At 44.0% G+C, this 57,671-nt stretch carries 49 protein-coding genes and 2 tRNA genes (2 of these 51 only partly in view); 16 read left to right on the top strand and 35 right to left on the bottom strand.

All coding sequences use genetic code 11. The features are described 5' to 3' along the window. Window positions 1-369 carry the 3' portion of a MarR family winged helix-turn-helix transcriptional regulator gene (locus LEP1GSC058_RS16900; protein ID WP_016549331.1) on the top strand. Its footprint begins 60 nt before the window's first position, so the window shows 369 of its 429 coding nt (coding positions 61-429); the start codon falls outside the window, past its left edge; it ends in the stop codon at window positions 367-369. 69 nt (window positions 370-438) lie between these two features. Continuing rightward, window positions 439-1,188 carry a glucose 1-dehydrogenase gene (locus LEP1GSC058_RS16895; protein ID WP_016550290.1) on the top strand — a complete coding sequence of 250 codons (750 nt, stop codon included), beginning with the start codon at window positions 439-441 and terminating at the stop codon, window positions 1,186-1,188. A gap of 355 nt (window positions 1,189-1,543) precedes the next feature. On the opposite strand, the gene LEP1GSC058_RS16890 is transcribed toward LEP1GSC058_RS16895, so the two are convergent. From LEP1GSC058_RS16890 to LEP1GSC058_RS16855, 8 genes are all read right to left on the bottom strand, one after another. Continuing rightward, window positions 1,544-2,488, bottom strand: coding sequence for a class 1 isoprenoid biosynthesis enzyme (locus LEP1GSC058_RS16890; protein ID WP_039948486.1), 945 nt, complete (start codon window positions 2,486-2,488; stop codon window positions 1,544-1,546). A gap of 300 nt (window positions 2,489-2,788) precedes the next feature. Beyond that, entirely contained in the window at window positions 2,789-3,565 is a 777-nt protein-coding gene (locus LEP1GSC058_RS16885; protein ID WP_016550439.1) for a hypothetical protein, read from the bottom strand. Window positions 3,566-3,682: 117 nt separating this feature from the next. Then, window positions 3,683-4,639, bottom strand: coding sequence for a class I SAM-dependent methyltransferase (locus LEP1GSC058_RS16880; protein WP_016551049.1), 957 nt, complete (start codon window positions 4,637-4,639; stop codon window positions 3,683-3,685). A gap of 195 nt (window positions 4,640-4,834) precedes the next feature. Continuing rightward, complete coding sequence (locus tag LEP1GSC058_RS16875; protein WP_016549459.1) at window positions 4,835-5,797, bottom strand: alpha/beta fold hydrolase; 963 nt, start codon at window positions 5,795-5,797, stop codon at window positions 4,835-4,837. Window position 5,798: 1 nt separating this feature from the next. Continuing rightward, window positions 5,799-6,596 (bottom strand): SDR family NAD(P)-dependent oxidoreductase, encoded by a 798-nt coding sequence (locus LEP1GSC058_RS16870; RefSeq protein ID WP_016550751.1) that lies wholly within the window; start codon window positions 6,594-6,596, stop codon window positions 5,799-5,801. Next, window positions 6,593-7,444 (bottom strand): metal-dependent hydrolase, encoded by an 852-nt coding sequence (locus LEP1GSC058_RS16865; RefSeq protein WP_039948484.1) that lies wholly within the window; start codon window positions 7,442-7,444, stop codon window positions 6,593-6,595. The genes LEP1GSC058_RS16870 and LEP1GSC058_RS16865 overlap by 4 nt, the downstream gene beginning before the upstream one ends. A gap of 66 nt (window positions 7,445-7,510) precedes the next feature. Continuing rightward, window positions 7,511-8,464, bottom strand: a complete 954-nt coding sequence (locus LEP1GSC058_RS16860; RefSeq protein ID WP_016549391.1) for a M24 family metallopeptidase — start codon at window positions 8,462-8,464, stop codon at window positions 7,511-7,513. 76 nt (window positions 8,465-8,540) lie between these two features. Next, the gene (locus tag LEP1GSC058_RS16855) at window positions 8,541-9,635 is read right to left on the bottom strand and encodes a helix-turn-helix domain-containing protein (RefSeq protein WP_016549952.1); all 1,095 of its coding nucleotides are present in this window, start codon (window positions 9,633-9,635) and stop codon (window positions 8,541-8,543) included. A gap of 133 nt (window positions 9,636-9,768) precedes the next feature. Here LEP1GSC058_RS16855 and LEP1GSC058_RS16850 point away from each other — a divergent pair, with 133 nt between their 5' ends. After that, window positions 9,769-11,049 carry a citrate/2-methylcitrate synthase gene (locus tag LEP1GSC058_RS16850; RefSeq protein ID WP_039948483.1) on the top strand — a complete coding sequence of 427 codons (1,281 nt, stop codon included), beginning with the start codon at window positions 9,769-9,771 and terminating at the stop codon, window positions 11,047-11,049. 60 nt (window positions 11,050-11,109) lie between these two features. Here LEP1GSC058_RS16850 and LEP1GSC058_RS16845 read toward each other — a convergent pair whose 3' ends face one another. The 5 genes from LEP1GSC058_RS16845 to dusA form a co-directional block, all read right to left on the bottom strand. Next, window positions 11,110-12,096 carry a cytochrome-c peroxidase gene (locus LEP1GSC058_RS16845; RefSeq protein WP_016549750.1) on the bottom strand — a complete coding sequence of 329 codons (987 nt, stop codon included), beginning with the start codon at window positions 12,094-12,096 and terminating at the stop codon, window positions 11,110-11,112. 350 nt (window positions 12,097-12,446) lie between these two features. Then, window positions 12,447-14,309, bottom strand: a complete 1,863-nt coding sequence (locus LEP1GSC058_RS16840) for a 7TM-DISM domain-containing protein (RefSeq protein WP_084680421.1) — start codon at window positions 14,307-14,309, stop codon at window positions 12,447-12,449. A 176-nt stretch (window positions 14,310-14,485) separates the two neighbouring features. Beyond that, the gene (locus LEP1GSC058_RS16835; RefSeq protein WP_016550453.1) at window positions 14,486-15,427 is read right to left on the bottom strand and encodes an MBL fold metallo-hydrolase; all 942 of its coding nucleotides are present in this window, start codon (window positions 15,425-15,427) and stop codon (window positions 14,486-14,488) included. A gap of 32 nt (window positions 15,428-15,459) precedes the next feature. Continuing rightward, on the bottom strand, window positions 15,460-17,370 hold the full coding sequence (locus LEP1GSC058_RS16830) for a PP2C family protein-serine/threonine phosphatase (RefSeq protein WP_016550954.1): 1,911 nt from the start codon (window positions 17,368-17,370) through the stop codon (window positions 15,460-15,462). 80 nt (window positions 17,371-17,450) lie between these two features. Continuing rightward, window positions 17,451-18,476, bottom strand: a complete 1,026-nt coding sequence (gene dusA / locus LEP1GSC058_RS16825; RefSeq protein WP_016549384.1) for a tRNA dihydrouridine(20/20a) synthase DusA — start codon at window positions 18,474-18,476, stop codon at window positions 17,451-17,453. A gap of 132 nt (window positions 18,477-18,608) precedes the next feature. Here dusA and mnmC point away from each other — a divergent pair, with 132 nt between their 5' ends. Continuing rightward, complete coding sequence (mnmC, locus tag LEP1GSC058_RS16820) at window positions 18,609-20,564, top strand: bifunctional tRNA (5-methylaminomethyl-2-thiouridine)(34)-methyltransferase MnmD/FAD-dependent 5-carboxymethylaminomethyl-2-thiouridine(34) oxidoreductase MnmC (RefSeq protein ID WP_016550642.1); 1,956 nt, start codon at window positions 18,609-18,611, stop codon at window positions 20,562-20,564. Between the two features lie 5 nt (window positions 20,565-20,569). Beyond that, window positions 20,570-22,444 (top strand): RecQ family ATP-dependent DNA helicase, encoded by a 1,875-nt coding sequence (locus tag LEP1GSC058_RS16815; protein WP_016549676.1) that lies wholly within the window; start codon window positions 20,570-20,572, stop codon window positions 22,442-22,444. A gap of 85 nt (window positions 22,445-22,529) precedes the next feature. Here LEP1GSC058_RS16815 and dinB read toward each other — a convergent pair whose 3' ends face one another. From dinB to LEP1GSC058_RS16795, 4 genes are all read right to left on the bottom strand, one after another. Then, the gene (gene dinB, locus LEP1GSC058_RS16810) at window positions 22,530-23,645 is read right to left on the bottom strand and encodes a DNA polymerase IV (RefSeq protein ID WP_016550918.1); all 1,116 of its coding nucleotides are present in this window, start codon (window positions 23,643-23,645) and stop codon (window positions 22,530-22,532) included. A gap of 44 nt (window positions 23,646-23,689) precedes the next feature. Beyond that, window positions 23,690-24,412 (bottom strand): ComF family protein, encoded by a 723-nt coding sequence (locus LEP1GSC058_RS16805; protein WP_016549870.1) that lies wholly within the window; start codon window positions 24,410-24,412, stop codon window positions 23,690-23,692. Window positions 24,413-24,699: 287 nt separating this feature from the next. Beyond that, window positions 24,700-25,137, bottom strand: coding sequence for a hypothetical protein (locus LEP1GSC058_RS16800; protein ID WP_016549857.1), 438 nt, complete (start codon window positions 25,135-25,137; stop codon window positions 24,700-24,702). Window positions 25,138-25,237: 100 nt separating this feature from the next. Further along, window positions 25,238-25,909, bottom strand: coding sequence for a hypothetical protein (locus LEP1GSC058_RS16795; RefSeq protein WP_016549691.1), 672 nt, complete (start codon window positions 25,907-25,909; stop codon window positions 25,238-25,240). Between the two features lie 133 nt (window positions 25,910-26,042). On the opposite strand from LEP1GSC058_RS16795, the gene LEP1GSC058_RS16790 reads away from it, so the two are divergent. Then, window positions 26,043-26,711: a hypothetical protein gene (locus LEP1GSC058_RS16790; protein ID WP_016550478.1), complete on the top strand. Its 669-nt coding sequence runs from the start codon at window positions 26,043-26,045 to the stop codon at window positions 26,709-26,711. Between the two features lie 282 nt (window positions 26,712-26,993). Here the strand turns inward: LEP1GSC058_RS16790 and LEP1GSC058_RS16785 are convergent, their stop codons facing one another. Beyond that, the gene (locus tag LEP1GSC058_RS16785; RefSeq protein WP_016549817.1) at window positions 26,994-28,040 is read right to left on the bottom strand and encodes an NAD(P)-dependent oxidoreductase; all 1,047 of its coding nucleotides are present in this window, start codon (window positions 28,038-28,040) and stop codon (window positions 26,994-26,996) included. A gap of 80 nt (window positions 28,041-28,120) precedes the next feature. On the opposite strand from LEP1GSC058_RS16785, the gene LEP1GSC058_RS16780 reads away from it, so the two are divergent. The 3 genes from LEP1GSC058_RS16780 to LEP1GSC058_RS16770 all read left to right on the top strand — a co-directional run bounded on the left by LEP1GSC058_RS16780 (window position 28,121) and on the right by LEP1GSC058_RS16770 (window position 31,907). Beyond that, a complete protein-coding gene (locus tag LEP1GSC058_RS16780) occupies window positions 28,121-29,179 on the top strand; it encodes a lipase secretion chaperone (RefSeq protein WP_016550808.1) in 1,059 nt (352 codons plus the stop codon). Then, on the top strand, window positions 29,176-30,951 hold the full coding sequence (locus LEP1GSC058_RS16775) for an apolipoprotein N-acyltransferase (RefSeq protein ID WP_016549463.1): 1,776 nt from the start codon (window positions 29,176-29,178) through the stop codon (window positions 30,949-30,951). Before LEP1GSC058_RS16780 ends, LEP1GSC058_RS16775 begins: the two co-directional genes overlap by 4 nt. Before the next feature lie 176 nt (window positions 30,952-31,127). Continuing rightward, the gene (locus LEP1GSC058_RS16770; protein ID WP_039948747.1) at window positions 31,128-31,907 is read left to right on the top strand and encodes a ribonuclease H-like domain-containing protein; all 780 of its coding nucleotides are present in this window, start codon (window positions 31,128-31,130) and stop codon (window positions 31,905-31,907) included. 26 nt (window positions 31,908-31,933) lie between these two features. Here LEP1GSC058_RS16770 and LEP1GSC058_RS16765 read toward each other — a convergent pair whose 3' ends face one another. Both LEP1GSC058_RS16765 and LEP1GSC058_RS16760 read right to left on the bottom strand, forming a co-directional pair. After that, window positions 31,934-32,962: an MBL fold metallo-hydrolase gene (locus LEP1GSC058_RS16765; protein ID WP_016550967.1), complete on the bottom strand. Its 1,029-nt coding sequence runs from the start codon at window positions 32,960-32,962 to the stop codon at window positions 31,934-31,936. 24 nt (window positions 32,963-32,986) lie between these two features. Continuing rightward, window positions 32,987-34,135: an LBF_2804 family protein gene (locus LEP1GSC058_RS16760; protein ID WP_039948746.1), complete on the bottom strand. Its 1,149-nt coding sequence runs from the start codon at window positions 34,133-34,135 to the stop codon at window positions 32,987-32,989. Window positions 34,136-34,268: 133 nt separating this feature from the next. Here LEP1GSC058_RS16760 and LEP1GSC058_RS16755 point away from each other — a divergent pair, with 133 nt between their 5' ends. Then, entirely contained in the window at window positions 34,269-35,057 is a 789-nt protein-coding gene (locus tag LEP1GSC058_RS16755; protein ID WP_232224717.1) for an LIC10920 family plasminogen-binding lipoprotein, read from the top strand. 371 nt (window positions 35,058-35,428) lie between these two features. Beyond that, a complete protein-coding gene (locus LEP1GSC058_RS16750; protein ID WP_156860698.1) occupies window positions 35,429-35,779 on the top strand; it encodes a hypothetical protein in 351 nt (116 codons plus the stop codon). Window positions 35,780-35,863: 84 nt separating this feature from the next. On the opposite strand, the gene LEP1GSC058_RS16745 is transcribed toward LEP1GSC058_RS16750, so the two are convergent. The 4 genes from LEP1GSC058_RS16745 to LEP1GSC058_RS16730 all read right to left on the bottom strand — a co-directional run bounded on the left by LEP1GSC058_RS16745 (window position 35,864) and on the right by LEP1GSC058_RS16730 (window position 39,377). Continuing rightward, window positions 35,864-36,823, bottom strand: coding sequence for a polyprenyl synthetase family protein (locus LEP1GSC058_RS16745; RefSeq protein WP_016550747.1), 960 nt, complete (start codon window positions 36,821-36,823; stop codon window positions 35,864-35,866). An 88-nt stretch (window positions 36,824-36,911) separates the two neighbouring features. Beyond that, window positions 36,912-37,811 carry a transglutaminase-like domain-containing protein gene (locus LEP1GSC058_RS16740; RefSeq protein ID WP_016550168.1) on the bottom strand — a complete coding sequence of 300 codons (900 nt, stop codon included), beginning with the start codon at window positions 37,809-37,811 and terminating at the stop codon, window positions 36,912-36,914. Window positions 37,812-38,141: 330 nt separating this feature from the next. Next, on the bottom strand, window positions 38,142-38,966 hold the full coding sequence (locus tag LEP1GSC058_RS16735; protein WP_016551051.1) for a transketolase: 825 nt from the start codon (window positions 38,964-38,966) through the stop codon (window positions 38,142-38,144). A 24-nt stretch (window positions 38,967-38,990) separates the two neighbouring features. Next, window positions 38,991-39,377, bottom strand: a complete 387-nt coding sequence (locus tag LEP1GSC058_RS16730; RefSeq protein WP_016550024.1) for a hypothetical protein — start codon at window positions 39,375-39,377, stop codon at window positions 38,991-38,993. A gap of 96 nt (window positions 39,378-39,473) precedes the next feature. Between LEP1GSC058_RS16730 and LEP1GSC058_RS16725 the strand changes: the two genes are divergently transcribed. Together LEP1GSC058_RS16725 and LEP1GSC058_RS16720 are read left to right on the top strand one after the other, a co-directional pair. Further along, a tRNA-Thr gene (locus LEP1GSC058_RS16725) sits at window positions 39,474-39,546 on the top strand. 53 nt (window positions 39,547-39,599) lie between these two features. Further along, window positions 39,600-39,681, top strand: a tRNA-Tyr gene (locus tag LEP1GSC058_RS16720). 447 nt (window positions 39,682-40,128) lie between these two features. On the opposite strand, the gene LEP1GSC058_RS16715 is transcribed toward LEP1GSC058_RS16720, so the two are convergent. The 4 genes from LEP1GSC058_RS16715 to LEP1GSC058_RS16700 all read right to left on the bottom strand — a co-directional run bounded on the left by LEP1GSC058_RS16715 (window position 40,129) and on the right by LEP1GSC058_RS16700 (window position 47,209). Then, window positions 40,129-41,868, bottom strand: coding sequence for an alkyl sulfatase dimerization domain-containing protein (locus LEP1GSC058_RS16715; protein WP_016550781.1), 1,740 nt, complete (start codon window positions 41,866-41,868; stop codon window positions 40,129-40,131). A 140-nt stretch (window positions 41,869-42,008) separates the two neighbouring features. Then, complete coding sequence (locus LEP1GSC058_RS16710) at window positions 42,009-43,613, bottom strand: hypothetical protein (RefSeq protein ID WP_016550599.1); 1,605 nt, start codon at window positions 43,611-43,613, stop codon at window positions 42,009-42,011. Further along, window positions 43,603-46,284, bottom strand: a complete 2,682-nt coding sequence (locus tag LEP1GSC058_RS16705) for a transglycosylase domain-containing protein (RefSeq protein ID WP_016549614.1) — start codon at window positions 46,282-46,284, stop codon at window positions 43,603-43,605. The genes LEP1GSC058_RS16710 and LEP1GSC058_RS16705 overlap by 11 nt, the downstream gene beginning before the upstream one ends. Before the next feature lie 58 nt (window positions 46,285-46,342). Continuing rightward, a complete protein-coding gene (locus LEP1GSC058_RS16700) occupies window positions 46,343-47,209 on the bottom strand; it encodes a ChaN family lipoprotein (protein WP_016550278.1) in 867 nt (288 codons plus the stop codon). 119 nt (window positions 47,210-47,328) lie between these two features. Here LEP1GSC058_RS16700 and LEP1GSC058_RS16695 point away from each other — a divergent pair, with 119 nt between their 5' ends. Continuing rightward, window positions 47,329-48,039, top strand: a complete 711-nt coding sequence (locus LEP1GSC058_RS16695; protein ID WP_016549422.1) for a dienelactone hydrolase family protein — start codon at window positions 47,329-47,331, stop codon at window positions 48,037-48,039. A 28-nt stretch (window positions 48,040-48,067) separates the two neighbouring features. Here LEP1GSC058_RS16695 and LEP1GSC058_RS16690 read toward each other — a convergent pair whose 3' ends face one another. The 5 genes from LEP1GSC058_RS16690 to LEP1GSC058_RS16670 form a co-directional block, all read right to left on the bottom strand. After that, window positions 48,068-49,174 carry an alpha/beta hydrolase gene (locus LEP1GSC058_RS16690; protein ID WP_016550113.1) on the bottom strand — a complete coding sequence of 369 codons (1,107 nt, stop codon included), beginning with the start codon at window positions 49,172-49,174 and terminating at the stop codon, window positions 48,068-48,070. Between the two features lie 32 nt (window positions 49,175-49,206). Beyond that, window positions 49,207-49,749 (bottom strand): glutathione peroxidase, encoded by a 543-nt coding sequence (locus LEP1GSC058_RS16685; protein WP_016549825.1) that lies wholly within the window; start codon window positions 49,747-49,749, stop codon window positions 49,207-49,209. A 124-nt stretch (window positions 49,750-49,873) separates the two neighbouring features. Further along, a complete protein-coding gene (locus tag LEP1GSC058_RS16680; protein WP_016550760.1) occupies window positions 49,874-51,196 on the bottom strand; it encodes a thiolase family protein in 1,323 nt (440 codons plus the stop codon). A 373-nt stretch (window positions 51,197-51,569) separates the two neighbouring features. Then, entirely contained in the window at window positions 51,570-52,895 is a 1,326-nt protein-coding gene (locus LEP1GSC058_RS16675) for a thiolase family protein (RefSeq protein ID WP_010414977.1), read from the bottom strand. A gap of 52 nt (window positions 52,896-52,947) precedes the next feature. Beyond that, entirely contained in the window at window positions 52,948-53,823 is an 876-nt protein-coding gene (locus LEP1GSC058_RS16670) for a thioesterase family protein (protein WP_016551033.1), read from the bottom strand. Window positions 53,824-53,976: 153 nt separating this feature from the next. Here LEP1GSC058_RS16670 and LEP1GSC058_RS16665 point away from each other — a divergent pair, with 153 nt between their 5' ends. Then, window positions 53,977-54,588, top strand: a complete 612-nt coding sequence (locus tag LEP1GSC058_RS16665) for a TetR/AcrR family transcriptional regulator (protein WP_016549393.1) — start codon at window positions 53,977-53,979, stop codon at window positions 54,586-54,588. A 28-nt stretch (window positions 54,589-54,616) separates the two neighbouring features. On the opposite strand, the gene LEP1GSC058_RS16660 is transcribed toward LEP1GSC058_RS16665, so the two are convergent. Next, window positions 54,617-55,519: an esterase/lipase family protein gene (locus tag LEP1GSC058_RS16660; RefSeq protein ID WP_016550484.1), complete on the bottom strand. Its 903-nt coding sequence runs from the start codon at window positions 55,517-55,519 to the stop codon at window positions 54,617-54,619. A gap of 201 nt (window positions 55,520-55,720) precedes the next feature. Next, window positions 55,721-56,116 (bottom strand): peptide-methionine (R)-S-oxide reductase MsrB, encoded by a 396-nt coding sequence (gene msrB, locus LEP1GSC058_RS16655; RefSeq protein ID WP_198014427.1) that lies wholly within the window; start codon window positions 56,114-56,116, stop codon window positions 55,721-55,723. Window positions 56,117-56,476: 360 nt separating this feature from the next. On the opposite strand from msrB, the gene LEP1GSC058_RS16650 reads away from it, so the two are divergent. Next, window positions 56,477-57,671, top strand: the 5' portion of a protein-coding gene (locus LEP1GSC058_RS16650; RefSeq protein WP_016549987.1) for an acyl-CoA dehydrogenase family protein. 566 nt of this gene lie beyond the right edge of the window; 1,195 of the gene's 1,761 nt are visible here — the first part of the coding sequence; the start codon lies at window positions 56,477-56,479; its stop codon lies off the right edge, out of view.

Here is a 57,671-nt window from a genome sequence, read left to right as displayed (position 1 = left end):
CTTGCACGAGAGCTGGAAAAACAGGGAATTCTCGATCTAGCTCCCGCTCATGCCGGGGTTCTTTTTGCATTGGGCAAGAATGGACCGATGAGAATGAGTGAGTTGGCGACGGCCCTGGACCGTACGAATTCGACCGCAACCGCCCTTTTGGACAAGATGGAAGAGCTCGGTTATGTGATAAGGACAAAGCTCGATCAAGACGAGCGATTTACCACTGCGGGCTTAACCGAAAAAGGAAACCGATCGGTGGAAAAAGTGATAAAAGCTTCTAAAATTACTTTAAACAAATTGTATAAAGGTTTGGAAGAAACTGAAAAAGCGCAATTCATGCGATTGCTTTCTAAAATCCATGCAAATTTCGAGAATTGAAACGGTTTCGCGATTAGAACATTTATAGCAATTATTTCGATGTCGAAATAATTAATTAAGGAGCTTTGTATGACCAAGAATAAAACGGCGGTGATCACCGGTTCTGCACGGGGAATCGGTAAAGAGATCGGAAGAATTTTCGCGAAACGGGGACTTAACGTAGTTATCTCCGATCTGGACCAGACCAATTGCGAGGAGACGGCCAATGAATTAAAGAATGAGGCCGGAAGTCCTGTCTTAGGGAAGGCCTGCGACGTTCGATCCAAAGAACAAAACAAATCTTTAGGAGAATTCGCTTTGGATCAATTCGGTTCTCTTGATATCTGGATCAATAATGCGGGAGTGGTAGATGACGATCTTTTGATCCGCCTTAGCGAAGAAAAATGGGATTTTGTACAGGAGGTTTGTTTAAAGGGAGCTTTCTTGGGAACGCAAACGGCCGCTAAAATCATGCTCAAATCCAAGAAAGGAAGAATCATCAATATAGGATCAGTTTCGGGATTTTACGGGAATGGGGGGCAGAGTAATTATTCCTCGGCCAAAGCGGGCCTGATGGCTCTCACTAAATCCTCCGCAAGAGAATTAGCATCCCGTAATATAACCGTCAATTGCGTCGCAGCGGGATTTATCGCGAACGGGTTCGCTCCGAACCTATCGGAAGAGATAAAAAATTCCATCTTGAATACGATTCCATTAAAGATAGATAGAAATCCGGAAGAAGCCGTCGCCTCGGCAGTATATTTCTTAGCGTCCGAAGAAGCGGACTGGATTACGGGAACAACCTTAAGAGTGGACGGAGGAATGATGATCGGATTTTAGAAAATGGGCTTAAGCGAATTGCCGGAATCCACCCATCAAGACTGAATGACCGATCTATCGAGGAAAAAATGAATCCAAAATATATGGAAAGAACAAGCTGAGAACTTACGGTCTTAACGCAAAACTGAATGGTATCGTACGGAAACGATAGCCAATCGGGAAAACAATTTTCTGTGACAGCCATTGCCGGTTTAAGCGTTTCCTGATCGCTCATCCTCGTTTTGATATCGTTGTTCTTTCCTGCATTTTATGATCTTTTCCTAGATACGAATATCTCCAAGGAAGTTCAGTCTCGCTAACGAAAACTTTAATCTTCAGCGAATCCCGCAGAAACTCCTAACGAAAACTTCAATCCTTACGGTTTGAGGTTTTTCGATTCTCGGCTCGAATAATTCAAGATCGGTAATCTCATGGATGATAGACAGTGCGCGTATTCTTTCAAATGCAACCTTGCAGCTATTTGCGCGGCTTCATTTAGATACGAATTAATCAAATCGGAAACTTTTTGATCCAGATTGGATTGCTCAAATAAGGTAAATATTTCGGCGCGAGCCTGTTTTCCCCAATTAAGCTGAACTTGTTCGGGTAGAAAATAGATCATAGATGAGACCGACCCGGTTTCTATATCCTCGCCCAAATCCCGATAATCCTCCAATAGCCGCCACGCGATTCCGAACGATTCGTACATTTTTAAGACCGATTCCGCCTGCTCTCTAGATAAAAACGACCTAGCCAGCAAATAAGGTTGAAGAGACCAGATTGCCATCTGTGAACGAAATCGAGTTAAATAATCTTCTAATGTATCCGAAAAGCCGGTATCGCGGATCGAGCGAAAATATTTATCGATAAATTCCTCTCGAACGATAGAAGCCTTATGAATTTCCTTATCGAATAATTTTCCAGCTTGAGAATATCTTTCCCAAGCCTGAGTGCGTAACTGAAGTAAAGTGCCTGACGTCTTTAACGATTTATCGACTAAATGATCATCAAGCGAATAAAGCAATAAAGCGGACGAATGGGATTGAATGAGCAACGTTAGCCAAGGATCATCCCAAGGAAGGCTATGGGCCTTCTCGTTAATCCAATAGATAATCGTATAGCAAGGTCCATGGTATCTATTAAAAAAGTCGAAATTGCCGGATATCGCGCTTCCCGAATATTCCCTCAAAAAACGAAGTGTTTCCGTTCTCAGAGAAGAGGGAAGTTCATTACATAGATTTAAAATCGCTCCGTTGAAAAGCTTGTGAAAGCCCTCCTCTTCCATCGAGGACTCGTACTTCCCAAATTCCAACTTCAACATATGTAGAATATATAGAAAAAATAGTATTTTACCATTTTTTTTCTTTAAAATTGCATTTTTTTATATAATAATATGCGAAATATGTATTTTTACACGGAAATACATATTCTCCCGTTTCGTTTATCGAAGCGAGTTCGACGCAACTATAAAGAAAGTTCGATTTAAGTCGAGCGGAGGCTTTTTTATTCGCGCAACTCTTTCAATAATATTGTTGTAACCTTACTTCGAAATTCCTGCCTGGAACTAAAACTGATCCTATTATTCGTAAGTATATTAAAGATATTGAATTTTATTTCCAAATTAAAAGGCGAATCCGAGCATAATCTGAACCTGTGCCCCGTATCCTGACTGTCTATCTCGACCGATTTTGTCAGGTTCCATCCAATCCTGTTGGAATTGTCGAGGATCCCAATACGTATTAGCAACATAAGCCCCTCGATGCGCCTGATACGATTTGTTTAAATAAAGCAAAAGATTTCCTCCGAAATGAATGAAAAATCCCGAAGAAAAGAAATAACGGAAACCTGCTCCTCCGGAGATGAACCCTTTTTTCTGTAGTACATTCCAATCGTGCTCCTGAGTTGCCCCAATCGGAACCCAGGTGAGAGTCTTTCGCTGTTTTTCCGTGAACGTTTCCAAGCCTATACCGACCGCGAAAAAATAAGGATTAGCGAAAGGAAACCATTCGAATTGCAATCCGATTTGCCTTTGTTTTTTTTCATGATTCGTCAGCGTAAATTGCCCCGACAAGTCGGGCTGAACCCCGCTTAAGTGCAGATCGAATCTTTGGACGGTCCTTTGCTCTTGCCAAAGTAAGTTCAAAGCGAACCTTTGAGAGAGTTGGTGTCCGATTACCAACCAATGAAAGCCGTTAGCGCCGAGTCCGCCTATGAAAAACTTACGATTTGCGCGTCGCTGAGACTGTTCCTCTTCTCCGGGAACGGGGGAAAAATCGCCATTCGACGAGCTTAATTGTGCGGATGATTCGGTCTTATTCTGGGCCAGAATTGAATCGTTTAGGGAGAAGAATAGAAGTAAGTAAACGCAAATAAATAAGATCGATATGCTTGTTCTCATAACTCCTTCCGAATCGTGCCAATATTATTTATTTCCAAAGAAAGGTCAAGCGACCTAAAAGAAGACGACAAGAAGTTATTAAGCGAATCGATTATAATTAAACCGAGGGAAATTTAGTCAGGATTTATTTTTCATCTTCCAAACCGTTCGGACTTTTTCATTTCGAAAATCTTCCGGGTGGGTAGCTTTCGTCAAATCCTGCATATCTTCCCAAAGTAAGGCGCCGGGATCCATTTTAAATTTTCGAAAGTTGGTCGAGAAATACAATGTCGCGTTCGGTTCCGAGAAATCCTTAAAGACTGCGTTTAACAAAAAAGGATAATCTCGCTGTACGTCGAATATGTCCCGCATTTTCTTGCTGTTCGAGAACGTGGGGGGATCTACGATAATGAGATCGTATTTTTCCCGACGGGGATTTGATCTTTCTTTCTTGAGCCATTCCGTTACGTCTTCTCTCAGAAATTCGTGCTCGTCGGGATACATTCCGTTTAATCGGAAATTTTCCTCCGACCAATCCAGATAAGTTTTGGATAAATCGACGCTTGTAACCCGCCGAGCGCCACCGTCGATCGCGTATACCGAAAAAGATCCCGTATACGAATAAAGATTCAAAACGTTTTTGTCCTTACTTTCCTTTCGTACCAAATCTCGAGTGATCCGATGGTCCAAGAAAAGGCCGGTATCCAGATAATCGCTCAGATTTACTTTGAATTTAAGCCCGCCCTCTCTAGCGATAATCGAAACGGCTCGTTCTCCCATTTTTTCATATTGAGCGTTTCCTTTTTTTTGCTCCCTTCTTTTCCAGAACAAATTATCGACGGGAATATTGAGAATTTTTAAAATAGAGGATCGAATAAACGATCTTTCCTTTTCCCTATCGTCGTCGGTGAGAGGATATTCGTTCAAATATTCCGAGACTAAGCAATAATCTTCATAAAGATCGATGGAAAGAGGGACCTGGGGAATGTCGCGATCGTATATGCGAAAGCAGGTGATCTCCCTTCTTTTCGCCCATTTTTTCCAGTGCTTAGACATACGGGATAGGCGATTGTCGAACATCTCCAGATGCTTCATGCAGGACAGAATTGCCGAACTCTCCTGAAAATCCAGCCCAATCGATCTCTAAGTATGGTTTCCGAATTAAGAAAGCCAAGGACGAACTGCCTCGACAAGTCTCTACTATAATACACCTGCTCGAAAAATTTACCGCGACGCCCCAAACAACCGAGCGCGCACGAATTTCCGGTGCTTAGATCCAGGTAAACCGACTCAACCGGTTTCCCAAACAAATTCCTTAATCTTCTCGGTTATGAGTCCGGGTAAAACCCTTTGAATCCAATGATTCGAATTGAAGCGAAGTTCCCGATAAGAGGCGCAAATTTCCTTATGAAGCTTATAGGATTCGGGTCGAATCGCAAAATCATTGACGGGAATAAAAACCTGAACGGGAGGTCCTATATACTCCGGGACCGGAAATCTTTCGCCGCGGAGTAATTCGCGATACAAATTCATCGGCCAAAGCGCCGAGGATAAAATTTCTTCTTTCGTTTTGGAACGTAATGAATCCCCCTTAGGAACGCCGCCTAAATTCATCGCCATCTTCCAAAGAAATTTCGGAAATAATTTCCAGGACAATTCCGGTAAAAACGGAATCTGAAAAAAGATAATATACCAGGATTTACGGGCTTGAGTCAGGGCTTTCAATATCGAAACCGGATTTAAGGAGAAGAGCAATCTAAATATGCTCTTTTTCGCTAAAACGGGATGCGGACCTCCCATCGCAGTATAAGATTTTACGAATCGAGAATACTTTTTGTCGGCGACAAAGGCCCAACAAATCAAAGCCCCCCAATCGTGCGCGACTATATGAATCGGCTTCCCGTTTCCGAGAAACCGAATCACCGCTTCTAAATCCTCAAAAATTCTCCTGATATTATACGCTTTTTGTTTCTCCGGTTTGGAGGACTTTCCGGCCCCCCTAAGATCCAAAGCAGCCACGTTACATTCTTCGCATAACGCATCCAGTTGATACGACCAGGTACGATGGTCGTCAGGATATCCGTGTACAAAGAGAATCGTCTGTCGGTTTGGTCTTTCTTTGCTAGTATGATTGTACTTTAGAAAAATTGAAACTTCTCCACTGGCAATCGACGCTTCTTTAAAAGTATTATCTTTCGACGATTCGGAGGATTTCCCTCTCTCGCTAATCACGGCGTCTTCGATCCTGCTCATATCACGAAAATTTTTGTCCGAGGCGCTCCATCGCCCTTATGAAACCGGGAGATAATCTCGTGAGGAATCGAATCATCTTTGACGTGAATCCCGGAAACACGTGCAGTTTTTTCTTTTCCATCCCTCTAATGATCGCTCTAACCACCATGGTCGGACTATCGACAATAGCCGGAGGTACTACTCTCTGTTTATCTCCGCCGAACTGTTCGGATTTTAGGATATTCGTATCCGCAAAGAACGGATATACGTTCGTAGTATAAACTCCCTTGCTGCGATAACCCGAATCTAACGCTTTACCTAAAGCTCGAATTCCGAATTTTGAAATGGAATAATAAACCAATTCACCCGGCGCGGTAATTCCGGCCACGGAGGATAAGTTGACGATGTGACCGTATTTCCTATCCAACATCGCCGGAAGAAATAAGCGGCTCAAATAAATAGGCGCGTAAAGATTAACATCCAGTATTAATTTCCATTTATCATTCGGCACATCCAAAAGACGACCCATGAAAGCCAAACCGGCATTATTAATGAGAATGTCCACTTTCGGATCGATTTTCACGGCCTCCTTATGAGCTTTCGTGCAACCCGCTTCAGTGCTGAGATCGGCGGCAAAACTTCCCAATATGCGGCCGTGAGCAGTCTTACCGTTAAGATAAGTCTCCGGTTTTGTATCGGGAGCTTTCATATCGGTTAAAATTAAATTCGCTCCCTTCTCTAAAAGTTGTTTCGTTAATTCTCTTCCGAAACCTCCGTTGGCTCCGGTAATTAATATGTGTTTTCCGTGTAGATTGCTCATGCAATTTCCTTATATCTATGTTCTGGTGATTGTAGAATGGCTTTACTCAATTCCAAATTATCTTCTTGATCAGGATGAAAGTTAGGTTTGAGATATCTGAAGAAAGCCGCTAACCAATGAAAGAAGACCTTTTCGTCTACGAATAGAAAACGAAAAGCATCTTTTCTAGTTTTCCATCTAAAAGTCAATCCGTCCTGCCACAGCAGGATCTCCGCGCCGATAAAGGTCATCGGCCAAAATACGAAAGTGGCCGCAAGAAAACCGAGGACACGACGGAAATAATTCCCGCTTACATCCAAAAGGACGTCGAAAGCAGCCGATTTATGCTCGATTTCTTCCGCAGCATGCCATTCCCAGAGTCTCCTCATTTCAGATTCTGCTCCATCCAAAACTTTCATCTTCAAACCGATGGTAGCTATTAAAGAAGTATAATGTTCTGCCCCGGCTGTAGCGGAAAGGCACATCATCGCAGAACCGAATTTTTCCAGATATTTAAAGCAAAGTGCGTTAAAAAAACCTACGAATCCGGAGATTTTATAGCCTTGGTCTTCCAAGATTTTCCAAGTCTTCCTATGTTCCCCGGCATGTTGAGCTTCCTGTCCGATAAAGGCGTTCGCGTTCCTAAGCACTCTAGGATCCTTTATTTTTACTAAAAACTTCTGAAGACTTCGAATGAAGAATTTCTCTCCGTCCGGAAAGAATAAAGTCCAGGTATTCATAATATGGGTTTTATAGGCGGATCCGTCTAGCCAATGCTTGCTAGTTCCTCCTTTAGAGAATTCGAATTTAGGCTTCCTGACCGGATAAAAATTGAAATTCTTGGTTTGCAGCATAGATCTTCTTTTCATAATATTCTTGCCTTTTCATTTTCTAATTAACGAATATTTCGAATCGTCTGTTCGGCGTTCTCTCGATCAAACAAAAGCGCCTTCCTTCGAAGCTTTGATTTTCTTCCCTGAATGTTTTTTCTTATTTTTTTCCCACTGACGAATATGAGGAAGCGAATCGTCCAGCCAGTACGCGGTGGAATCGGTCACAACCAATATTTCCTCCCATTTCACTCCGAACGATTGATCGGCTTGTAAACCCGAATACATCTTTCCTATATGCGGTTCTACCGCCCATAATCCCGGTTCTGCCGGAAATTCGGAAGTTTCAGACCAAAGAGGAGAAGAAGAAGGACTCCAGGGAAGAAAGCCTTTCAACATTTGCGGAACTAAGTAGGCAAAGGTTTGCAACGGAAATCCGAGAAATCTTCCGCCGGGTAAATTATAAGCAGGTAACTTACCGACTTTGTGCCCCAGAACGCCTTGCGGATAGATGGAATGACAATTGACGTATCCGGCGGAACGAATTCGTTCGTCGACTTCTCGGTAAATTTCACCTAATTTTCGTTTTGCGAGGACTCCATTTAAAATCAACTCACGGTATTCTTCCAAAGCGGCCATCGCTCGTTCATGTTCGGGATTTTCGCCAAAGCAAAAGGAATATCCGATATCTGCCGAACGCCCTGCAATGGAAGGGGCAACGTCCAGAATGACCGCCATTCCCTCCCTTAATTTACGATTGGAAGGTTGGAACCTTTTTCCAAAATGAGGCAAGATTCCTTCTCCTTTCCCAAAGTGACGGAAAGATAACGGCCTTTTAAAGCCTCGAAACGCAGTTCGATCTCCGAACCAGGCAAATCCGTAATGAAAGAATGTGGATCCGCCTCTTGCCCGAATATAGTCGTCTATTTTTCGAGCGGCCTTTTCTTCGGTGATTCCGGGATAAAGTTCCTTACGAACGGATTCGACTGCCTCGTATGCAAATGATTGGACCCGGCGATAAGCTTCTAATTCTGATAAAGAATACTCTTCCCTGGACATCGAACGCCTCCGCTTCACTCGAATTCGAACAAAGCGGATTTATCCTAACAGATATGTGAAAAAGGATCGTCCTATCTTATGAAATGCGACCTTTTTTTCTCCATTCTTGAGGGGTCATTTCGGCGATTTTTAAAAATTGAGCGTTGAATGTGGATTTGGAATTAAAGCCTACTTCGTAGCCGATCGACAAAACCGTTCGTTCCTCGTCCTCCAAAAGCATCTTTTTTGCCTCTTCGATTCGAAACCCGTTTACAAACTCGTTGAAATTTTTGCCGTATTTTTCGTTCAAAATCCGAGAGAGCTGGTGAGGCGAAAGAAGCAATCTTGCGGCTAAGTCCTGGATCTTAAGCGCCTCTTCCCGATAGATTTTATCGATTTCCATTAATTCTCGTAATCGTGTCTGAACCGCATCCAGATCGACTCCGGCTATCTGGGTTCGTTCATATCGCTTTTGCTGTATTTCGGATTTTAAGGAGATAAAGAAATTGGGATAACGGGAGGAGAACAAGAAAATTAGTACGATGCCGAGAGTTTGAAAACTTGCACCGACGGCCAATAAATCCGTACTTTTCAAAAAGTAGCCCAACCAGCAAAGTTCAATCGTCGTAAAAATTACCAGCAGAACCGTATAAACGAGAGAGGACAGAGGAATTTCCGTCTCTCTCGAGACTCTCCGAAACAAAATCCAAAGAAGTAACGAGTAAGCCGTTTGGTGAATGAAGCCGAAGACGGAAACAAACGTTAGAAAATCGATTCTGCTTCCATGGACCGCGTTGTATATCGCCTCTCGTCTGAATTCTTCCGGAAGAAACCGGATCGCGAAACATTCTCCCAAAAGAACGAATATTGCGGGCAGAAAGTGAAGTCCTATGGAGATTTCTCGATCAATGGCATATTGAACCATATTTCTAGAAATTAACAAAAGCGCCGGTCCGATTGCCCAAACGGAGGGGAAGAAAAAAATCCAGGGCCAGGTCTTTTCCAAAGCCTCAGGGACCAGGGTTAGACCGATTCGGCTTTCTACCGATGCCAAAAGTAGGGCCAAAAAAAACATACCGCTCGGAACCTTTGATTCCCTTTTTTTTGCCAGTTCCATCAGGGCCAAGAGAAGCGATAGAGCGGTTCCGAACTGGATCCAGAAATGCAGGAAAAACATGGGATTGATTTTCAAAATTCGAGACTCCGTAGCCCGGCGAGGAAAGGAGTAACCTCCGCCGATGTTTTGTCCAGCCGAAAGGGAAAATTCACGAATCGGTTCATGAAGGAAGGTTGACTCTCTCAGCTATCCCTCTTTTCCTATCGGTATGAGCGACTTCGTGGAATTGAAAGTTGGGGATCAAGTTCATCGTATTCCGTTGATTACGGGAACGGATGGAAAGAAGGGAATCGATATTCGTGAACTGCACGATAAAACGGGTCTAACTTCGTACGACCCGGGATTCTTCAATACTGCCTACGCGCAGAGTAAAATTTCGCGGAGAGATCCGAATACGGGAGATCTTCACTATCGCGGTTATGACGTAGCCGAATTAGTGCATTATTCGACGTTCGTGGAAACCAGCTACTTGCTGATCTATGGAGAACTTCCGGACGAAAAGCAATTGAAGGAATTTTCCACCAAGCTTTCCAAACACAGCTTAATCCACGAAGACATGATCAATCTCTTTGACGGATTTCCAGGAAAGGCTCACCCGCTCGCGATTCTATCCGTGATGGTTTCGTCTCTTTCCAGCTATTATCAGGATGAATACGAAGAATATTTGGACAGAGGAATCGATCAGGCAGCGAGGCTCCTTGCGAAGATCCGTACGATCGCCGCTTTTTCCTACAAAAAGATGATCGGACAGCCTTTCGTATATCCGGTGGATAGGCATCCTTATTGTACGAATTTTCTGTACATGCTTTTCTCCCTCCCTTCCGTTAAATACCAGCCTTCGGAAGATCATGATCGAATTTTAAATCAATTATGGATTCTATATGCCGATCACGAGCAAAATGTTTCGAATACGACCGTGCAATTAATCGGTTCCACGCAAGCCAATATCTTCGCGTCGATTTCCTCGGCGATAAGCGCTCTATGGGGATCGAGGGAGGGAGGTCGCCAAGTCGCGGCAGTGGAATTGATAGAAGATATCATCAAATCCAAACTTTCCGTTCCGGAATATTTCGAACGATTTACGAAAGGTCAGGTTCATTTCCATTCCACCGGGTTCGGACACGACGCATACAAAGCGAAAAGCAAACGTTCCATCATCGCCCAAAAATTGTTCTCCGACTTTTACAAACAGAAGAAGTTGGATCCGATCGCGGAAATCGCGTTGCAAGTCGATGAGCATTTAAGCAAAGATCCTTTCTTTATAGAAAAGAACCTATATCCCAATCTGGAATTCTATAGCGCGGTTCTGTTTCATAGTTTAGGTATTCCAAAAGAACTCTTTACTGCGATGCAAGCGATCGGTAAACTTCCCGGTTGGTTGGCGCATTGGAGAGAACAGCGACTTTCGGGAGATTATTCCAAGGTACGTCCTCGCCAGATTTATACCGGCCATTCTCCCAGAAAATATAAGCAGATTTTAGAAAGATAAAAAAAACCGGTCCTTGTTAAAAGGGCCGGCCTGAATAGGTTTCAATTCTGTAAGTTCGTGTTAATTAGACCGATTTTTATCGGATAATGCTTTCAAGAAACCGACGATTGAGCCGATTTCTTCGTTGGAAAGTTCCTTTCCCAGCTGAATGAACGCCATCTTCTTCACGGCTTCGTCCAAAGTCTTCACTTTTCCATCGTGGAAATATGGTCCGGTTAAAGCGACATTTCGTAACGAAGGAACCTTAAATACGTAAAGATCCGCCACATTTTTAGTTAAAGTGAATCTACCCTTGTCTTCTACATTTTCATAGGGATTGACTTGTCCTAATTTACGGAAAGAATTTCCTCCTAAAAGCGGACCGTTATGGCATTGGATGCATCCTATCGTGATAAAGGTATCTAATCCTTTTTGCTCTTCCGAATTTAAAGCCCGATAGTTTCCGTTTTGGAATTCGTCAAAACGATCTTTCGTGATAAGAGTTCTTTCGAACGCGGCAATAGCTTCAGCCAGATTGTCATACGTAATTTTCTTTTCTTGTTTCGGAAACGCTTTCGCAAATAATTCCACATATTCCGGAATCTCTGAAAGTTTCTTTTCCACCGCCGCTTCGGAAGGCATCGCCATTTCACCAGGGTTCAGGATCGGCCCTTTTGCCTGGGCTTTTAAATCCGCCGCTCGTCCATCCCAGAATTGCGCCGCATGAAATCCGGCATTCAAAGAAGTTGGAGAATTCCGATCTCCATTTTTGCCCAGGGCGCCCGGAGACGTAGGTAAATTATCAACTCCTGCACCTTTTCCACTGATATTATGGCAGGAGCTACATGCTTGAGAATCGTTTATGGAGAGTTTCTTTTCAAAGTAAAGTTTTTCGCCGAGTTTTACTAACTCGGGTGTGTCATTTTGAGATCCTGGCATTTTTGCCGGAATCGTTCCGAAGGTCCTTTTTGCTTCTTCCATCAGTAGTTTCGTCTTCTCGGATGGACCGCAGGCCGAAATTGCAAATAGAAGGAAGCCCGTCATCGCGATGAGGCGTTTCTTAATCATCGTTACATCCCCTCAAATTAGAATGATTCTAATGTTTTAGACTTTCCGGCGAAATTGAGTTACTGCAAGCCTTTTTTCAGGCCGATAACGAATCATTTGTCAAGATACGGAAATTTTCCTTTGCTCACTTCACTTTGACTTTTCTAGTACGTCAAAAATCCCCACCCTTGTGGGCGGGGGCCGGAGCGCAGCGGTGGAAAATCGTCTTATTTCACGAAATTAATGCTAAGGCAATCCTTTTCCGACTTAGTCGCGAGTGGGAGCTCATACAAGATGTTAAACTATTTTTAAATTGAAATATTAGAGGATGTTGCGAACGGGCCGATCCGAACTTCAATTCTAAGATTCGTTTAGGTCGGAACCCTTAATTCGAACTCTAGATTTCCCTTTTCCGTGAGAAGAACATAACGCCCGTTTAATTTATCGGTTCTTAACCGAATATCCGAAATTACCGATTCGAATTTATCTTCGTTGGAAACCCCGAACCCCCCTTGAGAAATTCTTAAAAGAACCGATGTACCTTCTCTCCCCCAAAAAAGATGAATCTTTTCCCTCGTTCCTTTTTTCAGAATCTTTCCCGATACCTCCAGGAATATTTTATGCACTTGAAGACATTGATCGATCCGTAAGGATTCGGATACGTTTTGAATTTCGACATGAAGATCTCCCGAACTCGGATTTTCTTTCAGAAATTTCTTCAATTCTTCCTCTATCAATTCCGTCTTCGTTCCTTGATAATTCATTAGAAAAACCATATCACGCACGTTAGTCATCGTGTCGCTCAGTTCGATTTTCAATTTCTGAAAGGATCGATCGTTCTTCTCCTTCGATTCCAACTCATACATCAGAGAACTCAATTCGGAATCCATACTGCGGTTGATTTCAAGAGCCGCCTTCGCCTTCTCTTCCGCGTTATGTTTCAATTGTTCATTATATCGAACCTGTAAATCCGCGAAATCCTTGGATTTTTCAAGATCCTCCGTAAATCGGACCGAAATCAAATATGAATTAAATATAATAAATCCCACCAACCCGACAGGAAAGCTATATGGGAAAAGAATATAGACTTCAAACAGACCGTAAGTCACGTCGTTTATCATTGCGACGACCAAAATCAAACCTGATAAACAAATCGTCTTGGCCTTATTCTCGCCCGCTTTCCATGCAGACCCGATTCCGTATAGGAGAACCGCGGTATAGACCGGCGGGAAATACATAAAAAATGAATATAGAGTGACCACATCCGTTTCGTTCAAAATGGTAATGGCTGCCGTGAATAAGATGGTCGAGCTCATTGCTACGAGCATCCACTTTTCTTTGTATTGACGGGGATACATTTCCCGCATCATTAAGTAAATGATCTGAAAGAAGGCGACTTCACACAGAAATTCCAATCGAATCCTAAAGTCCAACGGCAATTCCGGAATGAGCGAATATTGTATATTAGAAGTTATGAAAGTGTAAAATGAGACCAAAAGACAAAAGATCGCAAAGAGGGCGGGAACAGAATCTTTACGGTAAGAAACGAAAAATACTATATGATATAAACCGACGGAAAAAATCACGCATATCAGAAGAGTATCCCGAAATGCTTCCGTCAATCCGCTCGTAAAAAGAGTATCCGCACCGCCTAAAAGAAAGCCGTTTCTAATTCCTCCTTTTAAAAAATTTCCGCGATAATTGGAAACATTTACAATCAGATCGAATTCCGATTCTTTTATCGGAATGTTTCGGATGACAGGATGCGCGATAAAAAAAGTTCCCGCAGAATTCTCTCCGGTTATCCCGTTCGCAAAAACCTGCTTGTTTCCCAGATACACGGAATAAACTCCAGGAAGCCTAGGAATTCGTAAAACAAGGTTTCCTTCCTTTCCGCTCAGCCGTAAATGAAGTTTATATGATGCATGTCCCATCAACGGGTAGTGACGAGCGTAATCTCTCCAAATTCCCGGTACGGACTCGTATTCTGGCGCTTGCCGAAATTCTTTCCCGGGGTAAAATAGTTCGCCCCACCTAAATTCCCATTGCCCGGCTAAGGGAATAATATTGCCCCAAAGATTCGTTTCGCGTAAATCGATCACTCCGTTGATTGCCCGAACATTGGGAGTTCCATTCGTAGAATCAGCGCATGACATCGAGCAGACCAGCAGAAGCAAAGCGACCGGGACGAACTGGAGTTTTGCGCGATTGTATTTGCGGGAAAAGAAGAGCACTATCCAAATCCATGCTTAGAAGCAGAGAAGGCAAATTAAAATTTCCTCTTGAAAAACTCTTCCGAGACGAAAATCAGCGTTTCTCGATGGACCGATATAATGCCTGTCATTCGAAGAAATGATTCGGAACGAATAAGAAATATTTTAAGAAAGTCATGTTACCCAGGGGACAAAGATTATATTTTCTTTCTAGCTTTCTCGACTTTAAAGGCGATTCCTTGTGCATTTATTTTTGCATCAAAGGCGATGAACCTTTTTTCCTTAGTGCCATAAGGGATTCCGCGCTTTTCTAATTGATCCTCTAAATAAGATAATACTCTAGCCTCACAAAATCCGAGTAGTGAATCGCCTTCCAGGTCCGTTTTTCCCGCTGAAATTAGAATGTGCTTCATTGTCTTCACACCTTCTCTCATTTGTTCGGCACCCGATCTCATGTCCGTCCAGACTCCGAAATGAGTCAGATAAGCTTTCTCCGCGCCTGTCCCGATGATTTTATCTATGGATAAAAGAGCTTCTTCCGGATCGAAGTCCGTAGGAGTTGTAGAAGGATATAAAACAGGTTCGCTCCCGTTCCGAAAGATCCCATAGCCTAGACCGAAAGTATCTCCCGTGAAAATTCCGTTGGTCAGAGAATCATAAATACAAAAATGATGATTGGCGTGTCCGCGAGTATAAATGAATTTGAGAGTTCGATTTCCCCATACCAACTCTTCACCATCATTCATGATACGAACCGAGGATTCCGGTACCGGTTGAATTTTTCCGTACAACTTGTAGAAAGCTTCTTCTCCGTATACCTGAATGGAACTCTTAATCAATCGTTCGGGATTGATAAGATGAGGAGCCGCCTTCGGATGCGCAAGAACTGTCGCATTCGGGCAATGTTTAATCAGCTCACCCGTACCACCTGCGTGGTCAAGATGAACATGGGTAATAATAATATAATCTACGGCTTCCTTTTTCAAACCCTGGTCTTCCAAGGTTTTCAGAAGTTTCGGAACGGCGTAGTTCGTATTATTTTCAACGAAGGCGGCGCGATCACCGTCTCTAACTAGGTAGGCGCAGGCTAACCCTTCTTCTATATATCCGCAATCTATGGTTAGAATCGTATCTGGCATAAGTCTTATGTCGAAGTTTTATGAATCTTGATCTAAATTATGTCCACCGCAAAATATGTTACGTCGTCAGGCAGCCTGAATCCGGCAAATTCGCGCAGGGAAGAGAGAATGGATTCGTTTAGATTTCTCGGACTTCTATTGAATGAATCCCGTAATATATCCAGCAACCTGTCCTCTCCGAACATCTCTCTTCCCGCATTTAAAGCTTCGGTTATTCCGTCCGTATAAAAGAAAAAGCGGTCTCCTTTTTTTAAATCACGCTTCCAAGTTCGCAATACGATTTCCTTTCTCCAGCCTAATATCGGCCCCCTACCCTCCAGGAATACAGGTAGGGAGGCGGAATCCGTTAATACAATCGGAGAAGGATGGCCAGCCAACGAATACCTGATTTCGCCGGTTTTAGTATCGAACAAAGCCGCTACTGCGGTGATAAAGTTCTTTTCGACAACGGGAACCATTCTCGCATTCAAAGACATCAGAAGATCCGCCGGCTCCGGATGCCGCGGAGCTAATTCCAAGAAACTTATCTTCAGCATGGAAGCGATTAGAGCCGCTGAAATTCCATGACCCGCGACGTCGCATAACAGAAATTGCACTTGTCCGTCCCCGTAATCGTGAAAATCGAAATAATCGCCTCCGATCTTTTCAACGGGCACATAGACCGAATTGACGCTAAGTCCCGCGATTTGTCCGTCCAATCCGGGTATCAATCTGGATTGCAATCCGCCGGCGACCAATATCTCTTCGTTTAACAGTCTATATTGTTTTTCTAATTCGTGAGTCCTGCTTTGGACGAGAGTTTCCAAGGAATCATTCAATTTTTTTAAATCCTTTCTAGCTCTTGCGTTTTGGATGGAAATTCCCATAATGCCCGAGAATAAAAAGACTAAGAGTCCGTATTGTGAAAAGAATTCGTTTTTACCGGTTATAAAATCGATGACTATATCCATCACTCCTAAGACGGCGGCGAACAACGCCCCCAATAAAATCAAAGTCGCTTCCGCACTTTTTCTGAATTGAGACGCAAGAACGCCGATTAACGCGGGAATCTTTAAAACCAATAAGACTTCCCAAGCGTATACGAGCATGATTCTCGAATCGGGGTTCAGATCGTATAGCTGCAGGATTCCGAGGATAAGGTCTCCTAAAAGGATACATTTGGAAAAAATTCCCAATCGTCTCTCGAACATTGCATAGACGAAGAGAAGCAGGAAAGCAGGGAATAAGGTTTGGCAGACATAAAAGACTCGTATAATTAGTTCGAAGGATAGTCCTATATAATGAGTCTTGTTGAGAAGGGTTCCTCGCCAGCCGACAAAAAATATCGCGGATAAGGCAAGATAGAGACTCGCATTCGAGTATCGATTCAGGAGATACGCGATCGCTTGCTGTACAAAAATGCCTAAAAACAAAACGGCAATTACAACCTGGAATAAATCCTCGTAGATCAAATCCTCCTTTAGGGAATCGTAATCCCCCACTTTCGGAGTTCCCCGAAAAAGGCCGCAAAAGAGCAAGGACTCTCTGCATTCGATCTCCACCTCTAAGAGGTTTTTTCCCGGACGAATCAAGTCCGTCGGAATCGCGTACAGTCTTGGTCGAAACCAATACGGAATGTATGGCTCAAAACTTCCGGTTTCTCCTATCAAAGAACCGTTCCAATATACCTTATCTGCGGATTGAATTCTGTCTAAATGAACACCCTGCGTAAATCCTTGCTGCAGTTTAGGATATTCGACTTCTACGCGATACACGCCATGAACCGGAGCAGGAAACCCTTGGGAAGTTAGGCTTTCTCCCACTTGAATAGGAACCGATCGCTCGGATTCCTTAACCTGAAATGTCCATCCGTCGACAACCGTCCGAACCGGAACAATCGACTCGATCGATTCACCCAGAACGGAACAAACGAATAGTAGATAAATTACGATCGTTTTCAGCATGGCAATAGGGAGCGTAAGCTAAAGAGTATTGGACCTAAGGCAAGGCTTTTTCGTGCCTAAATCCAGTTCTAAAATTTTCTTTAAACGGGTTGGAGTTCCAGGTCGAACTTTTGATCTAAAAACTCGGACGGGATCGATGCAAGAGCGTCTTGAAGAAGTGTCGGCGGGGGATTCTGATACATTCTTTCCGTAAGAATGCGGCGATACATTCTAGAACCCCGCACTTCATGAAAAGCGCCTAATAGATGCCTTAACATTCTACTCGGCTTCTCGCCTTCCTCGATCCTTTTTTGAACGTATTCCTGCATTTGATGAAAAATTTCCCGACGAGTGGATTGTATTTTCCGCTCCCCAAAAAATTTCTGATCGACGGCGGAAAATAGAAAGGGATTTTCATAAGCCGCTCTCCCTATCATAATTCCGTCCACCTTAGATAGATGCTCGCTTGCAGCATCCAAAGTACGGATACCCCCGTTAAGCTCTAATTTCAAATTCGGGAAATTCCGTTTCACTTCATACACGTCTTCGTATCTTAACGGCGGAACGGTCCTATTTTGAGCGGGACTCAAACCTTCTAGAATTGCGATTCTTGCATGAACGGTGACCCGTACTGCCCCCGCCTCCGAAACGATTCTTACGAACTCGATTAGATCCTCAATATGATCTTTTCCGGGAATTCCTATTCTGCATTTAACGGTAACTGGAATGCGAATTGCTGAATTCATTGCGGCGATGCAATCGCCTACGCGTTTCGGATCCCCCATTAAGCAGGCGCCAAAATTCCCCTCCTGAACTTTATCGCTCGGACAGCCTACATTCAAATTAATTTCGGAATAACCGTATTCTTCTCCGATCTTTGAGGATTCTGCCAACTTAACGGGATCATCTCCGCCCAACTGTAATGCTACCGGATTTTCCTGCGGATGAAACGAAAGATGTCTATGGGTATCCCCTCTCAAAATCGCTCCAGTCGTTACCATCTCGGTGTATAAAAGAGTCCTTTTTGAAATCAAACGCAGAAAGAACCGAAAGTGTCGGTCCGTCCAGTCCATCATCGGTGCGACGGAAATCGGATATGATTGCGGCTCTTTCTGACTTTGGCTCATATCGGTTCCTGAATACGATTTTCAGAATTCGATTGTAAACGTCAAGTCGCTAGAAATCCGCTTGGATTAACGAGATTGATCCGGATTTTAGTCTGTAATGAACGGCAGGAGACGAAATACGGAGGTCCGGAAATGATCGAATGGAAGGAAAACGGCACCCCCGTTTCCGCCGAATTCGATGACATCTATTTCTCGCCCGAAGACGGCTTGGCCGAAACCAAACACGTATTTTTAGACGGAAATCGATTGGAATCCCGCTGGCGCCAGGATCCGTTTCCCGAAAAAAAACATTTTGCGATTTTAGAATTAGGATTCGGAACGGGCCTTAATTTCTTTGCGACTTGGAATCTTTGGAAAACATTAAGAATTCATAATCGATTTTCCATTCTTCGTTTCGTCTCCTACGAGTTGTTCCCCCTTACCGAACAAGAAATTCGGAGAGCGATTTCACATTTTCCCGAATTAACCGAAATCCTCTCCGTTTTTCTAAAGAAATATTCTCTCTTAATCCAAGGTTGTAATTCGTTTCTCTTCGAAGAGGAAGGGATTGCCCTCGACCTTTGGATCGGAGACGCGAGAGAATTGCTGCCCGAGACTTCCGGTCGATTCGACGCTTTTTTTTTGGACGGCTTTGCTCCGTCTAAAAATCCGGAGTTATGGGGCGCTTCGATTACGAATCAATTTTCCCGATTGACGGATAAAAGCGCCACGTTAGCTACGTTTACGGTCGCAAGAATCGTAAAAGATTCGCTTACGAGCGCCGGATTCGCGTTGGAAAAAATTCCCGGATTCGGGAAGAAGAGGGAAATGTTAATCGGAACCTTCATAAAGGATCCGAGCTCGCCGCTCGACCAGATTTTTGTCCGAAGGCTTCCGAAATCACCTCTTCCTAAAAAGGTTGTAGTAATCGGAGCAGGATTGGCCGGTGCAAGTGTCGCTCGCTCTTTTGCAATACGCGGAATCGAAGTGACCGTTCTAGACGACTCTTCTCCGAATCGAGCTTCGAATATTCCGAAAGCTATTTCCCATCCACATATTACGAAATTTAAAAGTCCGACAAGTCTCTGGACAATAAGAGCTTTTGGCCATTCGCTTAGACGCTATCAAGAACTTCTATCGAAAGAGTCGTATGAAACGCCGGGTACGTTTCAACTTGCCGGAAAAGATCTGAATTGGGAAAGAATTTCGGAAGGGATTCGATCACATCAACTTTCGCCCGAAATCGCTCAGCTTCAAGAAGATGCAACGGTTTCTTATCCTTCGTTACCGCCAGAATCACAAGGCGTGCTATTTTCTTCCGGTTTTTGGACCGAAACACCCGAATTGATTTCGAACTTATTAAAACATCCGAATATATCTCTTCAAACTATCCATATTTCAGATATACGTTTGGATCAGGGCGAATGGAGAATTTTATCGGACGAAAATGAAATAGAGACTTCGCCATGTATAGTTCTAGCGAATTCCAACGGAATCGAATCGCTGCTATTGAAATTTTTCGGCGAGCCTCTTTTCTCCTTATCAAAGGTTCGGGGTCAATTACTAGAGCTTTCCATGGAAAACGAGTATGAGAATGATCCGATTTTTGTCGGGGAACATTATATAACTCCGAGCAGGAATAAGATCAGAGTACTCGGATCCACTTTTGACGAGTTCGATTTGGATCCGAACCCGCGAAGCAAAGACCGAGAAAGCCTATTGGAATACGCAAAGGAACTCCTGCCCGGCGAAGTATGGGACCGGGAAAAAATCCGAATTAGCCGCGAATTCGTCGGATTTCGTTCCCAAACGAAGGATAGATTTCCGATCCTTGGAGAATTGCACGATCCGGCCACATTTCGAAAAATATTCACCGGCGTAGGTCTTCCGAAGAACCGAGATAAAAAGATTTCCGTCCCCGCTGCGGTTCCGGGACTCTATGTATTCGGCGGGTTAGGTTCAAGGGGAGTTCTATCCTCCTTGATCGGCGGCGAAACTCTCGCTTCTATCGTTTTGGGCGAACCCTTACCGATCGAAAATAGCTTGTACACCGCATTGCATCCCGCAAGATTTTTATACCGAGCGATTCGAAAGAAGGAGGAGAAATAGGAAAAATGCAAACTTCTATAAAACGATTGCCTCTTCAAAAGAAAGACGATTGGAAAAAAATTCTGAAAGCCTCTTTCGGGTTCGGAGAATTTCGCCCAGGACAATGGGAATCGATCGAGTCCATACTACAAGGAAGAGATGTTTTATCCATTCTACCTACCGGCGGCGGGAAATCCCTTATCTACCAGCTACCTGCCTTCGCTCAAAAAGAACTTCTAATACTAGTTATATCCCCGCTCATCGCTTTGATGAAGGACCAAGTGGATAGTCTGAAGGGAAAAGGATTAGAAGCCGCCTATTGCAATTCCACTCAAGATGAACTTGAGCAAATTCGAATATTATCCGGCGCCGCGACGGGGAAAATAAGGATTCTTTACGTTTCTCCGGAACGTGCAACATCTCGTTCCTTCCTGGATCTCGTCCCGAAATTACCGCTCGGCCTGGTCGCAGTTGACGAAGCTCATTGCGTGTCCCAATGGGGACATGATTTTCGTCCGGAATATCGAAAGCTGCACGCCTTAAGATCCGCTTTTTCGGAAAATATCCCTTGGGTCGCGTTAACCGCTACTGCAACCGATCGAGTTAAGAAGGATATTTGCGATAGTCTTGGGTTGAAAAATCCGACTTCCGTTCAAGGAACATATTCAAGACCTAATTTAAAATTCAGAATCCAGTTTCCGGAATCCGAGAGGGACAAAGAAAAAGAACTTATCGATATTTTAGAAAAAGGTAATTTTCGTAAATCGACTTCAGGTAAGGCTATCATTTACTGCGCGACGAGAGCGAAGGTCGACGACGTTTACGAAACCTTAAAGAAATCCGGATATAAGGTCGGAAAATACCATGCTGGACGAACCGACTCCAGCCGAGAGAAGACTCAAGACGGCTATACATCCGGCAAAACGAACGTCTTAGTCGCCACTAACGCTTTCGGAATGGGTTTAGACAGTCCGAACGTTCGATTAGTCTTACATTACCAGGTTCCCTCTTCGCTTGAGAGCTATTACCAGGAAGCAGGTCGTGCCGGGCGGGACGGAAAAGATTCGGATTGCGTTTTATTTTTTCATACGGGCGATTTAAGCATTCAGAATTTTTTACTCTCGAAGGAAGCGAATTACAAGGGTGGAGAAACGTTACTCTCGCATGTGAAATCTTATGCATCCTCTTCCGCTTGCAGGCAGCAACTTCTTTGCGGTTATTTCGGAGAAACGATCGACCCTTGCGGAGCCTGCGACTCCTGCCTTGAAGGCGATTCGAGCGGGCGAGAGGATTTTCTAGAACGGGAGCGAATCAAGGCCAGGAGGAAAAAGGAGAGAGAATCTCATAATTTCGAATCCGGCGAGATTCAATCTGCGGAAGGCCTATTGGCGGAATATCCGGCTAAATTCGGTAAGAAGATCATCGCTAGCACGTTACGAGGTTCTAAGTCGAAGGATATTCTTCGGCGCAGATTGGATAGATCTAAATTTTACGGAAATCTCTCGCATATACCGGAAGAATCCATTTTAAAGCTCTTAGAAGATTGGTTAACCGGTAAAAAACTTTTAATTAAAGGCGACAAGTATCCTAAGCTATACCTTGCCGCCGGAGGAAAACCTTCCTCGAGAATAAACGGCGAAGAAAGACGAAACGGTAACGTTAAAAAAATTTCTCTCACAGGGGAAAAACTTCTAATCAAAGAATTGAAGAATTTTCGCGATCGAATCGCTCGGAGGCGGAAATGGAAAAAATTTATGGTACTTCAAAACCCCGTGTTAATTCGGATTGCAACGCAGAAGCCTTCCACATTAGAAGATCTGACTTTGATTAAAGGAATGGGAGATTCCAAAGTAAATCAATATGGAAAGGAAATTCTGGAAATTATCGAAAAGTTCGGTTAATTGGAATATCCACCCGCGCGCAAACGAAAACAATTTAAGTTTTCAGAATATTATAGAAGCTAAAAATAGGCAACTATCGGGAAATTTATAAATTCGGAAACGATTCCTGATTCGGAAAAAGCGACCCGACAAAACCATCCTCGTTCGCCTCATGAATTTCCGTTTCCGGATGAGAGAGGCTCAAGCCTAAAAGGCGAATCGGTGAAATCGCATACCCTTGATCGAGCAGGAACTCTTCTAAGAGTTCCTTTCCAAATGAAAAAAACTCCTCGGCAGTCAGCGGCGGAACCGTCAATGTTCTACTTCTAGTTTTAAGAGTAAAATCCGAGAACTTGATCTTCAAAGTGATCGTCCTTCCAGGAAACGACTTCGATGAAAGCCTCTTCTCCAGCTCGACCGAAAGGTCCTTTAATTCAGCCAAAAGATCATCCGTTTTTTCTAAATCCGTAGCAAAAGTAGATTCCGCTCCTAGGGATTTGCGAATCCTATCGGATAAAACCGGTCTTTGATCGATACCCCTTGAAATGGAATAGTACCAGCGTCCGGTTTTTCCGAAATTCTTCAGAAGAAATTCCAGAGACTGCCGCTTCAGATCGCTTCCTTTGAAGATTCCAAGAGCATGCATCTTTTTTAATGTAACTTTTCCCACTCCTGGAAATGCCCCGACATCCAGAGATTCAATGAACATTTCCGTTTCTTCCGGACGAATAACGGTTAATCCGTCAGGCTTCTTAAAATCCGTAGCGACCTTTGCGGCAAATTTATTAATCGCCACTCCGGCGGAAGCGGTTAAGTTCGTTTCGGCTTTAATCCTGGCTCGAATCTCCTTTGCGATTTCCGTCGCAAACGGAATTCCTTTTTTATTTTGAGTCACGTCCAAGAAGGCTTCATCTAACGATAACATTTCGACCAAATCGGTATATTCTAAAAATATGATTCGAATAGCGGTCGATACTTCCTTGTAAACTTGGAATCTAGGAGAAACAAAAATCGCTTCAGGACAAAGACGATATGCCTGCGAGCAGGGCATGGCAGAACGGATCCCGAATTTCCGCGCTTCATAACTAGCAGCGCATACTACTCCTCTGGAATTTGGAGGACCTCCTACTACCAGCGGCTTTCCTCGGTATTGGGGAAAATCCCTCTGCTCCACCGAAGCGAAGAAAGCATCCATATCGATATGTAAAATCTTACGAAGCACTTGCCTGGAAAGTCATACTATACATATAAATAGCTATGTCAAGGTTATTCCATCGTTCGTAAATAGGTCAATATATGGATTTCTTCCGAACCATTCTCTTTTAAAATGCGACTCGCTTCGTTAACGCTTGCACCTGTCGTAAACACGTCGTCCAATACTAAAACTTTCTTCGGGCATTTTCCCCTCCATTCATCTCGAATAGTCCAGGAATTTCTGGCATGAAAAAAACGGTCGGCGTAGCTTTTTCCTGCCTGTCTCGTTTTACTTATCTTTTCAAGAGGGCGTATGCAAGGCAGATTCAAAATTTCTTCCGTGCGAAGTAGAAGTTCCCGCATCGGAGAGAACGGGCGAGTGGAAACCGTTCCGAACCAAGATGGGGATGCACTAGGCAATAGTAGATAGGCTTGCAATCCTATATCTTTCCAATTTCTTAATACACGCTTTGCGCCTAAGCTGAGAAATAAGGAGAGCGGATAGGCCGATTGTCTCTTAATTTTATTTAACGCTTCCGCGAAAAGGTCGGTTCGCTCTTGTAAGAAAACCGCTCGTGTAAAAAATACGTTTCGGGAAAGACAATAATCGCATTCTCCGGCCTTGGTCTTCCAAGAACAAACGGGACATTTTGGGTACTTCGAAGTACCCTTTGCGATAGTAGCGCATTCTTTACATAGACCGGAGCGACGGGAAAAGAAATCTTCTCGACCGCAAATGCCGCAGAGAATCGGGTAAAAGTAATTTAAAGCTTCGTAGGCAGCCTTTTTGATCATATCTAATGACGGGTAAAAAAAAGAAATGATCGCGAATTTTTTCCGAATTTTAAGACGACTAGGGTTTCGGATTCCTCTTCTTGATCCATAATCCGTAGAGAACTCCGACCGTGAAGCCGGCCAAAAGAATGATTATTACTTTCCAATCCAAAATAGTATCACCTTAAAAATCTCCGACCATTCGGTAAATGCTTGATCAAGATATGCAGCGAGTTCTACACGAAATCGACAAACACAATTTACGAAGGTTCGACCTCATATAAATGGGTTCATTTTTCATTTCATTATTATTCCAATATATAATCCGACTCTAAGATTCTCGGACAATAAGTAAAGATAGTTCCCAAATAATGCCTTGCCAAAGAATGAAACAACCACTCACCCGCTGATCGCTTCACATCTAAAAAATTCGTATTCGCAAAGCCGTTTCGCTCGAAGAACGAATCCAGACTCCAATCTTCCTCTCCCGGCATTACTTGAATTTTTAACATTGCATAAAAAGCGCCGGATACCGGATCAAAACGAAAGACGATCGATCTCCCTCCCGACGGATTGCGTATCGTAAATGTAGCCCATCCGCCTTTCGGTCCGGATTCTTCGGATTTCAGTTCATATAATTCATACTGAAATTCCTTTTCATCGCCGAAGAATTCTCTATACGCGGTTCGAAACGCGTCGGAAAATTCCAACTTTGTTTGCAAAAGAGGATCCTCTTCAGGGTTCATACGGCAAGAATTTCGTAGGGAAACGGATCCTTCAAGGGAAAATCAGCGAACCGTTTCCCGTAAAATTGTTAAACGAAACTTTCGATTTTCGATAGGTTCATTATCCTACCCAAAATAACGGGTAACGTTTTTGAGGGGATTCGAATTCCTTTAGAGCCCCGTCGATGATGCAAGTTTGTTTATTTTCCTTTCCGAAATTACAATCAATGGAATAATCCACTCTCTTCGTTCTTTCGATTAAAGGAATCACGTAAGGGATTTTATGAAAAATTTCATTTTTGGAATACTGGATCTTTTCGCGAAAGATTAAAAGGTTATCTTTCTTTTTTCCGATATAGATGGAAGTCACACCTTCTCTTTCGTTCCTTACAAAGAAATACGCGACCCCTTCGGCGGTAATCAGAATCGTGCGAAACAAACTCGTGTTATCGTCCGCGTATCCTAAAATTTCCGGTTCAAAAACATAAATTTGCCCGTTTGCGGGAGGACCGTGCTTCGTTCCGAAATCCTTAATATCCGAACTTGAAACAAATAGCCCCGAAGTTTCGTCATCGCCCAGATCTAGGATTCTTTGAAACTTATCGTTGTTCGAATGTTTAAGTAGGATAGGAAAGCCTTCCACTCCTTCTCCTAAGATTTGTTGCCGGCCATCGACCGCGCGGTAAACGATTTTATTACCTTTTTTCAAAGTCGCGAAATGAATCTCATCCTCGGCTGCCGAGGCCGAAAGCAAGATCGGTAGAAATATCAAAATCGGGAAGAATCGTTTCATGGTCCATCTATCGGATTTTTACCGAAGAAGATCAACGTCTAACCGTCCATTTTCTTCTTAATTCGCCGGCGATTGTTCGAGCCGATTTTGCGGAAAAATAGCCTGAAATCGTCAGTTAGGACGATATTTTTAAATGAGGGGTTTTAAAATCTTGAAATTGTTAAAGCAAGCTAAGTACTTTTCAATCTTTCTAATTCTATATATATTCCCCTTTCTCTCTCTTCCTAGCGAATCAGAAAATACGCAAATCTATAAAGAAATCATTGTGCAGGATTTTGAGCAAGAGAGCTTCGGTTCCGAAAACATAAAAGCTAAACTTGGACCCGATTTTACACCGGAAGTTAGGATTTCATCGGTTTTGCGGACTCCGCAAAGAGATTCGACAAAGTCTTTGTATGTAGAAGTGACCGCAGAAAAAAACCAATCCTTTGAAATTCTTCTTAAGGCCCCTTGGGTATCCAGCGACTTCGTAAAAGAATTCCGCTTTCATCTTTATGCGAACGAAGGCGGCGGTTCCCTATATATATTGGTGCGAGACTCAACTCTAGATATTAAGAAAATATTAATTACGCATTTCCTATTTTCCGGTTGGAAAGCGATCGACCTGGATATCAGCCGAAAAGTACGGCAGGACGATATAGTCTCTCACAAACATTCCGAACTCGCTTTTTTAGGGTTCTTATATGAGGCACCGTTCGAACGAAAAAGAGGAACAAGAGAAATTTTCGTAATCGACGATATTCTTGCCAAAGTTCGCTCTAAATATCTATTATTTCCTTCCGAAAAGACGCTGGTGAAATAAGCCTCCTCCCCCCGAGGAGTTCCTGCGGATGATTCTCAGACAAATAGATCCCCACCCTTATTGGGTGGGGGCTGGAGCGCAGCGGCGGTACCGACGTGTATTTCACGGAATTTAGAATATTACAACCATTTTATGTTCAAAATTTATGTTGGAGCTCCCACAAAGCTTTCTACCCGCTTTTTAATTGACACGTCGGATAATCCGTGATAAAGAAAGTTCTCCGAGATAAACCGCCGCCATCCCCCACCCAGGAAGGGTGGAAAGAAAAAAATCCGCAATCCCCTACACAAGCCCCATATCCAAACGAATCGGATAATTATTTCTCCTGCTTTCGAAATATTCCCAATCTCCTCGGAACCACGCTTCCCTCAAAAAACTATCCTCCTTCTGCAAAAAAGATTCAGTCTTCCAATCGCTATCCATCATGAGAAAGTTTTCGATCGGAGGAAGAGGACCGTCTTTGTATAAGATGCAAAGTTTTTCCGCCAATCTATAAGTACCCAATAATCGACCAAGTTGACTATAGCCGGCGATATGCGGGGTGAAAATCGCATTCGGGCATTTTGAAAGTTCTCGAATGGACTCGCCGCGCGGCGGCTCCGGGTCAAAGACATCGATCACTTTAAAGAGATCTTCGCGGAAAATTATTTCTTCGAACGCTTCCCGTTTCCATATTTCTCCGCGACTGGTATTCAAAACTAAAGTTCCGCTTTGTAATCGGCTTGCTTCCGCTTTAGTAAACATTCCGGACGTCGGATAAGGAGCTTCCAAAGTCAAAGGGACATGGAAACTTATTATTTCGCAATCAAACACTTCGCTTAACGAAACTGAAGCTTCTTTGATATAAGGATCGTTATAAACGAATCCGATTCCGAAAGAAGAAAGAATCTTTGCGAATGCTTTACCCGTATTCCCAAATCCGACGAGGCCGACCGTTTTTCTTTTCAAGTCTTCCATAGAGAAGAAGGATCGAATCCCGACCCAACAATATTCACCCACCGATCCTGCGTTGCATCCCGGCGAATTTAGGAATATTCGGCCCGCCTTTTTCAAATCAGATAAATTCACATGATCAATACCCGAACTAACTGTCGCAAAAATCTTAACGCTCGGAAACGTGTGAAAGGTTTCGGAATTGATCGCAAGACGAGTGTTCGCGACCAAAATTTCCGGTTCTTCCTTAGTTACCGATTCCGGATCGTTCTTCCTATAAGAACGCGTTTCTAATTTCCGGAGATGCGAAAAAATGAATCCTGCTCCGGTAGTTCCCTCAGGATAATATAGTAAAGGAAGTGACACCGGGATAGTTTCCGAGATAGAGACTTTCATTCCAATATTTTTTCTTTCAAAAACATCTTGCCAAGGCGGCCCTTGCGGTTACTTTCATCGCTTCGAACCGGAAACAAAATATGTTAGAACGAATCAAACAACTCCCCCGCATCGTTTGGCTATCCGCCATCGGTATTTTTTTATTGCTTCTCGTCATTTTCATCCTATGGGAACCGACTTCCAAAGGCGGCGGCTTCGGGAATAGCCACGATAACTCGGATGGATTCACTGTCTCCCGAAACGACGCCGGCGAATGGACCCTTAATCCTGAAATCGTGGATACTTCGCGTAACATTTATAAAGACGGAGAATGGTTATCCTACGATGATATTTTAAAATTCGCAGCTTCCGGCGAACTGGATCTGGTTTCGGAACTGTGGGCCTTGCGTAGACGCTGTCCGGAAGGTTACACCGTCGATCAGTGTAACGAGGTGGTTAAAGCCTTTCTTTTGGACCACTATCCGGGCGCTGCAGGAGAGAAGCTGATGGCATTATTCAGAAAATATCTCACTTACGAACAAGTGCTGCGATCGTTCGAGATGCCGAAAGACCTGAAGCAAGATGAGACTTACGAACTTATCAAAAAGAAACGACGAGAAGTGTTTTCGGAGCAGGATGCCAAATTAATTTTCGGCTTAGAAGAATCCGAACGACAATACCAGTTCGGGCTTTCGCATTTCCTGGATGAAACGAAAAACGTCTCGGGAGATCAGAGAATCAAACGATACGAAAATTATAGAAAAGATGTCTACGGAAACTATTACGATACTGTCGTAAAAAGAGAGCCGAAGTTCAACAAGTATGAAACCGAATTATTCCTAAGAGAGACCGACATGAATAAAATGTCGGCCGCTCAAAAGGATCCTCAACTTCGTTCTATTCGAGAAAAGTATTTCGGAAAAGACGGCGCGGATCGAATCGAGAAAGTTTATAAAGATATCGAAGTACAAAAAGCTAAGGAATCGGAAACCGATAAGGAAGAGCAAACTTGGTTAAAAGCGAATCCTAACGCCAAGCCTGCCGAAAGGGAAAAAGCGATATCCGCGATTCGAACCCGTATCTTGGGAAGCCAAGACGCCGAGGAGTACGGACGGAGAAAAGCCCTTGAAGAAGATCAAAAACGATTAAATCTCAAATGATCTTTTTCCCGAAAAATCCCTTACGGTTGCTTCTATCTGCGTTTGGGATTTCAATCGGACTACTTTTTGCGATGGAGCCTTTCGGATTTTTTTTAGCCGGGGGGCTTTCTTCAATTAGTGCCTACTTATTTTTTCAAGAATTGAAGGAATGGCCGCAGAAATTTCAGATTCTTTGGTTACTGTTGCTCTCTCAAATTTTAAATTTCACCGTATTCTTCTGGATTCCGTCTTCGATCTCCGCAATTTCCGGGGCGGGAGGATTTATTTCTTGGATCCTCTTTTTAATCTACGGTATTTTTTCCCATCTAAAACTATTCCTATCTTTTTACGGTTGGAAATTTTCCGTCGATCTCTATAAGAAATATCGCAACAACCAATCGGAACTTCTCCGCTTAGAATGGTTTCTCTTTCCGGTTTGGGGAATTCTAGGAGATATCCTAACGCCGCAATTATTCCCTTGGTTCTGGGGAAATTTGGCCGAAGGGAATTTATCTTTCTCTCAGACTGCCGCTACGACCGGCGTCTACGGCGTGGGCTTCTTTCTTCTTTTAGGCAGCGCAAGTATAGTCTCTCTTTGGAATGTGAATTTAAGAAAACTAGGCATTATCGGAATCGTATTCTTCGGATTCATATGGACTCTAGGAGGATATAGATTATTATCCGCACCCGATTACAAAGTGCCTAATACCACACCCAATGTGGAAAACAATTTGCTTAAGCTATCGGCAATCATGATTCAGCCGAATACTTCGCCCGCCAAACGAGAATTTGCGGAAAACCCGGAATATCTAGGGCAAGCAATGAGCAGAAACCTGGAAATGGCTTTGTCCTCCTCATTGGAAAATATCCCTCCTCCCGATCTTATCTTTCTTCCCGAATCGGCAATTCCATTTCACGGAACGGATTTGAATCCGAACAATATTTCTTCAGGAGTATATTCTTCGACATTTCACGGACTAGTATTATATTTAACTTATAAAACCGGAGCGGATTTATTATATAATGAATTAAACCAGTTCGATGAAGGATTGCGAAATCAAGTCACTTTAATCTCTTCCGAAACGAGAGAGATGCAACGTTATGATAAACGTCGTCTATTGGCGTTCGGCGAATATCTACCGTTCGAATCCTCCTTTCCTTTCCTAAGAAGTCTATTTAAAGAGACCTCTCGATATGTGCAAGGTGGAAGCCCTAAGCCTCTTTTAGGATCACGCTCATTTTATCGTGTCCGGCAACCTTCCCCACCAACACCCGAGGAAATTTCGGCTATCCAAACTCCGGGAAACTTTCCGTTGTCGGCACATTCCACGTCTCCCGAAGATAACGTTCAATACCAAATCCTACCTCTGATTTGCTACGAAGCTATGTTTCCTTCGCTAGTAGCCGATTCGATTCGGGAGGCCCGCAAAAATGAATATACGATTTTGGCAAATCCAACCAACGATTCTTGGTTTTCATCCGGAGTGGAAGCCTGGCAACACGCAGGCACTTCACGTTTTCGGGCGATAGAATTCGGTTTAAGCTTTGTTCGACCGACGGTTAGCGGGATCTCCTTCGTAGTTGATCCGTACGGCAGGGCCTTGAGTATTCCGATGGAATCAGGAGAAATCGGAACTAGAGCTTTTCTCTTACCGGTAACTAAACTCGCTCCGGAAGGAAATACTTTTTATTCACGGTGGGGTAATCTACCGTTTTACTTCTATTCGATTATTGGTATGATTCTATTCCCTTTTTTGAATATTTTACTTTTTCGAAAGATCGCAAAAGAATAGAAAAAGGCCCGATGGAAAAACTAAAATAAATGAGGCGGAGAGAGGAATTTCTTTCTCGCTAAAAACGAGCCTCAAACGACTTTACAAAAGAATAAACGCCTCCCGATTCATCCTGAATTGAGCACAAATAGAAGGGGCCGCACATAGACCATATTTCGAAGCAAAGAGAGGTGGATTTGTTAGAGCATACGTTTTGTCATCTCCCGGGTATCAACACCGTCGAGGAAGGAAGCCTTTGGCAACGGGGAATTTTAAATTGGGAATCTCTTCGAGAGGAATTTCTTTTAAAAGCTAAATCCCCCGACGATACGTATTCTAGACTAGTACTAGATTCGATCGAGTTTTCTAAAAAGGAACTGGAGAGAAATAACTGGGATTACTTTTTCTTTGCTCTTCCTAACGATCAGAAATGGAGGCTCTTTCCTCATATTCGATCCAAGCTTCTTTACTTGGATATTGAAACGAGCGGACTGTCCCGCGAGGACTTTATCACGGTAGTCGGAACATATGACGGAGTTATGTTTAAGGAATTTCTGCGCGGACGGGACATGGACGATTTCCCGGAAAAAGTTCTTTCATCGCATATTCTTGTGAGCTACAACGGCGTCGCGTTCGACGTCCCCTTTATCGAAAAAGAATTCGGGCGAAAATTTAAAAATCGACATTTCGATTTAATGTATCTTTTGCGTAGCCTCGGCTATCGAGGAGGTTTAAAAGGCTGCGAGAAAGCGTTAGGAATTACTAGAAATCTTCCTTACGAAGTCAACGGTGCGGATGCAGTACGACTCTGGTGGCAGTACGTTCAGTACGACGATTTGGAGGCTCTCGATTTATTGTTACGGTATAATCGAGAAGACGTCATGCATCTCGAACTTTTATTTATCAAAGCCTATAATTTAAAATTAAAACAAACTCCTTTTTACGGAGAAGTAATTCAAGAAGATGTTCCTTCCTAATCGAAAAGAACCAAGCTCCGAAATTTTTACGCTGATACGTCTCCAATCCATCGATAAGTTTCATACGGAGGTTCCGTCTCTATAACCTCAACCCATCCTTTTTCGACGAACTTTCGTACCATCGAATGCAGGATAGCCATCGCGGTATTATAGTAACCGGAATGAGCCACCTTTTCTCCCATTGCTTCAAGAGTCAGGCTAGAAAGATCATATTCCTTTTCCTTTAATCTGCGGATGATACCTCTTTCCAATATCTGCAACGTTTTATACAGCAACTTGATCGCTTTCTTAGGGTCTTCCGGCTCCGGTCCGTGCGCCGGCAGAAGGCGGCGGATCGACATTTTAGAGATTCTATCTAGGGACCTATAATAATCCTCGAGATTACCGTCGATCTCGGCATAGATGGAAGAAATATTCTGTAAAACCAGATCTCCCATAAAGAAAATATTTTCTTCCAATATATAGGGTGTCAAATGCCAGAGATTATGACCCGGCGTGTGCAAGAATCCGATATCCCTACCCCCGGCATGAATCACATCCCCTTCCACCAACTCCACGTCAATTTTCAGAATGGGCTGTATTCGATCGCCGCGACTTAAGGTCATACGTAAATTTTCATTACCCGCCTCTAAACGGGTGATTTCCCGTTTACGATCCTCGGGAGAACGATGTCCCTTATACACGAGTCTTTTGGAGGCTCTGTTGAACACTTCCACGTATTCCAAATAATTGCCGATGCCTGTGGCCATTCCTTTCATCGCATACAGCTTTGCATCGGTATAATAACGAATCGTAAGTATTGCGCTAAGATGGTCCAAATGATTGTGAGTATAAAAGATATGCTTTATTTTACTTAAATTTAAACCGACTTTTCGAAGCGCTTTTTGAAGCATTCCGAGATTGGCAAGATATCCCGAATCAATTAACGCAGGTTCCCCGTCCGGAAGAATATAAATATTATTGGGCGCGTAAAACGGTTGGGGAATTTCAGTTTTGAGGATACCGTCTCCGATTTCGACTACGTCCGGAATTGAATCATACTTATAAACTTTCAATTAGAACCCCGCCTCGGTTTTTCTCTAGGAAAATAGGTTACTCTTTTCGCGACAAGCCTCTAAATTGCCGGAACGAATATAACGGGAAAGTTCGGCTATCGATGCCAAACGCGGTTCGGCTTCTTTTCCGAGAATTCGCTTAATATGTTTTGTTTCGAAAGAAGATAGTTTTCCATCGAAGGAACAGGCAAGGCATAACAGCCTGAGACAAGCCTCTTTTTCCGATTCCTCCAAATTTCGAATTAGAGTCGCAAACGTTTCTAAATCATCGAAGATTGTCGCATCGGACGCGATATCGAAAGCTTTGAAAAGTTTGACTAGTAGATACTCGAGATTCGGGTGAAACCTCTGTGTAAAAACTACCGAATTCCCGACGGCGGCCAAAAATGCCAGCTTAGCATTCGTACTTAGGAAATCTTTTTTTTCCAAAATTTGCTCGGTGATTTCTCTTGCCAAAACTCGTGAAATCAGTCGAATTCTTAGTTCGGAAAGAATGGAATAGATAACGATCCCGTCCCAAATTGCCGTGATTGGAGCCGCGATAAAGTCCGTGTAAACTCGCAATGAATTTCTAGCGAGAACTTTGCGCAAAACTATTTTTGCCAGCAAATTAGAGAGAAGAACTTTGGCTTTGTACAAAAAAGTCGCTGCAAGAAAACTTCTCTTATCCGTTAGCCGCAACGGATCGATTCCCAAAAGTTTTAAATCCGGATCCGGAATCTCCAAAGCCATTCGTGCGAGAAGGTTTACGTTCCCCGTCAATAGTTCAGGGTCGTCTTCCAATTCCATCCCCGCTAAACTCGTCAATCGATATGCCCCCCATAATCCGAGTTTATAGAGAATATAAAATTCTAATATCGTTCCGAGTAATAGTGCCAGCCCGGCGTACGTCCATTTTTCTATAAAGATGGGAGAAAGAAATTCCGGAGATTCCGGAAAAAGTTTTTCGACGAGAATGATGCCGCATGTGGTCCAAAAACCGGCATGCATCGCCCAAAATGTAACCCATCGAATGATTCGGTTGCTTTCCGGAAAAAAATCCGCGGGAATTTGCCCGTTTCCAGGTCCGTTTTTTCTCTCTTCTTGTCGGACATAATCTTGGAGAATTTTGATTCCCCAGCGTTCCAAAAGACCCGGCTTGTATTCGGGGAAAAAGTCTTTTCGGGCTTCCATTCCGGAACGATCCAACCGCGAGAGAATGGAATCGTCAATCCGAATGGGAACCTTAACCGGATTCTTTGGGTCAGATCATTCGATTCCAGGCGTTATAAATCCCCGGGATTTCATTCTTGACCCTGCTTTACCGATGATTGATATTAGAACTATGGGATCCCTTACGATGTTTGACCGACTCGCGGATATGAAAAAAAAACAACTAATCCTAGTCGGCAGCCTACTATTTTTTACTCTTTCCTGCGAACACCACAACTCGACTAAATCCGACTTAACGGTAACCTCAACGGACGGTTCGGTCAATTTTAGCATTCACGGAAGTTTGGATAAAACCAAAACCCCGAACTGTGGAACCGCATCTCCATATACGGGAAGCACCTCGACAGGTGGAACTTCGACTACTACGACAACGACAACGTCAACCTCGTCAGGTTCCTCGAATACTCAATTTACCGTAATCAGCAGGCTTTACTATACGACGGGGGATTACGTTTATTTAAAGTTCCTTTACGATAGTACGCAAAACCAAGGACAAATCGATTCGCAGCAAGGATTCTCTTATTCAGGAAGCCTTGCTGCGAAACCTTTAGTGGCAAATTACGGAAAAATCGCCTGGGGAGGAAGCGGTGTGCCGGTTGACACATCTACCTCCGGTTCTCAAGCTCTTTCCTATTTAACGGTTACTCTTGATTTAGTCGGAAATGTCGTCAACAGTGGGAGTGCGGGTTTGTCCCTTACGCAATGTTACACCGTTGATTTTATCAATTGTACATCGGCAACCTCGTCTAGTATGTGTTATACGCAGAACGGTCAGCAATGTTTCAATTCACAATCCGTATCGGGTGTAGGCGTTTCCATTAAAGGGGACGTAAATTGCACTAGTAACTCGATTCCCGCAGGAACTTCTACCACCACTCAGTAAAAAAAAGGGCTGCCCATCCCAGCGGCAGCCCAACTCTCTCTGTTAACTTTGAAATGACAGGATAACTATTTTTCGCGACCCTGTTCGTTTTTTAAAACTCCGTCTGTAACGGGATCCTTCTTAAAATCCCAGATTCAATCCTCATGCATCCACAAGAGGCGAGAATTTCTTACTAATATGCGACACATAATGCCCGCTATGCGCAAAAATTTCATTTCACGAATATACGGATATTAGACCCTTTTTCTCGTTATTCCGGGCTAAATTATTCCGAATCAGCTCGATACTTTGATATAAATTTCGAAAGCCGAAAGCTCTATTATTTCAGGATGATGATTGCTTATGTTTAAAAAACTTATTAAACTAAAGATATGGAAAAGACACTAAACACAGATCAGAAGTTTAGGGAAAAAGTGAAAGTAGTACACGTCGAGCACAGACAATCGAGTGGAATTCATACTCCCCAGAAGTCGGTGATTCGAAGAAAAACGCAGGAAGAAGAGCAGATACCGAATTTCTGGCTCTTTTATTTGCTGATGACGATAGGTTCACTCTTACCTGTCATCGGGGTATTGTTGGCGTTTATCGTGTTTTCTTTCGCGAAGACAAAATTCTTTAAGTTTTTGCCTTTGGTTATTAGCTTAACCGCAAACGCTTATTTTTTCTACCTTCGTCAGCATTCGGGATCAGTATTTCACTTATTAAAAAACGCTGTTTATTGATTTCGATTTAAATAAAATTTCCCGATTCCCTTAGGAAGAAATCGGGATTCTCCGTATCAAATTAGAGTCCGGACTTTCAAAGCTCTACACTTCAGTCAGCTTCCGGAACTGCTCCTTAACGAGAGCGCCTTCTTCGGTCTCAGGATACCCCTTTAGAAATCTCAAAAGTTCCTCGACGTCGGCCTGGAACTCCTCATTTAAACTTTTACGAATATTATACCGATTGAGCAGAGAGAGGATCACCATTTCATCCTGGCTGTTACGCTCTTCCTTAGCAAAAAGAGAATGAGTTAATTTTTTATCATTCTTATCCGCACGTTCTAGAAGTTTTAGGATAGGATAGGTATATAAGCCGTTTTTAAAATCCTTTAAGGGGATTTTTCCGGTTTGTTCTCCTGCTTGAAAGTAATCGATTGCATCGTCCTGTTTTTGAAAAAGAGAACCTAAGCGAGCTCCGAATTCGTGCAATTTTTTTAGGCTTTTTTTAGGCGCTTCGGCAAGGATTCCGGCAGCCTGACAGACCGCCCCGAATAGCGACGCGGTTTTACCGTAGACAACGCGATCGTAAATACTTAAATCCAGCTTCGGATTCCGTTCCCATTCCATTTGGATAAGTTCGCTGATGGAAAGATCTTTTATAACCTGAGTAAACAGATCCATCAAGGACGGCGATCCCAGGCTATTCAAATGATCGATCCCGCAAGCCAATAGATAGTCGCCTGCAAGAATGGCCGTTTTATTTCCGAACTTAGAACCGACGCTAGGAACTCCTCGTCTAGTTTGCGCCTCATCCACAACATCGTCGTGCAGTAGACTTGCCGCATGAATCAATTCCGCGATTGCTCCTACATCGGTATATTTCTCCCCTTTATATCCTAATATCCTGCATATGCAATAATGCAGGACGGGTCGAATCCGTTTCCCTCCGGAACGAATCGTATAATCCTTAATTTCGGCGAGCAAACGTAGATCCTCGTCGATGATTTCATAAAGTTTTTTGTCGAACTTTCGGACGAGGAGGTCCTTCAATCCCTTGGCTTTCACGGAGTTTCCTTGTTTCGACACTATTTCTGAATGAATTTCCCGCTCAAGCAGGAAAGCTCAGAAATGCGAAATTGAAAGAAACTAATAATCAAGGTTTCCACTTACTATCCAGCGCAAGGAGATGTCTGGAGAGGATTTTTTCCATCTCGCGATTCTCCTTTTTTCGGTAGATATGTATTAAATTCCGAAACATCCTCTTTAAAATCGTGAGAGTACTCGCATGAGTAAAATATCTATCATGTGCCTGAAAGCCGTTAGCTTTTAAGAAACGAATACAAGTGGAACGATCCAGCATCACGCCGCCGTGATACGGGTCGATATAGGTCTCATAATCGTTGGATTCAAAATGTAAAAGAAAGTGCAAAGGCATATTGACGCCGTATAATGGAAGACGAAGTCTATGAGCTACCAAGAGATAGATTACGGACAAAGATATAGGAATTCCTCGTTTCTTGATAAAAACTCGATGCAAAAAGGAATTATCCGGATCCTCGTATTCGTCATGATTCCCTACGAAACCTTCCTCTTGAGAAAGAACTCGCGTGAGGAAATGCACTTTCACATCATCCGAGGCGAGATCTTCATTTAGATCCACGAGTTCTTCCACTCTGAGCGCGATTCGATCCAAGTATGTTCTGAATTCGGGATAGGATAATTCGGGTTCTATCACGGAGGAAAGTAGAAATACTCCCTCTTCCAGATCGTCATAGTGGTTCGGATGTCCTTTTTCAGCCAATGCCACATAACGTAATGTTATACGTTCCGAATGAACCTCAGGTGCAACCCCTCTCGCAAACACTCGTAGAGTCGGATCTTTCAATTCATCGGCCACTTCGCAAACGCGAACCTGCCAAGGAATCATCGATGCGATCTCGCCGATGATTCTAGATTTTTCCTGCGAAGCCGAAAACTCAAGTTGATAAAACTTATCCTCGATCTTATCGGGCGGGAATGGGACTGTTCCGTAAGGTGAGTCGGAGGATTGCATAGCAATAACGTGAATCTTGGAAAAGCAGCGTCAATTAGGAAGTTTTTCTAACGATCAAAAAAGGATGTGATTCATAAATTAACTATGTCGTTCGTTTATGTTCTCTTTCCGTTTGAGAAAAAGTATAGGATGAAGTCAAGGAAGTTGAAAGAGAAAACGGAAAAGCTACGGATTTTTTTCTAAGTTTAAAAGTTATCGAGAAAGAAGAATTTGTTCAAAAAAGGTGAAGAAAAAATCTTTTGATTTGTTTTACGAAATAAAACGGTTAGTAAAAGAAACTTTTACTAACCGTTTCGGATTAACCTATTTGTTAACCATTATTGGAGAATATTAAACGCTAAGAGCGTCCAATTCTTCCAAGGCTTTTTTTTCTTGTTCCGCATTCGGCGGAGTTCCATGCCAAGCGGGATTGTTCTCCATGAAGGAGACCCCTTTTCCGAGAACGGTCGTAAAGAGTATGATCGTAGGAGATCCTTTATGGGATTTCGCTTTTTCGAAAGCCGAAAGAATCGCGGAGATATCGTGCCCATCCGCTTGGATAACATTCCAACCGAAAGCGGCGAATTTTTTGTCCAACGGTTCCAAGTTCATCACATCTTTCGTAAAGCCGTCGATCTGAATCCCGTTCTTATCCATAAAGGCGATCAAATTATCCGTCTTATAATGGGCGGCGGACTGGGCTGCTTCCCAAGTCATTCCTTCTCCGCATTCCCCGTCGGAAATACAGGCGTAAACAGTGTAATTCTTTTTTGCTAAACGCGCGCCGAGAGCGATTCCGACGGAAACGGAAAGACCTTGACCTAAGGATCCGGACGAGCTTTCGATTCCCTTGAGATAACGAGTGGAAGGGTGACCTTGCAATCTCGAGCCGATATTTCGAAACGTGAGCAATTCGGATTCGGGAAAGAATCCCGATTGAGCCATCGCGGCGTAACGGACAGCACAAACATGACCGTTGGAAAGAATCAAACGGTCTCTATCTTCCCAGTCGGGATCGGTGGGTTTATGATTCAAAACCTTCTTATAAAGAACGGCATAAATATCCGCAAGACCAAGAGGACCTCCTGGGTGGCCGGACTTGGCCGCAGTGACCATCTTGATCACATTCTTGCGTATGTTATTGGCGAATTCTTTTATTTCCTTGATATCGTTCATTCCGACCTACTGCCTTTCTCAACCTTAACTTCCGGATCGGAAGAGGAATAATCCCGAGAGATATACGATTGTATATAATGGTAGAAAAACAAAGTGCAGTTTCCTATGGAATCTTTTTTTTCCGGTTATCCCGGACCAGCCCATAAGGAGCATTAAAACCAACGTTACTGCGGCAACACCTCGATGAATATCGATGATCAATCGATCTACCACAGGAATAAATCCGGCAGCATCCATTCCACCGAATAGATATTTCAAGGTTAGTAAGTAAATTGCAGCAGCGAGATTAAAGCCCATTCCTGCTATATTGAAAATTCGATGCAGACGATTGTTTCTAAAGCGAAACCAATATCCGAGATAGAATAGTATGATGGAGATCGTCATCCCCAGGTTGATAAGTAAAAATGGCATTTTATTCCACTTAGCGATTCTAATCGAATGGAGAAAATCCTTTTTAATCGGTTGACCCGGGAATTCCGATTTGAATACTGGTCAACGAGTCCGAATGCTGCCTTAGCTCAATTGGTAGAGCAGCTGACTTGTAATCAGCAGGTTGGGGGTTCGATTCCTCTAGGCAGCTGATCTGGCGCAGGAAAAGGACGTCTTTCTTTTCCGGACTCTTCCAACTACTTCGGGTAGGTACTCAAGCGGTCAACGAGGGCAGACTGTAAATCTGCTGGCCAAGCCTTCGAAGGTTCGAATCCTTCCCTGCCCAATAATTTCTTATCTTATAAATAAAATCAGGATTCGAATAGAGTAATGCGCTTGCGACCCGTAGGGAGCAATGCGAGACAGGATGTCAAGCAAGCATTGCGACGAGCCTACGCGAACGAGGCACGACGCCGAGTGACGGGGAGGCGAATCCTTCCCTGCCCAATAATTTCTTATCTTATAAATAAAATCAGGATTCGAATAGAATAATGCGTTTGCGACCCATAGGGAGCAATGTGAGACAGGATGTCGAGCAAGCATTGCGACGAGCCTACGCGAACGAGGCACGACGCCGAGTGACGGGGAGGCGAATCCTTCCCTGCCCAATAATTTCTTATCTTATAAATAAAATCAGGATTCGAATAGAGTAATGCGTTTGCGACCCATAGGGAGCAATGTGAGACAGGATGTCGAGCAAGCATTGCGACGAGCCTACGCGAACGAGGCCACTTCAATTATTTCCCAGATACGGAAGTACCGGCTCCATCGGAGAAAAATTTCCGAGAAATTTGGCGAATTCAAGGAGATTCCCTTTTTTGTATTCAAACCCTCGCAACGTAGTTACGGGATTTCTTACTCTGAGCAACATCTCCTTCCATTCTTGAGAATTCAAATAAACTAATATGTTCGGATCGGATGCTAATTTCGAAGTAACCTCGGCAACCCCCTTTCTCAAGTGAATCGTAAACTCTTCCCCAGTATCCTTGAATTTAAAGGAGACCTTACCGTCTATTTTCGAACTTACGATCGGATCCAAGTTTATCGTAAGATTATCGAAAAAGACGGAAAGAGGATATCGGCGAAGTAGATCGGGATTGGGTTTAACCTGTAGTTTTGCTACAAAGCCGTCGCGGATTTCCAAAGCCTCCGTTAAGTAATAATGCCGAGCGTTCGCATTGATTTCTTTTTGTCCGAGCGCTCTCAAGGCTTGAATTCGTATATCTTTCGCTTTCTTATTTCCCGGGTTGATTCGCAAAATATAACCCGTTAATTGAAGGGCGGCCTGATAATTTTTTTGCTCCAAATTATTTTGAGCGAATATCTCCAATTTATCCGCTCCTCCTGCTAAATCGGAAAAAAGTTTGGCTTGCTCGTTTCTAGATAGAGGCTGCAAATCTGCGGAATCCCCGCTAAACCAACCCAGGTTCCCGCTAAAGACCGAACGAACCGACCATGAAACTTTTCCGTAAACTTCTTGGAGGTAAGGTGATGCAGCTAAATGCATAGGTAATTTTACGTATTCGACTAAATCATCCGGGTTCAATCCTCGATTGATTCCACGTAATGATTGATCGTGCACAAATTGAATGGCGTCCCGATAATCGGTCAAAATTCCGGAAATTCCCGAAGCCCCCGTGAGTGGACGTCCATGACTAGGTACGAGATATTCCGGTCGAAAGGCTCGAGCGATATCCAGCGAGCGATACCAATTTTTAAGACTCCGAAACCAAGTCCCTCGAATGGTGTATAAATTCGGGAACGCTTTATAAAAATTGTCCCCTACGAACAGGATTTTCCGATCCGGAATCCAAACATAAATTTGATCATCCGTTTCTCCCGGTGCATGAATCAATTCTAATGGAACTCCCGCAACAGTAACCGACAATTTATTCTGAAACGTTTTTGTCGGCGGCAGATAATCGATTTTAGTCGAGCTATTATATCCCTGATAAGGTCCTATTCCCACGCTATCCACATCTTCTTTAGGCAAGTAGTTTCCGAACATCCGTGCGCTTCTGGAACCGATGATAGGAGTTGTTTCGCTAGCGAGTCTTTCTATATTCGCCTTCAAAGTATCATGGGCAAAAACCTCCGGATTCCCGTTCTTTGCAAATGCAGCGGAACCGAAAATATGATCGGGATGACTGTGAGTATAAATAATCGCCTTAATCGGCAAATCGGATATTTTACGAAACTCTGCCAACACCTCCTCGCCCGATTTTAGATCTTCCAAAGTATCGACTATAATCAAACCGTCCTTTCCGACTATTAATATCGAATTTGCAATCCCGTAACCGACTGCAGAGTAAATTCCGTCCGCGACTTTATAGATTCTCCGTTCGAATTCCGCATCGAGCTCGCCTAACTTCGGATTTTGACGAACAGTATTTTCCGAATCCGACATACTGCACGAAATGAAAGTCAGTAACTGTATGATAAAAATATATATTACGAAATTTTGTTTTTTCATGATCTTTTCCTGCCGATAAAGTTTTCGAAACTAAAGGGCGAAGGCCGCGAATCCTTCGGGAATATCCTTGGAATGAATTAATATCCGAACGAGAATCGCGGTATTTCTCCGAGCAAGGTCCCTGCAGGTTCGATATTCTATTATTGCTTTTCCCAAAGAATAGAACTAGGCTTCACTGAAATAATATAATATTCATTCCCTTTTCGAATTTCAGCGTAAGTTCTTTTTAAAACCTTGCGATATACGATGTAATCCAAATTCCAAGGACCTAATATGGAAAGCGGACCGGCTACGGGAGTGGAACTTGTAACATCGAGAGGATTGGGTCCTTCCGGGACGGGAAAATCTTTCCAAATCCACTTTGCGTTTATAGGTAGATATCCGAGGTCTGCAAAAGCATAACTCGCGTCTTCTTCGTCCTCGTTGACCGACGCCAAAATTGTATCTAAGCTGCCCGGCAGTACTTCCTTGCAAAATTGAGGCTGAATACTAGTCGGTCCGAAGAAAGGTCGTCGAATCACTTTACAAATATATTTCGTTCGATCGGATAGAACTAAATTCGCTTCACGGTCGCGAACGTCCCAGAACGGTAAATGCGTCTTTTCCTCATTCGGGAGTAGCTTCGATAGGATTTCACTAGACTCGGTCTCTTCTTCACCGTCATCATCCTTATCGGATAATCCCGCATTCATTAGAGAAAGGAAATACTCTCCGCCTTCCCGTCCACCACCCTGAATTGCATACGCAAAGACAGGGTCCGGGTTTTCCTTTATCAGTATTCTCAACGCAGGTAAGTACGAATTAATCCAATCCCTATTAGAAACCTGACATATCTTACGAAAGAGCAACTCGGCTTCCTCCCCTCCGTTGTACGTATCCGAGGAGAAGGAACAGGCCTCCTTTTTACGATCCATGAGTAATAAGTTCTTAGCCGATTCGAGCTTGCCCCGTCTCGCATTACCGTAGGATGAGCTCATAAGAAAATAACGGGTACTAGCCTCGAGGCGCCCCCTATTTCGCAGAAACTTCGCATATAGATATAGAATATCCGACTTAGAATCGACACTTAGATTCTTGGATCGTCCGGACAAAAAAATTCGTCGGTAAGGCGTTCCTTTTCCCGATTGTAACGCCGAACCCACCCAAAGCGGCAGGGCAGCATCTTTAGATAGCAGATCTCTTTCAACCAGGTAGGCAAATACATGATCCCAGCCTTCATAATCTCTCGTTTTCATCTTAAGCGAGTAACAAAGCCGAACTAGCGCGAGATTCTCCTTTTTCGACAGGGAACGATAGGGTTCCGGTATCGACTGCTGCGGACTTACTGCGGCATCGGAAACGGTCGCTTGCTCGATGGGAATAAACTGCGGGGTCGATTTTGCGCAGGAATGAGTGATCCCGATTAACGCGTAAGGGCTTACCCCCAAACCTTGAGCAAGTCCTTGAACAAAAGAGGACCACTCCCCTTTTTTATTTTTAGTCGTGCCGGCCCGAATCTGATATTGCAAGGCAGGGATATACTTATTAAACTTTTCGTAAAGAAAGTAAAGCCGTGTCGAAGCGGTCTTCCGCACGTCGGAATTGGAAGAGGTTTTAGCGACTTCCTCATAGAGAGGAATTGCAAAGACCGGGGATTCTTTCTCCAAGGAATATGCATCCTCGTAGGTAACGGAAGAAATCGGTCGAATATAAAAGAAAAAAAGCAAAGACGCACAGAATATATATTCGGAAAACCTAAAATACATTCTTTAGGATCTCCTTTTTAGCGTCGGCTTTATGAGTTAAAGGGCAGATTTCCGTCGGGATATGGGACGGGTGAAACAATTCACTCGTTTTTTTATTGCAATCCGGTCCGGGCAATTTTCCCGACTCCGGGCAAATCACAACCGAGACCGCTCTTTGAGAAAAAGAATATTTTCGTCTTTCATCGCGATCTCCTGATTCGGCAACATCGAATAATTTTGCGACCGTCCCCCATAATGGAGCGGCAACTGTTCCGCCTAACGCCGATGATCCCATTCCGTAACTGGGCGAATCGTAACCGATCCAAACAGCCATTGAAATCCCGGGGCGAACTCCGATAAACCAGGCATCTCGATACTCGTTAGTGGTTCCGGTTTTTCCTGCGACCTCTCCTCTATAGCCTGTATTTCGGACGCCTGCATGATTCGCACTACCGTGCAACAAATCGATCATAATCTCCGCAGTCGGGGGCGATATCGCGCGCCTCTCCTTCGGCCAATGTAGATTGAATTCATCCTGTTCTTTTCGTTGATAAACGACATTACCTGACCGATCGGTAACTTTCTCGATTAAATGTGGGCGAATGATGTTTCCGTCGTTTGCAAAGGATGAGTAGGCCGAAGCCATTTCCAGCGGGGATAGTTCCAGAGAACCGAGAGCAAGAGAAAGATCCCTTCGAAAGCGATTCTTTAAAATTTTTTCTTCGGGGAAAAAGAATCTTCCGAATGTTTCGGAAATTTCAGATAGTCCCAATTTTTCGGCAATTTGAACGGCTGCAGTATTTTTGGATTTTGCCAACGCGATTCTTACCGAAATATCTCCGTCGTATTGACTTCCTATATTTTCGGGCATCCAATTAGAAGTGGAGTTTCTATAGATCAACGGAGCATCCAGAATATGAGTCGCAGGCGTTACAATTCCTTCGTCGATCGCTTCGGCATAGAGGACCGGCTTAATCGTTGAGCCTGTCTGCCGATACATTCCCGCCGCTCTCGGAAATTGGTTATCGGATTTAAACTCTGTTCCTCCGTGCAACAGAAGGACGTCCCCGGTTTGAGGATCTACCGCGACGACTGCCGCCTGTAAGCCGCTATCTTCTCCGGCTCTGAATTTATCGGTATCGATAAAGAGCTCCAGAGCGGGAGACAAGTCGGCGACAAGGTTCCGAAAGGGATTTGCGTCGGAATTCTTACCGATTTCCGTCAATCTTTGCTTTCTGACTTGTCCCGATCGTATTATGGAATCGACATGCGACTTAACGACTCTTTGTAGTTCTGCCTGAACCGGCTGAGAGATCGTCGTATGGACGGAGAATCCACCCGTTTCGTAGATATTGGTATCAGGGTATAGAGTCTGCAGAAATTTTCGGACATGTTCGGTGACGTACGGAGAATCGTCCTTTCGATTTCCGTAAACTGTTTCACCAGGGGATCTAGTGTTAAGCGAAGTATATAAATCGCGCATTTGCGGGCGGAGATCCTCCTTTAATGCGCCGTCATTTTCCAAGGATTTAAGAATCGCCTCCACTCGCCCCAAAGAAAGATCAGGATTTTTTAATGGAGAATACCGATTGGGAGCGGATGCCAAGGATGCCAAAACGATCATCTCGGCTAAATTCAAATCTTTCGGTTTTTTTCCGAAATAAAACCCGGACGCACTATCGAAGCCGAACGCCCCATGACCGAGATATACGTTGTTCATATAGTGCAGAAGAATCTTTTGTTTATCCAAACGGGATTCTAAAGCGTATGCGAGTTGTGCTTCCTTTAATTTTCTTTCGAGACTCTTTTCTCGATCGTTTAATAGAATGCGGGAAAGTTGTTGAGTTATCGTGGAGGCTCCCTGCTTGAACCGCAAACTCGTTATGTTTACGAAGAACGCTCTCAAAACCGAGGAATAGTGAATGCCTCCATGCGAATAAAAGTTTCGATCCTCTACCAACAAAACCATTCGTTTCAAATTTTCCGGGTAGGCATCCCATTCCAAATTACTGGTTTTCTTTCCGAAAATCTCCGAAACTTTCTTACCATCCCGATCGTAAATCACAGTCGGTTGATGAATATAAAAGACGTTCAGCAACCCTTCGACTTCCGATTCACGCTGAATGACTCCGATCCAGAAGAAAATCAGGAAAACTAATGCGAAAGGAAGCGGGAGTAAATATAACCAAAAATTTAAACGAATCTTCGGAATTCGAAACCGTCTTCCCTTATCAAGGAGGCGTTCGGCTAACGTTTTGATCGGAGGGCGAAACGGATTAACATTGTCCTCTTGTTCCCGTGCTCGAATCTTTTGGAACCATGGACGCGATTCGGAAGGTCTTTCCCATCTTTCCCGGAAGGACGCAATTTTACCGTTAAGAGATTCGGCCAGCCGGGAGCCTAAGCTAGCCCTCGGCGATTCAGCCTTAGAACCGTAGGAGTTCGAAAAATTCTTGGTAGGTTCATCTACCGGAGCCGTCGGTTCTTGCGTAGGAGCGAATACTCGTATCGGTTCGGGATTTCGAACGGGAGTTCTATTTGCTAAGCGAACTAAAGCTTTATGGCCACAGCGATAGCAGGTTAGTCGAAAGACAGTCTCAGTAGGAACACTTTCCGGTATTCTGGATAAAGTTCCACAAGCCGGGCATTCGAACTTAGATTCGAAAAGAGTGCGTACTCCTGTCTCCTGCATCAGTAGTACTGTCGGAGAAAAAGCGCGCTCCTACAAGCACGAAATTATGAAGGAAGTCTTACGGAAGCGACTTTCTGGGTGTTACGACCAAAAAGTCCGCAAGCTGGAACTCCTCCACCCCCAATTTTTTCCCCTCTTCTAAAGGGAAAACGCTAAATACTAAGACTTTTAAACCCATTTGTCTTAAACGATAGGTAACACCCATTCCTTGGTCGCTATGAAACCGACCGTTGATATGAACGATCTTTCTACCCGTTGTATAAAATTCCTCCGCGATTGCGTCAGCCATGCTGGCATCCCAAAGATATTGAGCATCTACGAAGTTTTGTAAATTCGAAGTGGAGCCATCCGAATGATGTCCTCCCATTGCTTTCGCTAACTTAGCCTCGTATTCAACTTGTCGATGCAAACGAAGTAGATACCGAGGCGGTAAAAAAGGGGAACGAATTTTCATCAAGGACCGGATTCCTTTTTGAGAGACCAGATTCACGTATCTTCTTGGTGCATTCGAAGCCAAGACCGGAATATTACGAATTTTTGCGACCTCGACTAACGGGTGATAATCTTTCGAATAATTAGGCCAAAATTTCGTATAATTCAAATATCCTTTTTCGGTTAACTCTTCCTTCAGATATTCATCTACGATAATCTGCTGGTCCCTTTCCAACATTTCGAGTGATAATGTAATGGAGAAACTCTCCGATAATTTTTTAAACGTATTAAGCTGCCATTCATGGCCTGCCTCATCATCATGCTCTTCGCCGACAATAATCACGTCGGCTTCACGAACTTTACTTTCGACGCTAGTCCAGGATGCGCGGGTTTGAGATTTAGAATCGAATATCTTCTCCGATACCGAACCGTCGGACTGGGAAGCCAATCCGAGCGGTATAATGAAAATAGGAAGAATTTTTCGAAATAACATAATCAGAGAATGAACTGAGATATAAAAAAGAAAAGAATTTCTTTAAAAGATTTCAGAATGAAACCTTGACTTTTCATTCTCCAAACGAATGAATTTCATTCCGTGAATGAGGCAATCCGGTGATCATAGAACAAACCCGACTTTCGATCGATGACAGAAGCATCATGCATGCGTTTATCGCCAAACCGGATCAAGGACCTTCTCCGGCTCTTATTCTTTTGCAGGAAGTCTTCGGCGTAAATCATCATATAAAAGATGTGGCACAGAGGTTCGCTCGGGAAGGATTTTATACGATCGCACCGGAATTATTCCATCGGACGGCCCCTCCCGGGTACGAAGGTAATTATGAAGATTTTAGGGCCGCTCGACCTCATTTTAGCGCGATCACAATCGAGACTCTTGAATCGGATCTAAACGCGACGTATTCCTGGTTACTTTCCCGATCGGACGTGAAAGCGGACTCGATAGGAAGCGTCGGCTACTGCCTCGGAGGGAAGGTTTCGTTTCTTGCGAATTCCCTATTGCCTTTGCAAACGGCGGTATCCTTTTATGGCGGAGGAATCGCGCCCAGCCTATTATCTCATTGCGAAAGACAGAACGGTCCTATCCTACTCGTGTGGGCGGGCTTGGATAAAAATATTTTACCCGAACATTATAGATCCGTTTCGGATTCTTTACGAAAGCATAATAAGAATTATGTGGAGGCGATTTTTTCGAACGCTAATCACGGTTTTTTCTGCGATGCACGATCCGCCTATAATACAGAATCCGCGCAGCAAGCTTGGAGCTTGACCGTTTCTTTTTTAAAAACCTATCTTATGATTTCTTAATTTAGGGCCCGACGAGATAGTTTCCAGTCTATCTAGGATTTAGGGGATTACTCCATTGTTGGGAATAATAACTCTCCGCCTGCAAAGGGGCAGGGCTACGGGTAAAATCCATCCGTTTTACGGCGGATCCGTCCGGGTAGGTTCCCATGGAGAAGTTTCCGTTTCCCGAGCCTAAAGCGGTATTAGCGCCGGCAACCGTTCCGTTAAATGCATAATCTGCCAATGCATCCAATTGCCTCCAGACGCCGTAGAAATCATAACCGTTCAAGGCGCCGATTCCAAGAATCGTATCTTTTATCGGAACATAATGGTCCGACTTCAACGTGTAGCCGCCGTACGAATCGGTATGGACAACCTGATAGGATCTTTCGGTAGATGCGATGTTGGTCACGTTATTATAGATATCGATTCCCATCCGATGATCGTTCGTCTGATCCTCTTCGTAAACCTGGACGATTAATTTAGTAGCGCTGGTAAAATCGGCGAGATTCGCGTTCGTCGTGCTGAACGAGTACCAAGGAGCTGCAAGATACATGAAAGATCCGAGAGAACCCCAGGACTGTTCGAACAAACCTTTATGAGCCATATAAGGAGAGGCGCCTCCACCGTATGAATGCCCCATAAAGCCGACTTTCCGCGTATCGATCTTACTTGGAAACGTATCGACCGCAAATTTAAGTCCGGCCCACATTATATCATAATTCTGTGTTGGAGGTCTGGTATCGGAAAAGTATATGGGAAATACGACTACATAACCTTTCGAAACGTAAAAATCGATCAACGGATAGTAAGGCTCTGCAGAAGGAGAGCTGAAACCATGAAACAAAAATAGTACGGGGGCCGGACTAGATTGATCGGCCGGATAATAAACGCAGACGCGTCGATCTGCGATCGGATTTTGTAGCGGAGCGACCGCGACCTGATGAGTTCCTCTCGCCCCGTACCCGCCGGTGATTTGAGTAACCGGTCCCTGGGGAGAAATTCCCGTAATCGCGCAGTTGTTTAAGAGATACGGGTACGACAATATCAAAAGAACGTCCTGAATCGTTTCCGTCTCGCTCATCTTCTTTCCATGTTGAACGCAAGAAGCAAAGACAGGTAACAAAATAAGAACGAGGACAAAACGAAAATTCATATGGCTTACCTTCGGGATAGGTCCGGCAAAATCTACTTCAAAATTTTCTCAATCGCCTCGGTGATTGCCTTACTGTCAGGTTCTACGGCGGAAGGATAACGAGAAACGATCTTACCCTCCGGAGAGATTAAAAATTTTTCGAAGTTCCATTCAATTTCCCCGGAAGGCTGAGAAGCAGACGTTAGATACGAGTATAACGGATGTTTATCTTCTCCCTTCACGGAAATCTTAGACATCATATCGAAGGTCGCTCCTTTTTGAAGCCGGCAAAACTGTTCGATGTCCTTATCGCTACCCGGCTCCTGTGATCCGAAATTATTTGCGGGAAAACCGACCACGACAAAGCCCTTCTCTTTGTATTTTTTATAAACTTTTTCTAAATTGTCATACTGATAAGTATAACCGCATTTCGATGCGACATTCACGATCAAGACCGTCTTTCCTTTATATTTAGAAAGCGATATTTCTTTTCCCCGAATGTCCTTTACCGTAAAATCGTAAAGACTCGTCGGAGCTCCCAATATCGAAAGGAACGGTAGGCCGATAAGAAATGCGAAAGGAAGTTTCCAATACATAGTGCTTAGACAAAACCGACCGGCTCGAAAGTCCGCCAAAAAGTTTTATTAAGGAAAGAATTTTAAGGAACGGCCCCGAACGTGTTCTCACGGAGCCGTTTCCTTCGGAAAGCGAATTAAACTTTTATTCGTATCTCTCTATGATCATCGTGCCGGCAATTCCTCCATGAGCGCAAGCCGTGATTAATACGCGATTTGCGGACTTGTCCTGGACAATGTCCATAATCGCATTGGTAATAAGTCGAACCCCGGTTGCTCCGAAGGGATGCCCGATTGCAATCGATCCTCCATTGGGATTTATTTTCTTTGCATCGAAATTTTTTTCCCAATCCCAACCGGTATCGATCCTGATCTGCTCCATTGCACCGATCGCGGTCGCAGCATAAGCTTCATGAATTTCTACATAATCCATATCTTCGATCACTAAACCGAATTCCTCAAGCAAACTCTCCGTAGCATACGCTTGCCCTAGGCCCATAAGATTCGGGTGAACTCCCTTCATTTTCCAGCCGCTAAGGACCGCTTCAACTTTTAAGCCTAGTTCCTTTGCTTTTTCCACCGTTGTTAAAATAAGTCCGGCAGCTCCGTCCGAACGAGGACTTGCGTTAAAGATCGATACCGTCGGTCCATGCGTGACCTTTAAATCTTTTCCATACTTCGTTTTAAAATCCTCGAATTTCATTTGCGGATTATCGAATAATAGCATTGCGCGACCCATTCGACTGGGATTTTCCACCAGACCTCTTCTCAATTCGACGGCTTCGTCGACCCGCAGCTCGTTACCTTCTTCGTCTTTAACGGGAATGATATAAGGAGAATACTTTCCGGCCTCGGAAGCTTCTAACGCTCGTTTGAAAGATTCGAACGCGACTTTATCCGAAATTTCCCTGGAAAGATTATAATTCTGAGCGAGAATCTCCGCAGTAACCTGCATTCCGTAGGAATTTTCACCGTCGTCCAGTCCGTCTTCCAAAGTATCGCGAATTTCGACCCCCTCCGGTAAGTGATCGGGAAGCAGTTTCTTAAGTTTATCCAGAGAGCCCGCTTTTTTATTCATTCTCGCATTTTTGACGATAAATGGCATCGCGGTTTGGGATTCTTCTCCGATCACAAGAAAGAGCTCCCCTTCACCTAAAATAATTCTTCGCGCTGCTTCTATGACTGCCTCGAATCCCGACACGCAATTATTTGAAAGCGTAATGGAAGGAACCTCATCTCGTAAGCCCACTAAGTTTGCAATAACCCGAGCAGAATTCGGCGCACTCGGAAAGCCCTCGCCGACTACGATTCCGTCGAATTGTTCTTTCTTTAAACCGCTCCGTTGAATGATATCGTCGGCAACGATACGACCTAAATGATGAGCCGGGTAAGATCCAAGAGCTTTTGCAATTTGAGCAAACGGGGTTCTACGCGGAGTACATATCGCCAATTTCCTTTCGAGTTTCATACTCTCTCTCCTGACGGTCGGCTTATCTCATTTCGATATTCGGCCTGTCTTCAAGAATTAGACCTTCCTCGGTCTATAATATTTATAAAAAACAGAACGATCGTTCTTATTTTTTATAATGTAAATGCAAAAATAATGGGAAATAGAGCGCATTTCAAAATGTGTCCGCGCAACCCGTCGTTTTTAGGATATTGATAGGTAATTTCGAGGATAAGTGAACTCGGCCGTTTCACATACCTTTCGAGACCCAAGCCTATCTAAAATCCGCCGTTCCGAATCGTTATCAGAATCTTCCGACGAGACTGGACGATAAAAAAACCCCGAGGGAAAACATCTCCCCCGGGGCCGATATAAACAAAAGTTTAAAGACTTCTTAACCTTCGTATCTTTCGATCAGCATAGAACCTGCAATTCCGCCGTGAGCGCAAGCGGTTATGACAACGCGCTTGGCTTTTGCATCTTCTTTCAGGTCCATGATCGCATTCGCTACTAGGCGGATTCCGGTCGCTCCGAACGGATGTCCGATCGCGATCGATCCTCCGTTAGGATTGATTTTCTTATCATCAAAACTTTTTTCCCAATCCCAACCGGTATCGAGTTTGAGTTGTTCCAAAGCTGCCACTGCAGTTGCCGCAAACGCTTCGTGAATTTCTACATAATCGATATCTTGGATTTTTAAGCCTACGTCTTGCAATAAGCCTTCAGTCGAATATGCTTGTCCGACTCCCATCAAGTTCGGATTGACTCCCTTCATTCTCCAGCCGGAAAGAACCGCCTCTATCTTAAGTCCTAATTCCTTAGCTTTTTCAACAGTAGTTAAAATCACTCCTGCAGCGCCGTCGGAACGAGGACTAGCGTTGAAAATGGAAACGGTCGGTCCATGAGAAGCGGTCAAGTCCTTTGCGTATTTTGTTTTGAACTCGTCGAACTTCATCTGAGGATTGTCGAAGAGAAGCATCGCGCGACCCATACGGCTGGGGTTCTCTACCAGACCTTCGCGGAGACCGACTGCCTCGTCGATGGCAAGTTCGGTACCGTCTTCGTCTTTAACCGGAATTATATACGGAGCGTATCTTCCCGCTTTAGAAGCTTCTAATGCACGCTTAAATGATTCGAATGCCAGTTTATCCGTAAGCTCTCTGGAAAGATTATAATTCTGAGCGAGAATCTCCGCAGTAACCTGCATGCCGTAAGAAGTCTCACCGTCACCCAATCCGTCCTCAAGAGTATCTCTTAATTCTACTCCTTCTGGAAGATTGTCGGGTAGAAGCTTCTTCAATTTGTCCAATGACCCGGCTTTTTTGTTCAAACGGGCATTCTTTACGACAAATGGCATGGACGTTTGGGATTCTTCGCCGATCACTAAATATACCTGGCCTTCGCCCAGAATAATACGGCGAGCCGCTTCGGAAAGGGCTTCGATTCCGGAAACGCAGTTGTTGGAAACGGTGATCGAAGGCACTTCGTCGCGCAAACCGATCAGGTTCGCGATTACACGAGCAGAGTTCGGCGCGTTAGAGAATCCTTCTCCAACTACGATTCCGTCAAACTGCTCTTTCTTTAATCCGCTCTTTGCGATGATATCTTCGGCCACGATGCGGCCTAGATGATGTCCGGGATAAGGTCCCAGGGCTTTCGCAATTTGAGCGAAGGGAGTTCTACGTGGCGTGCATATCGCCAATTTTTTCTCGAGTTTCATAGTCTATCTCCAGACATTAGTCTTACTTCTGTTACTGATTTAATTAAATATTTCACGATTCACCTTCCGGCACTCCGCCTTCGGGAAATTCGGTTACGCGTGCGAATCCGGTTACCAATTGTTCGGGAGGCTTCTTAGGCCGAGCCTTGCTTACGGAAACTACGAGGAGGTCATCCAAAGATTCGGCTAAAATTTCTCCCGTCACTGAATCGGTGATTTCTTGGCGCATTCTACTCCAAATTTTTTCAAAGTTCCGAATCCAAGTCCTTACTCTAGCTTTTCTTCCGGGAATCAAAGGTCGATGGTAGCGGATTTTTCCGCCCATATAAAATAAGGTCGTGTCCATCGCTACTAAGTCTTCCAGAGAAAGACCGGAATCCGCGGTAAAATGCCATCGCCCCTCTTCCAGAAGGCGCCAATAATGGGAAGGGTTGTACTCTCCGAACGGATTTCGTTCGCAATAAAACAAATCCCGATCGGTAGCGGCGCGCTCGCAACGGCCCGAAAATGGAAGAATAGATTCAAACGACGCCACTAAGGCCTCGGCGCTTTCCTCCGAAGTGAGAACTTGCAATGGTTGCCCGCCTTTTTCAATGCGAACCAAGGTACGAATTTCCGCGGCGATCTTTCCGTTAGGCCCGAGAATTTCCTGAGTGAATAGCACTACCCCGGTTTCTCCAGGGCGAGTCTCCGTCCGAATTCCCAGTTCCGTATTTTCCATCTGCTGTGCAAGAAAACGTATATCCGAAGCGATCGTAGTTATTCGAACAGACTCCTCGACCATCCGCTTCCAATCGTATCCTGCTTCTTCCAGAATCCGGTATCGGTCTCCGAGACAGGCGTCTTCGTAGGTTCGACTAGTCGTATGTCGTTGAGTATCCAGGTCCGAAAACCTGGTCTTGACCGTATGTAATTCGGATACAGACATGAGAGAACTTCCTGGCACTAGGTTAGACATGGCCGAAATCGGGGCAACAAAAAATACAGAACGTTCGTTCTGGTTTTTTATTCACTAATCCCAAATTCTATTGACGGGAAGAGGAATTTAGAGAGATAATGAAAATATCCAAGAATTAGCCAAATGACAGCGCAGAGAAAGAAGCGAGACTCCGGGGCTAGCGTCCGGGAACGGATCCTAGACACTGCCACAGAACTTTTCTACAAACAAGGATTCTCTAATACCGGGATGAGACAAATTATCCAGGAATCGGGATCCGTTGCGGCTAGTTTGTACGACCATTTCCCCTCTAAAAAAGAGCTCGGAATCGCGTACCTTGCCCGGCAAGAAGAAAAGACTTTGGCGGACCTCAGTTCCTTAATGGATCGATATCCGGAAGTGCAGGAGTTCCTTCGGGCTTGGGTTATTCTCAAAGAGAGACAAATTCGGCACGCAGAATTTCATGGAGACCCGTTTGCCGGTTTTGCGAATCAGGTTATGGATTCCGACCCGGAATATACGGAATTCCTAAAGGGAATCGCGGATAAGTGGATCCGAATGATCCGGGAATACCTGAGCCGAGCCGTCGCTTCCGGTCAGCTTGCCAGAAACATGGATATCCATTATATCGCTAGACGAGTATTGATGGCTTACCACGGGTCTATTACTCTATGGAGAATGACCAAGGATCTGAGATACATTCGTGAAATGGAAGATTCATTGCGTGAAATCTTCGAAGAATACACGATTCGATAAGAATTCGATTTTTATCGAATATGATTCCTTATCGCTTCTTCTTAGGCTTAGTCGATTTTTTTCCCACTGCTTTCTTTTTCGGAGAGCTTGTCTTTTTCGGCGCAGCTTTCTTTTTAGCGGTCGCGACTTTTCTAGATTTAACTTTTTTTGCAGTCGCAGGAATCACGCCATCTGCATCCTGTTTAGCGGATTTAGGTTTAATCGGAAGCGGATCTTTCTTTTCTTCCGACGTAATCAAGGAACTCAAACATTCGATTCCCAAAGGTCCGAGATATAGATTCAAATGGCCGTATTCGGGAATTTCCACGTCGTCAAAATGCCCCAGCCGAGCGCTTTGCCAGGGGCGAACGATAAAATCACCCCGGGTAAAAATCGCTTGGACATTATGAAATGTAGAGTATGTCTCTACGACTTCTCGAACCAGTTTTGATCCAGGCATCATTTGCCAAGTACATGGAAAGATAGGCGCAGTGTATGCCATGTACGTTCCGTGCAAAGGAGAACCCATCGTAAAGATTTTACGAACCCTGTCTCTTCCTTTGTAACTCAGTCCTGCCGCAATCAGACCGCCCATGGAATGCCCGACTATATAGCAATCCTTGATTCCCTTTTCTAAAATGAAATTCTCTAATAATTTACTCTTCTTGCGAATATCTCCGGTTTGAAAACCGAGCGGGACAGCATAAACAGGATGTCCCAGCGATACCAAACGATCTCGCATCGCTTTCCAAGTAATATTACGTCCCAAAAATCCGGTGACCAGCACGATAGGACGTTTGTGACCATCCGTATGATCCGGTAGCGTCACAAAAATTCCGATAATATTGCTGACCAAATAATAGAAGTTATAATAGAATTCGGCGAGATGCTGAACGATGACGGGACGAACGGAACGATTTTCGGGAAAATAAGTTAAATGATCTTTCTTCATGAGGCTGAATCCGAATTTTGCGGACGCTCCGATGTGAAGGTTCTTCGAGTTCCTCTCCTGCGCAAACAGAATTTTATCGTAAATCCTCCCCGTTTAGCTCGGATCAAAGGCAGGACGAAGCAAAAGCAAATTCACTTTCTAAACGCTTAAAAGAAGGAGCGCCAAGACTCGACTACTCCTCGGAAAATGAAGAAAGTTCTACTACTCTTTTTTGAACTTTAGAGATGCAGAATTGATACAATAACGTAATCCTGTAGGAGCTGGTCCGTCCGGAAAGACATGGCCTAAATGTCCTCCGCAACGAGCGCAATGGACTTCCGTCCGAGTCATTCCATGGCTAGTATCCGTTTCCGATACGACCCCTTTTTCCGTTGCCGGTTTATAAAAGGAAGGCCATCCGCTACCTGACTCGTACTTCGTATCCGAATTGAAAAGTTCCGCTCCGCAGGCCGCGCATAGATACTTTCCTTTTTCTTTATTATAATAATATTCTCCGGTAAACGCCCTTTCGGTTCCCTTTTCCCGCAGTATCCGGTACTGGTCGGAAGTGAGGACCTTTTTCCATTCTTCTTCGGATTTCTGCACTTCGTAGCTCATCTTATTTCCCTTCGACTTTTCCTTCGGTTCTCCGTAACTCGGAGAGCAGGTTCCACTTAGCATAGCTGCCCATAGGGGTATTATGCAAAGAAGAAATACAGGCTTATTCATGGCTTTTTTCTCCCGCTATACACTTCGACGGGATTTAAAAAGGTTACGTTCGAATTGGATGAAAATTCCCTAAAAGTTCGATTATCAAATGATTTTAGATTCTTTAGTTCGAATCGAAGTTATAACATCAAAGCAATATAGAGAACACCCGTTCGGAAAACTTAGATCCATTCGGAAAAGCGGGTACAGCTTGACAACACCCTCCTAAGAGAGTAAACCTTACCTTCAAAGTTCTGCGGAGGAAACGCGATGATTCAAGGAAACTATTTCCAAGATAATGAAGATCTATTATTGCATTTTGATACTCTTATTGATTGGGAAGAGGCGATACTCGCCTATGAAGGTAATTTCGGTGATGCAGCCAAGTTCAAGGAAACCGGCGACGAACGTTATGCTTATGCGCCGTCTAGCGTAGAGGAAGCTAAGGAATACTATCATTCCATTCTCGAATCGTTAGGTGAAATGATGGGAGATTTCGTAGCGCCTCGTAGCAAGGAAATGGACCAGATCGGACTAAAATACGAAAACGGTAAAGTAACATTCCCGAAAGCCCAAGAAGAATGTTACAAAACTCTAAAGGACTCCGGATTGATGCCGATATCGATCAGTCGCAAATACGGCGGACTCGGTTTACCGGTAATGGTTCAATCTATGATGTGCGAAATCGCAGCGCGAGCCGATGCCGCATTTTGCTTAGCGTACGGAAACATAAACATCGTAGAAATTATGGAAAGATTCGCATCGGAAGAAATGTGCAAAGAATGGCTTCCTAAAATTGCCGCGGGAGAATTCAGTGCGGCGATGGCGTTGACGGAACCCAACTACGGATCCGATCTTCCGAACGTTCAGACAAAAGCGGTTCAAGCTCCCGACGGAACATGGAAAATTACCGGAGCGAAGCGATTTATCACTCATGCATGCGGTTATATAGATTCGCCTTCCGTGATCTTAACGTTAGCGAGAACCGGTTCTCCCGAAAGCGGGGCACGAGGGCTATCTTTCTTTTTGGTTCAAGGCAAGGACGTTCATATCGCAGGGGTCGAGCATAAGATGGGATTACATTGTTCTCCCACTTGCGAAGTCGTGTTCGAAAATGCCCCCGGTCTACTGATCGGAAAAACCGGTTATGGTCTCGTGAAATACTCGATGGGAATGATGAATGCCGCTCGTTTAACGATCGCCACTCAATCCCTTGGAATTGCGACCGCGGCGTATTTCGAAGCGGATAAATACGCATCCGAAAGGATTCAATTCGGGAAGCCGATACGCCAGATCCCGGCAGTGAAAAAAATGTTGGATAGGATGGAACGTGAAATTCTAGCCACTCGTTGCTTAATCTCCGAAACGGGTAGAGCCATCGAACTTTATCATTGGCGTAAAGAGCGAATGATAAAGGAAGAAGGAAAAAGCGAGCGCGATGTAAGCCAGGATGAAACCATCCGCC

Origin of the sequence: Leptospira fainei serovar Hurstbridge str. BUT 6 (genome assembly GCF_000306235.2) — a bacterium.
In the GTDB taxonomy this organism is placed as follows: domain Bacteria; phylum Spirochaetota; class Leptospiria; order Leptospirales; family Leptospiraceae; genus Leptospira_B; species Leptospira_B fainei.
The sequence above is the reverse complement of the archived record's forward strand: the minus strand, read 5'-3'. Positions and strand labels throughout refer to the sequence as shown.

Bases quoted from the DNA above. Each gene is read 5' to 3' on its own strand.
- LEP1GSC058_RS16895 (WP_016550290.1), top strand. From the start codon at position 439: ATGACCAAGAATAAAACGGCGGTGATCACCGGTTCTGCACGGGGAATC.
- LEP1GSC058_RS16890 (WP_039948486.1), bottom strand. From the start codon at position 2,488: ATGTTGAAGTTGGAATTTGGGAAGTACGAGTCCTCGATGGAAGAGGAG.
- LEP1GSC058_RS16885 (WP_016550439.1), bottom strand. From the start codon at position 3,565: ATGAGAACAAGCATATCGATCTTATTTATTTGCGTTTACTTACTTCTA.
- LEP1GSC058_RS16880 (WP_016551049.1), bottom strand. From the start codon at position 4,639: ATGAAGCATCTGGAGATGTTCGACAATCGCCTATCCCGTATGTCTAAG.
- LEP1GSC058_RS16875 (WP_016549459.1), bottom strand. From the start codon at position 5,797: ATGAGCAGGATCGAAGACGCCGTGATTAGCGAGAGAGGGAAATCCTCC.
- LEP1GSC058_RS16870 (WP_016550751.1), bottom strand. From the start codon at position 6,596: ATGAGCAATCTACACGGAAAACACATATTAATTACCGGAGCCAACGGA.
- LEP1GSC058_RS16865 (WP_039948484.1), bottom strand. From the start codon at position 7,444: ATGAAAAGAAGATCTATGCTGCAAACCAAGAATTTCAATTTTTATCCG.
- LEP1GSC058_RS16860 (WP_016549391.1), bottom strand. From the start codon at position 8,464: ATGTCCAGGGAAGAGTATTCTTTATCAGAATTAGAAGCTTATCGCCGG.
- LEP1GSC058_RS16850 (WP_039948483.1), top strand. From the start codon at position 9,769: ATGAGCGACTTCGTGGAATTGAAAGTTGGGGATCAAGTTCATCGTATT.
- LEP1GSC058_RS16845 (WP_016549750.1), bottom strand. From the start codon at position 12,096: ATGATTAAGAAACGCCTCATCGCGATGACGGGCTTCCTTCTATTTGCA.
- LEP1GSC058_RS16835 (WP_016550453.1), bottom strand. From the start codon at position 15,427: ATGCCAGATACGATTCTAACCATAGATTGCGGATATATAGAAGAAGGG.
- LEP1GSC058_RS16830 (WP_016550954.1), bottom strand. From the start codon at position 17,370: ATGCTGAAAACGATCGTAATTTATCTACTATTCGTTTGTTCCGTTCTG.
- dusA (WP_016549384.1), bottom strand. From the start codon at position 18,476: ATGAGCCAAAGTCAGAAAGAGCCGCAATCATATCCGATTTCCGTCGCA.
- mnmC (WP_016550642.1), top strand. From the start codon at position 18,609: ATGATCGAATGGAAGGAAAACGGCACCCCCGTTTCCGCCGAATTCGAT.
- LEP1GSC058_RS16815 (WP_016549676.1), top strand. From the start codon at position 20,570: ATGCAAACTTCTATAAAACGATTGCCTCTTCAAAAGAAAGACGATTGG.
- LEP1GSC058_RS16805 (WP_016549870.1), bottom strand. From the start codon at position 24,412: ATGATCAAAAAGGCTGCCTACGAAGCTTTAAATTACTTTTACCCGATT.
- LEP1GSC058_RS16800 (WP_016549857.1), bottom strand. From the start codon at position 25,137: ATGAACCCTGAAGAGGATCCTCTTTTGCAAACAAAGTTGGAATTTTCC.
- LEP1GSC058_RS16795 (WP_016549691.1), bottom strand. From the start codon at position 25,909: ATGAAACGATTCTTCCCGATTTTGATATTTCTACCGATCTTGCTTTCG.
- LEP1GSC058_RS16790 (WP_016550478.1), top strand. From the start codon at position 26,043: ATGAGGGGTTTTAAAATCTTGAAATTGTTAAAGCAAGCTAAGTACTTT.
- LEP1GSC058_RS16785 (WP_016549817.1), bottom strand. From the start codon at position 28,040: ATGAAAGTCTCTATCTCGGAAACTATCCCGGTGTCACTTCCTTTACTA.
- LEP1GSC058_RS16780 (WP_016550808.1), top strand. From the start codon at position 28,121: ATGTTAGAACGAATCAAACAACTCCCCCGCATCGTTTGGCTATCCGCC.
- LEP1GSC058_RS16775 (WP_016549463.1), top strand. From the start codon at position 29,176: ATGATCTTTTTCCCGAAAAATCCCTTACGGTTGCTTCTATCTGCGTTT.
- LEP1GSC058_RS16760 (WP_039948746.1), bottom strand. From the start codon at position 34,135: ATGGAAGCCCGAAAAGACTTTTTCCCCGAATACAAGCCGGGTCTTTTG.
- LEP1GSC058_RS16755 (WP_232224717.1), top strand. From the start codon at position 34,269: ATGATTGATATTAGAACTATGGGATCCCTTACGATGTTTGACCGACTC.
- LEP1GSC058_RS16750 (WP_156860698.1), top strand. From the start codon at position 35,429: ATGGAAAAGACACTAAACACAGATCAGAAGTTTAGGGAAAAAGTGAAA.
- LEP1GSC058_RS16740 (WP_016550168.1), bottom strand. From the start codon at position 37,811: ATGCAATCCTCCGACTCACCTTACGGAACAGTCCCATTCCCGCCCGAT.
- LEP1GSC058_RS16735 (WP_016551051.1), bottom strand. From the start codon at position 38,966: ATGAACGATATCAAGGAAATAAAAGAATTCGCCAATAACATACGCAAG.
- LEP1GSC058_RS16730 (WP_016550024.1), bottom strand. From the start codon at position 39,377: ATGCCATTTTTACTTATCAACCTGGGGATGACGATCTCCATCATACTA.
- LEP1GSC058_RS16715 (WP_016550781.1), bottom strand. From the start codon at position 41,868: ATGAAAAAACAAAATTTCGTAATATATATTTTTATCATACAGTTACTG.
- LEP1GSC058_RS16710 (WP_016550599.1), bottom strand. From the start codon at position 43,613: ATGTATTTTAGGTTTTCCGAATATATATTCTGTGCGTCTTTGCTTTTT.
- LEP1GSC058_RS16705 (WP_016549614.1), bottom strand. From the start codon at position 46,284: ATGCAGGAGACAGGAGTACGCACTCTTTTCGAATCTAAGTTCGAATGC.
- LEP1GSC058_RS16700 (WP_016550278.1), bottom strand. From the start codon at position 47,209: ATGTTATTTCGAAAAATTCTTCCTATTTTCATTATACCGCTCGGATTG.
- LEP1GSC058_RS16690 (WP_016550113.1), bottom strand. From the start codon at position 49,174: ATGAATTTTCGTTTTGTCCTCGTTCTTATTTTGTTACCTGTCTTTGCT.
- LEP1GSC058_RS16685 (WP_016549825.1), bottom strand. From the start codon at position 49,749: ATGTATTGGAAACTTCCTTTCGCATTTCTTATCGGCCTACCGTTCCTT.
- LEP1GSC058_RS16680 (WP_016550760.1), bottom strand. From the start codon at position 51,196: ATGAAACTCGAAAGGAAATTGGCGATATGTACTCCGCGTAGAACCCCG.
- LEP1GSC058_RS16675 (WP_010414977.1), bottom strand. From the start codon at position 52,895: ATGAAACTCGAGAAAAAATTGGCGATATGCACGCCACGTAGAACTCCC.
- LEP1GSC058_RS16670 (WP_016551033.1), bottom strand. From the start codon at position 53,823: ATGTCTGTATCCGAATTACATACGGTCAAGACCAGGTTTTCGGACCTG.
- LEP1GSC058_RS16665 (WP_016549393.1), top strand. From the start codon at position 53,977: ATGACAGCGCAGAGAAAGAAGCGAGACTCCGGGGCTAGCGTCCGGGAA.
- LEP1GSC058_RS16660 (WP_016550484.1), bottom strand. From the start codon at position 55,519: ATGAAGAAAGATCATTTAACTTATTTTCCCGAAAATCGTTCCGTTCGT.
- msrB (WP_198014427.1), bottom strand. From the start codon at position 56,116: ATGAGCTACGAAGTGCAGAAATCCGAAGAAGAATGGAAAAAGGTCCTC.